The organism is Kaistia algarum, assembly GCF_026343945.1.
In the GTDB taxonomy this organism is placed as follows: domain Bacteria; phylum Pseudomonadota; class Alphaproteobacteria; order Rhizobiales; family Kaistiaceae; genus Kaistia; species Kaistia algarum.
This window is the reverse complement of record NZ_JAPKNJ010000001.1, coordinates 1,626,678-1,680,938: the sequence shown is the minus strand read 5'-3', so window position 1 is coordinate 1,680,938 and position 54,261 is coordinate 1,626,678. Positions and strand designations below refer to the sequence as shown.

Sequence of the window (54,261 nt, the reverse complement as noted above, 5' to 3'; positions counted from 1 at the left end):
ACCGAATTCATGATCGCGGTCGAGTTCGGCGCGATGAAGAGGCCGGAGCCGAGGCCGTTCAGGAACAGGAGGAGGGCGAAGAGCGGATAGGAGAAGTCGGGCGGCAGCTCCATGAGCGCGGCGAAAGAGATCGCGCCGATGATCATGCCGCCGACGGCGAAGGGCCGGGCGCCGTGATGGTCGGAGAGATAGCCGGAGACGGGTGTCGCGACGAGGAAGCCGAGCGTCAGCGGCAGCATGAAGATGCCGGCCCAGAGCGGGGTCTCCTCGAAGGAGTAGCCATGCAGCGGCAGCCAGATGCCCTGCAGCCAGATAATCAGCATGAACTGCAGCCCGCCGCGGCCGATGGCGGCGAAGAGGCTGGCGAGATTGCCGGCCGTGAAGGCGCGGATGCGGAAGAGATTGAGATCGAACATCGGAAAGGCGACGCGCCGCTCGACGAAGACGAAGGCGACGAGGAGCGCCACGCCGACCACCAGCAGGCCGACGACTTCCGGGCTGGTCCAGGCCATGGCGTGGGCGCCATAGGGCTGGATGCCCTCGGTGATGGCGATGAGGATCAGGATGAGGCCAATGCCGAACGTCGCGTTGCCGAGCCAGTCGACCGGGCGATGGCGCGGCGGGATGCGGTCGCGCAGCCGCCAATAGGCCCAGGCGGTGCCGATGACGCCGATGGGAACGCTGATCCAGAAGACGAGGTGCCAGTCGATATCCGCCAGCAGGCCGCCAATGACGAGGCCGAGGAAGGATCCGCCGATCGCCGCGATGGTGTTGATGCCGAGCGCGAGGCCGCGCTGGTGGGTCGGGAAAGCATCGGTCAGGAGCGCCGTCGAATTCGCCATCAGCATGGCGCCGCCGACGCCCTGCGCGATGCGCACGAAGATCAGGTACCAGGCGGCAAAAGCGCCATCCCCCGGCATGAAGCTGAGCGCGATGGCAGCGATGGTGAAGATCAGGAACCCGGCATTATAGACCCGCGCCCGGCCGAGGCTGTCGCCGAGACGCCCGAAGGCGACGACGAGCACAGAGGTCGCGACCATGTAGCCCATGATCGACCAGAGCAGGATGTTGACGTTGGACGGCTCCAGCGGCTTCAGCCCGATGCCGCGGAAGATCGCCGGCAGGCTGATCAGCAGGATCGAGCCGTTGATCGAGGCAGCGAGCATGCCGAGCGTCGTATTGCTGAGCACGACCCATTTGTAGTTGGGGCCAAGGGCCTTGTGGTGTCTGTGGACCATGGTGCGCTTCCATCGAAGCCGGGGGCGGCCCACCCTCGCAATCGATGGCGACCGGCCCGAAGGCGACTGATATAATAATGATGACTTATTATCAGTCTTGTCACTAAGTGACAATCCGGGCGGCGGGACGCGCCGTTCACAGGACCGTGTCCTGCGTCCGGAGGCACGTCGGGGCGCGCGACCGCGAGACGACGCGCTGCGAGGGCTGGCCATGGCCTTCCCAAAACAAAAGGGCCTCTCCGCCCGGTTTCGGCAGAGAGGCCCGTTTCAGCATCGCGAAGCTGGCGGCGTCAGACGCCTTCGACCGTCTCGAAGCCTTCGAAAACCGGATGGCCGATGAACATCGGCTTGCGGTCGCCCGCACCCTTGTGGGCCTTGCGGAACTGCTCGGATTTCGTCCAGGCGACGAAATCGTCCTTCGTCTTCCAGATCGTGTGCGAGGAATAGAGCGTGTGGTCCTCCGCTTCCGGTCCCTTCAGGAGATGGAAGTCGATGTAGCCTTCCAGTTCGTTCAGATGGCGGTCGCGCGTGCGCCAGACCTCCTCGAAGTCGGCCTCCGACCCCTTGATGACCTGAAAGCGGTTCATGGCGATATACATTTCACAATTCCTTTTGCGTGCCGGTCGGGTGCGTCGGGACGGTGCAGTCGCATCGACCCTGAAAAGTCGAGGAGGGAAGACGTCTTGCGCCTTCCCTCCCCTTGGCAGGGCGGGCGTCACCACACCACCCAGCCTGCCGTTCTCGCGAGCCTCTTAGAACTGATAGGTCAGGTTGACGCGGTAATTGCGTCCCGGCTCGGAATAGTAGTCGAGGTTGGAGCTGCTCGCGGTGACCGTCGTCGGGACGTCGAGCGCGTTCCAGTACTTCTCGTCGAAGATGTTGAAGACGCCGGCCTGGAGGCGCAGGCCCTCGACCTGCTTCGGCTGCCACCAGACCGTCCAGTCGGCGACCGCATAGCCAGGCGTCTGATAGGCGGCTGACGTCTGCGCATCGAGCGCGGCCGCGGTGATGAGAACGTCGGTGCCCCAGTCTTCCGTGAAGTAGCCAAGGCCGACGATGCCCTTCACTGGCGGTACCGAGTCGAGCCAGGTGCCGTTGGCGAGGTCCTGTCCGACCATCCAGGCGACGGAGCCCCAGGTCTTCCAGTTCTCGGCGAACTGCCAGTTGGCGCGTGCCTCGATGCCGTAGATGTTGACGCTCTCGAGGTTGACGTAGCGCGTCACGCCATAGGGGTAATTGGCCAGCGGATAGCCCGCCTCCGCCGCCTCGGTCGCCGTCAGCGACTTGGCGTCGATGAAGTTCTTGTAGAAATTGTTGAAGAGCGAGACGCCGCCGCCGAGTTCACGATCTCCGAACTTCACGCCGGCCTCGTAGCCAGACCCTTCCTGCGGCTTCAGGTCGGGATTGCCGAGCGCGACATAGGCGCCGGCTCCGCCATAGGTCAGGTAGAGCTGGGCCGGGGTCGGCGCGGTGAAGGACTGCGCCCACTGCGCGTAGAAGGAGACATCCTTGGTGGCCTGCCAGGTGCCGAGCAGGCTCGGCGACAGCTTGGAACCGGACGATTCCGCCGGAAGACCTTTATAGGCCGCGTTGGCACTATAGCCTTCCGTCGCCTGCGGAACCTGCTCGAACCAGTCGTAGCGCAGGCCGGGGGTGATGGTCAGCTGGTCGTTCAGGGCGATGTCGTCCCGGACCCAGGCGGCGAAGGTCGTGCCGTCGGCATCGGGCGAATCGGCCTGGTTGGTGTGGAGCTGCGAGCAGGTCGAGCGCGGCGCAGGATTGGCCGGGCAGCTGTCGACGCCATAGGAATATTGCGTCGTGTTGGTCAGGTAGATCTCGCCGCCAAAGGTCAGGCTGTTCTGGTAGCCGGCGACGTCGAACTTCTTGTTGCCCCAGCCCTTCAGCCCGTATTCCTCGATCTCGTTGGTGTTCTGGCGGACATAGGGCCCGATCACCGAGGTCGTGCGGTAGGCGTCGGTGCCGGATTCCTGCTGGACGTTCTGCCAGTAGGCGATCATCTGGCCGCCATCCAGGAAGCCGCCACCCTCTTCCGGCTTGTAGTCATAGGTGAGCGAGACGCGCTGGCGCTCGGCCACCTCGCTTCCGGTATAGTCGCCCGGCCGATAATTGCCCGTGGTCGACTGGCTGGTCATGACGTCCGTGGTCGAATCATATTTGAACGTCTCGGCCGCCAGCGTCAGCTCATGCCCGCCATCGAAGCGCTGGCTCAGCTTGCCGAGCAGGCTGTACTGGTCGAAGTCCATGGGGTTGGCTTCGGTGCGCGCCGTGCCATAGCCCCCGACCGTGCCCATGGTCTCGGTCTCATGGCCGTTCGTGTAGGACCCCTGGACCAGCACCGATGTATCTTTGATCCGGCCGGCAATGGCGTTCGAGGTAACGAAGCTCTGGTTGGCGCTCGAATAGCTGTTCTTCGTGAGGAAGCCGAAATTGCGGCCCTCGCGGATGATGTCGTCGGCCGACAGCGTGGTCAGTGCCACGATGCCGCCCATGGCGCCGGAGCCGGCGATGCTCGAATCGGCGCCGCGCACCACGTCGATCGTCGACAGAGCGCCGAAGTCGAAGGTGGAGAGACCGCCATTCGTGCCGGTGCGCGCCCCGCCCTCGCCAAGATAGGGAATACGGATCCCGTCAAGCGTCGTCAGCACATTGCCCTGGTCGAGGCCGCGGACATTGATGCTGTTGGTCTGCGACGAGAAAGTGACGCCCGGCTCGGCCCGGTTGGAGAAGGATTGCCAGCTGTCGATGAACCGATCGTTGATCTGCTCGGCCGTAGTGGTTGTGGCCATCGCCGTTCCCTCCTTGGCCGATACGGCCGGGGAGGTGCTGGCGCTCGCGCCGCTGCCTGTAACGACGATCTTCGGCAGGACTGCCGAAGATTCGGTCTCCGTCCCTTCCGCAGCCGTCTTCGCCGCCGATCCCGATTGGGCTTTGGCAGCCGTCGCGGAGAGGGCTGAGATGAGAAGGATGGCCGATCCGGCCATCAAGATTGTCCTGTAGCGCGCGACGCTCATTCGAGCCCCCAATTGCATAGTTCGGGAAGGGCCTGGCTGGCTGTCGGGCCCGCGAGGAGGCGCGGCGGACTGGCGTGCTTGGCGGACCGCCGGCACCGGAGAAGAAGTCCCGTAGCGGCGGATCGAAGCGATGTTTCTCTTGCGGTGATAGGAAAAGATGAGTACGTCAGTCAACTAAATTGTTGCGAATAGCTCGCAACTTAGAACCTGTCAAGACTGCCGCGGGTGCGGCTCAAGGTGAATGCGGATGACGGAAGAAGAAACGGGCGAGCCGACGGCCGCGACCCGTGTTGCGCCCCCGGTTCCCGAGGGCATGCGCGTGGTGCCGAGCGACCAGCTCCTCATGGGCAGCCGCGAGATCGTCATCCGCCATGGCACCGAGGACTACCGGCTGCGCCTCACTCGCGCCGGCAAGCTCATCCTGAACAAGTAAAGGAGACCGGACCGTGCATCTTCCTGTCCATCCGATGATCTTCACCGGCTCGCTGCGCGAGCATCTTCGCCGCCGCGAGGCGCGGCTCGTGCTCGGCTTCGCCGTGGCGATCGCCATCACATTTGGGGCGCTCGTGCAGGCGATCGCGGCGGAGCGGACGGTCCGCGACGCGGCAGGGCGCGACGTCGTGATCGGGGAAGCGAAGCGCATCGTCACCATCGGCGGCGCAGTGACGGAGATCGTCTATGCGCTTGGCGCGGCGGATCGGATCGTCGCTCGCGATTCGACCTCTTTCTATCCGAAGGAAGCGCTGGAGAAGCCCGATGTCGGCTATATGCGGGCGCTCTCCGCCGAAGGCGTGCTGGCGATGAAGCCCGACCTGATCCTCGCCGTCGAGGGCTCCGGCCCGAAGGAGGTGATCGAGATCCTCGAGGCCGCTTCCGTGCCGATGGTCATGGTCCCGGAGCACTACAGCGCTGAAGGCATCGCCGAGAAAGTTCGGCTGATCGCCGCCGTTCTCGGCGAGGAAGCGAAGGGAGAGGCGCTGGCCGGCGATGTCGAGCAGAAATTCGCGGCGCTTTCGACTTCGCTCGCCAAGCTGCCCGAAGCGGATCGCAAGAAGGTCGTGTTCCTGATGAGCATTACCGATGGCCGGCCACTGGCGGCCGGATCGAAGACGGCGGCCGATGCGATCATCCGTCTCGCCGGCGGGGTCAATCCGATGGCGGCGATTCCCGGCTACAAGCCAGCCTCGGACGAGGCGCTCGCCGCCGCCGCGCCTGAGGCCGTCGTCATGATGAACCGGCCAGGCTCGGAGCCGCAGACGCCCGAGAAGCTGTTCGCGGTTGCGGCGCTGGCCGCCACCCCGGCCGCTGCGTCGAAGTCGCTGGTAGTGATGGACGGGCTCTATCTCCTCGGCTTTGGCCCGCGAACCGCCGATGCGGCGCGCGATCTCGCTCACTCCCTCTATCCGGGCCTCTCGCTCCCGGCGAGTACGGCGGCGAACTGATGGCACTGGTTCTCTCAGCGGCCGCGACGGGAGATCGGCGCGGCCGCGCCAGCATCGTGCTGGCAATCCTGGCGGCAGTTCTCGCCGCGACCGTCGTGCTGTCGCTCTGCGTCGGCCCTTCCGGGCTTTCGACGGGCGAAGTCTGGGGGCTGCTCGTCGACGCGGTTTCCGGGCGGGTCGATGCGCTTCAGGGCACCAACCACGTCATCCTCTTCGATATCCGCATTCCGCGCACGCTGCTTGGCGCGCTCGCCGGCGCGGCGCTCGCGGTTGCCGGCGCCATGCTGCAGGGCCTGTTCCGCAACCCGCTCGCCGATCCGGGGCTGGTCGGTGTCTCCTCGGGAGCGGCGCTTGGCGCCGTGCTGGTGATCGTGCTGGGTCCGGCTTTGCTTCTGCCGATCACCGGCTTGCTGAAGATCGGCGCGCTGCCAGTCGCTGCGTTTTTCGGCGGATTTGCCACCACATTCGCGCTTTACGCCATTGCGACTCGGCAAGGGCGCACGTCGGTCGGAACGATGCTGCTCGCCGGCATCGCCATCGGCGCGCTGGCGAGCGCCGTAACCTCCTATCTCGTCTTCCGCTCCGACGATCTGCAACTCCGCGAACTGACATTCTGGTCGATGGGCAGCCTCGGCGGCGCCACCTGGCTGAAGATCCTCATCGCCTCGCCGCCGATTCTCGCCGTTCTGGCGCTGATGCCGTTCATTGCCCGCGGCCTCGACGCGCTGGTGCTGGGGGAAGCGGAGGCGCGCCACCTCGGTATCGACGTTCAGCGGCTGAAGATGCTGGTCGTTTTCGCGGTGGCGCTGGCAGTGGGCGCCGCCGTCGCCTTCTGTGGCGTCATCGGCTTCGTCGGCATCATCGTGCCGCATGTGCTGCGGCTCGCCATCGGGCCGGAGCATCGCACGCTGCTTCCGGGCAGCGCGCTCCTGGGCGCCGCGCTGCTGATCGCGGCGGACATGATCTGCCGCACGATCGTCGCGCCGGCGGAACTGCCGATCGGTATTGTCACGGCCGTCCTCGGCGCGCCCGTCTTCCTCTCCATCCTGCTGCGCCGACGCGGCGTCATCGATCTGTAGACAAATTGTGATCGGATAGGCCCCAAATGATCGAGGCAGAGAGAATCACGGTCCGGGCCGGAACGCGGCAACTGCTTTCCGACGTCTCGGTCGCCATTGCGCCGGGACAAGTCGCGGTGGTCGTCGGCCCGAACGGGGCTGGAAAATCGACGTTGATGCGGACGATGACCGGTGAGATCCGGCCGGCGGCTGGGCAGGTGCGTCTCGACGGCCAGCCGCTGGAGCGAATCGGGGCTGGACGCCTTGCCGAGCGGCGGGCGGTGCTGCCGCAGGCCTCGTCATTAGCCTTTCCTTTCACGGTGCATGAGGTGGTACGGCTCGGCGTGTCGCGCCTGCGCGATCCGGCGGCGGTGCGTGGCCGCGTTGCCGAGGCCTTGTCGCGGGTCGATCTCGGCGATTTCGGGCCGCGCTTCTTCCAGGAGCTTTCCGGCGGCGAGCAGCAGCGGGTGCATCTGGCGCGCGTCCTCTGCCAGGTTTGGAAGCCGGTCGAGGACGGCGTGCCGAACTATCTCTTCCTCGACGAACCGACCGCCTCACTCGATCTCCGCCACCAGATCCTGATCCTCGACGAGGCGCGGCGTTTCGCCCGGGCAGGAGGCGGCGTGGTCGCTATCCTGCACGATCTCAACCTCGCCGCTCTCTATGGCGATCATCTCGTCGTCATCGCCAATGGCCATGTCGCGTCGGAGGGGCCGCCGCAGAAGGTGCTGACCGACGCGATGATCCGCTCGGTCTTCGGCATCGCGATCCGCGTCGGGTCAGCCCCGGCAGGGCGGCCCTTCATCCTGCCGCATGCTGTGGAGCCGGCCTGACGTCGCGCCTACCCATTCGTTCCAACTGCTTCTAGATTGCCGGTCCCGAATCCGAGCAGCGAGGCGAGCGGATGAGCGCGACGGTCCTGATCATCGATGTCGGCACTTCCTCGGTGAAGGCGGCGCTCTTCGATGCGGAGGGGCGCACACTCGCCGCCGCCGACCGGCCCGTCACGACATCGACGCCGCAGGCCGGCTGGGCCGAGCAGTCATCCGACGCCTGGTGGGCAGCCAGCGCCGAGGCCGTGCGTGCCCTCGCGATCGCCGCCCCGCCATCCGCAATCACGCTCACCGGCTCGATGCAGAACGTGATTCTCCTCGGTGGCTCCGGCGAGGCCCTGCGTCCGGCCATCCTCTACAGCGACGCGCGGGTGAGCGCCGAGCGGGTGGCGACCGTCCGTGCAACCCTGCCGGAGAACTATGAGAGGCGGATCGGCAATCTGTCCGAGCCGGCACTCTGCCTCTTCCGCCTCGACTGGCTCTTTGACGAGGAGCCGGCGATGATGTCCGCCGCGGCGCGGGTCCTGTTCGGCGCCAAGGATGCGGTCATCCACCGCATGACCGGCCGCGCCGTCGTCGATCCGACCTGCGCCACCACCAGCGGCCTGATGAACATCGAGACGCGGCAATGGGACCCGGAGATCCTGGCGGCGCTGGGGCTCTCGCCGGCGCTGCTACCGGATATTCTCGATGCCGACGCGTTGGCCGGCCCGCTGCTGGTCGAGTCCGCCGAGGCACTCGGTCTTCCCGCCGGCATTCCGGTTTATGTCGGCGCCGGCGATGGCGGCGCCACCGCATGGGGCACGTCGAGCGAGGCGCATGACCGCCCGCACGCCTATCTCGGAACGACGGGCTGGATCGCGGCGGCCATGCCGCTGGCTCTCTCCGGTGCTCCGACCAGCGCCTATACGCTGGCCGCTCCCATCGGCTCCGATGTCGTCGTGATCTCGCCCTTCCTGGCGGCGGGCCTTGCGATCGACTGGTATGCGGCGATTGCGGGGCGCACGGTCGGCGAACTCTACGCCGCCGCGGCGACCTTCGACGACGAGCCGCCGACAGCCCTGTTCCTGCCCTTTCTCATCGGCGAGCGCGGCCCCTTTTCGGACCGGGCGGTGCGCGGCGCCTTTCTCGGCCTCGACCGCGAACACAAGGCGGAGGCCCTCGCCTATGCCGTGCTGGAGGGGCTGGCGCATGCGATCCGCGACAATCTGGACGCGCTGCCGGTGCGTCCGCGCCAGATTGCGCTGGCCGGCGGGGTCGCGGGCAGCCTGACGGTGGCGCGCCTCATTGCCGATGTTACGGGAGCCAGCGTCTCCGTGCCGCCCGAAAGCCGCCTCGTGACCGCCTATGGCGCCTTCCGTCTCGTCGCGCCGGCGCTGGGTCTGCCCGGCCATCTCGATGACGCTCATGTCATCGTCGAGCCCCGACCCGAACGGGCCGAACGCGCCGCCCGGCGCTTTGCCGCCTATCGCGAGGCAACGGCCCACGCCCGCGCGCTGACGGCGCTGCTCGCCTCGTCATGAGCGCCGGAAGCGCTTGCCTCCCGTGGAGCGCAGGCGATATCAATCGGGACCAATTTTACGGGGAGTGACTTCAATGCGTGCTGGAATGCTGGCGCTGGCGCTTGCTGGCCTCGTCGCGGCGTCGCCTGCCGCCCATGCCGTCGACGTGGCGGTGCTGACGCCCTATCAGAGTTCTGTCGCCACCAACCAGATGATCAAGGTCTTCGACGAGAAGGCCAAGGCGGCCGGCTGGAACGCGACCCTCGTCGACACGCGTGGCGACATGGGCCCGCTGGCGAGCCGGATCGAGGATGTCGTCGCCGCCAAGGTCGGCGCGATCGTGCTCGTATCCGTCGATCCCAAGCAGATCCAGGATCAGGTCAACGCCGCCGCCGCTGCCGGCATCCCGGTCGTCACGATCGATGGTGCCAGCGCGCCGGGGGTCGTGCTCAACGTCACTTCGGATAATTTCGAGCTCGGCACCAAGCTGTCCGACTTCCTGTTTGCGAAGCTCGGCGGCAAGGGCAACATCGCCAAGTTCTATTATTCCGCCCATCCCGGCGTGCATCAGCGTGAACTCGCCCTCGACGCGGCACTGAAGGCCAATCCGGGCATCAAGGTCGTCGCCGAGCACTACATGGTCGTGCCCGGTCCGATCGACGACGCGCGCAAGACGATGGAAGACCTCTTGAAGAGCCAGGGCGGCGAGATCGATGCCGTCTGGGCCGCCTGGGACGAGCCGGCGATCGGCGCGCAGCTGGCAATCGAGGCCGATAAGCCCGATTCGAAGATCATCATCGCCGGCATTGACGGCAACCCGCAGGCGGTAGAGCTGATCAAGTCTTGTAGCCATATCAAGGGCACGGTCAGCCAGGATTTCGACGCCATGGCCGGCCTCGCCGCCGACGGCCTCGCCAAGATCCTCGCGGGCGAGAAGCCGGAAAAGGCGGAACTCTTCGCCCCGGCCAAGCTGATCACCCCTGAGACGCTCGGCGTCACCTGTCCGTGACGTTCGGCGGCGCGCCATTCCTGGCGCTATCCGGGCTCACCAAGCGGTTCGGCGCGACGCTCGCGCTGGACAGGGCCGAACTCGCGCTCCGGCCCGGTTCCGTCCACGCCCTTCTCGGCGAGAACGGCGCCGGCAAGTCGACGCTGATCAAGATCCTTTCCGGCGTCTATCGGCCGGACGAAGGAGCGATCCGCCTCGATGGCGCCGAGACGGCCGTCGCCTCGCCGCGTGCCGCCGAAGCGCTCGGCTTCCGCTTCATTCATCAGGAACTGAACCTCGTCCCGCATTTCGACGCTGTCGCCAATGCCTGGATCGGCCGGCGCCATCCGCGCCGTGGTCCGCTGCTCGACAATCGCGCCATGCGCGAGCGGGTCGAGGCGGTGGCGGCGCGGATCGCGCCCGATCTGCCGCTCAGCCGTCCGGCCGCGCGCTTGACGCCCGGCCAGCGGCAGATGGCCGAGATCGTCCGGGCGCTGATGGAGCCGGCGCGGCTCGTCGTCATGGACGAGCCGACCTCCAGCCTTTCCGAGGGCGAGGCCGAGCGGCTGCACGCCGTGGTCCGCCAACTCGCCGCCGAGGGGACGGCGGTGCTGTTCATCTCGCATCGCCTCGACGAGGTCATCGAGCTCTGCGGCGACTATACCGTGCTGCGCAACGGGCGGACGGTCGGCTCGGGGGCGATGGCGTCGATGGATCGCGCGGGGCTGGTGGCGCTGATGTCGGGGGCGACCAGAGGACATGTAGGCGTTGATGAAGCGCGCGGTCAGCCCTCTCCTCCCTTGTGGGGGAAAGCTGGAGAGGGGGGTGCCGACTCAGTTTCTCCTGAAAACGGAAATTCGACCGCTCCGGACGCACCGAATCCTGCCCCGGCGCTCCCCCCTCCTAGCCTCCCCCACAAGGGGGGAGGAATCCGCCCGCCTGATAGCGTGAGCCCTGTCGGCCCCGCACCCGTCCTCACCGCCGAAATCGCCTTCGGCTCCGGCAGATTGACCCTCGAAGCGTTTCCCGGAGAGATTGTCGGCCTCTACGGCCTTGTCGGCTCGGGTCGGTCGAGCCTGCTCAAGGTCCTGTGGGGGGCAACCCGGACCCCCGGCACCATCCGGGTCGATGGGCGGAAGCTCGTCGGCGGGCCGGCGGACCGGATCCGCAACGGCATTGCTTATGTGCCGGAGGATCGTCGTCGCGAGGGCTTCGCCGCCGCGCTGTCGATCGAGGCCAATCTCGCTTTGCCGCATCTGCCCGATTTCCGCGCCGCGCCCGCGCTCCCCATTCCCTCGCGCCCGCATATTCGTCGTTTCGCGACCGATGTCGGCCGGCGCATCCGCCTCGCCGCCGCGTCGCTGGCCGCCTCACCACTGACGCTCTCGGGCGGCAACCAGCAGAAGCTGCTTTTCGGTCGCTGGCTTGGCCGCAGGACACGGGTGATGCTGGTCGACGAGCCGACGCGCGGCGTCGATGTCGGCGCCAAGGCGGAAATTCATGCCGAGATGCGCCGCATCGCCGCCGATGGTGCCGCGGTGATCATGGCGACCAGCGACATGGAAGAACTCATGTCGCTTTCGACGCGCATCCTCGTCCTGCACCAGGGCAGCGTCATCGCCGAACTGGCGGCCGAGCCATTCGATCGAAGCGCCATCGTCGCCGCGGCCTTCGGCCATTCTTCCACTGAGACTGTGCCCTCGGAAGCCGCCTGATGATCCTTCTCCGCCGTTACGGCACGCTCTTCGCGCTGGCGCTCATCGTCGCCGTGTTCTCGCTCGCCTCTCCCGGCGCCTTCGGCACGGTGTCGAACCTCGTCAACATCACGCAGCAGATGTCGCTGCTCGCCATCGTCGCGATCGGCGCGACATTGGTGATGGTTCTCGGCGAGTTCGATCTTTCGGTCTCGGCGGTCGTCTCCTGGGCCGGCATCGCCGCCGTCTCCCTGTTCAGCGCCGGATGGCCGATTGCGCTCGTCTTCCCCGTCGTGCTCGTCTCGGCGCTGCTCATGGGCATGGTGTCAGGCATTCTCGTCGCCCGCTTCGCGCTGCCGAGCTTCATCGCCACGTTGGCGCTGGGTACCGTGATCGGCGGCCTGACCTTCTGGGTCTCCGACGGAGCGACCCTCTTCTCCGGCATTCCGCCGGCGTTCCGGGATCTTGGCCGTGGCGCTATCCTCGGCGTGCCGGTACCGACGCTCTGGCTCGCCGCCGTTGCGGCGATCTTCTGGCTGCTGCTCGACCAGACCGAATTCGGCCGCCGGCTCTATGCGATCGGGGGCAATCGCGAGGCCGCGCGGCTCGTCGGCCTCCCGGTCCGGCGCGACATGGTGACGGCCTTCGCGCTTTGCGCCGGTCTCGCCGCGCTGGCTGGGCTGCTCCTCGCCGCGCGGCTCGGCAGCGCCCATCCCACAGGCGGCGGTGGCTATCTGCTGCAAGCCTATGCCGCCGTCTTCCTGGGAATGACCGCTTTTCGCGAGGGAGAGCCGAGCCTGCCGGGAACGCTGGTCGGGGCGGCAATCATCGCAGTGATCTCGAACGGCCTCACCATATTGGGGGTGCCGAGCTTCCTGCAGGACGTCATGACCGGCGCGATCATCATCGCCGCCGTCATGATCCGTCATTTCGGCCGCGTCCGGGATTGAGCGAAGGCTGAAGTGCCCTATCTTTAGCTGCGCGGCGCCCGGCGCCGCCAGCCTTCCTTCCCCTCCCGGAAAGCCCAGAATGAAACAGGAAATCGAAATCCGCACGGCGGATGGCGTCGCCAAGGCGCATCTCTTCAAACCGGATGGCGCCCTGCGGTCCGGAGCGCCCGGCGTCGTCCTCTATATGGACGCCTTCGGCCTTCGCCCGGCGCTGGATGGCATGGCGACCCGGCTCGCCGATCAGGGCTACATCGTGCTCGTCCCGGATCTCTTCTATCGCGCCGCGCCCTACGGTCCCTTCGACACCTCGGCCTTTTCGAACGAGACGTCGCGCAAGGCGATCATGGCGCTGCTGACCGGCACGACGCAGGCCATGACGGCGTCGGACAGCGGCGCCTTTATCGCGACGTTGCGGGACAATGGCGCGAGCGGGCGTATCGGCACCGTCGGCTATTGCTTCGGCGGTGGTCGTGCGCTGACGGCGGCCGGAACCTATCCGGACGATGTCGCCGCGGCGGCGAGCTTTCATGGCGGCAATATCGCCAGCGAGGCGCCGGATAGCCCGCACCGTCTGGCGCCGTCCATCAAGGCCAGGGTTTATGCGGGCAATGCCGGCATCGACCAGAGCTTCCCGCCGGAGCAATCGGCCCGCCTAGCCGAAGCGCTGCGCACGGCCGGCGTCGACCATGTCATCGAGAACTATGTCGGCATGGACCATGGCTGGACGGTTCCCGACAATGGCGCCTTCGACGAGACCGGCGCCGAGCGCCACTGGAAGCGGCTGCTGACCTTCTTCGACGAGACGCTGGGGTAAGCGGGCTAATCGCTTACCGGCTTACGCGCAGTCAACCTCGCCGATTCCGCCCCGGCACGGCCGCGAGGCCCGCTCCCGCCACCACGAGCGCCGTCGCCAAGGCCAGACGCAGGCTCGCTGGCGCCTGGCCGGCGGCTACGAGCAGGATCATCGAGAGCGGCGGCGTCGCGTAGGAGAGGGCGCCGAGCACCGAGATATTGCCGTGCTTGGTCGCGTGGTCCCAGGCGACGAAGGCCGCTCCCACCGGGCCTGCGCCGAGGAGCACGAGGGCGATCCATGTCGGCCCATCGGGCATGACGAAGGCCTCGCCGGTGACGAAATGGCCGATGGTGCCTAGCAGCGCGACGGCGGCGCAGACGAGGATCATCGGCTCGCTGCCCGGCGCGCCGACCCTATTGTTGAGCACCGAATAGAGGCTCCAGGTGAAGGCGCAGGCGATCGCCGCCACATAGCCGAGCATGGCGGTACCGCCAAGGTCTACCGCATCGCTGCCGCCGATCAGCAGCACCGTGGCCCCGAAGCCGATGACGCCGCCGACGATCTGCGGCCAGCCGAGGCGCGAACTGCCGCCCGGCAGGATGCCCGCGAACAGCACGATCAGCAAAGGCCAGAGATAGTTGACGATCGTCACCGGCCCGGCCGGCGCCAAGCGGAAGGCGAGGAAATAGAGCGCGTGATAGAGGAAGATACCGGCGATCGAGAGCGCCCACGCCTTGGCCGGCCAGGCGCGAAAGCCGGCTGCGATCCGCGCCGGACCGGAGACGATGAGGAAGCCGAAGAGCACGGTAGCGGCGCCGATCGCGAAGGTTATCGCCAGCGCCTCGAAGGTCGGTATCACCTTCGTGAGCGTGGTGCCGAGCGCGAGCGTCGACCAGAGCAGGATGGCCACGGCGCCGACCGCCGTGGCGCGCCCTTTTCCGACACTCACGAAGCGGAATCCTTGAGGCGGCCAGCCGGCGCGTCGATCTGCCCGAAATCTTTCGCCACGGCGTGTGGCTGGCCCTCGGGAATGACCACCTCTCCGCGATCGAGGGCGATTGTCGCCATGCCAATCTCGGCGGCGGCGTCGAGCTCGTGGATATTGTCGGAGAGGAAGAGGATCTGGGAGGCCGGCAGTCCGATCACCTCGGCGATGGCCGCATAGGAGGCGTGGTCGGTCTTGGTGCCGACGGCCGTGTCGAAATAGCCGGAGAAAAGCGGGGTCAGGTCGCCGAGTTCCGTGTGGCCGAAGATCAGCTTCTGCGCCAGCACCGAGCCGGACGAATAGACGTAGAGCGCGAGCCCCTCATTGCGCCAGCGGGCGAGATATTCGGCGGCGTCGGGATAGACGTCCCCCTTCAGACGGCCGGAATGATAGCCTTCCTTCCAGATCATGCCCTGCAGCGCCTTCAGCGGCGTCGCCTTGCGATCCTCGTCGATCCAGCGTTTGAGCAACGCGATCGTCGCCGCCTCGTCCAATCCGGGCTCGCCTGCCAGCGTTCGGGCGCCCTCCAGCGCCTGCCGCACCTCGGGCTCGGATCCATGCTCGGCGATGAAGCCAGGGAGGCGCTGGCGGGCGAAGGGGAAGAGGACATCCTTGACGAAGGAGATCGAGGAAGTCGTACCCTCGATATCGGTGAGGACCGCGCGGATCGTGGGATCGTGGATTTTGGAGTTCGGCATGGAAACGGACGTCCTTTCGGGCGCTCGGCGGATTGGAAAGGCTGGCAGTTCCGCCTCTACTCGATTACGTCAGGTCGGTCACCCTTCCTGAACGCTAAATTTGCGGGGTCTTCCATGAAAGTCGACGGCGTATCCTATCGTGCGATCTGGCGCGAACCGAATGCGGCTTACGTCGTCGTCGTCGACCAGACGCTCCTCCCGCATCGCTTCGAGACGCGTCGGCTGGAAAATGTCGCCGATGCGATCGACGCGATCAAGCGCATGGTCGTGCGCGGCGCGCCGCTCATCGGCGTCACCGGCGCCTATGGCTATGCGATGGCGCTGCATGAGGATGCATCGGACGACAATCTCGCCGCCGCCTTCGCTGCGCTGAACGCCGCCCGTCCGACCGCGGTCAATCTGCGCTGGGCGCTGGAGATCGTCCGCGCCGAGGTCGCCCCGTTTCCGGTCGCCGAGCGAGCCGCCGCTGCCTATGCCGTCGCCGACCGTCTTCATGCCGAAGACATCGAGACCAACGGCACGATGGCGTCGCATGGCGCCCAGTTGATCCGCGAAATATGGGAAGCCAAGGGCCGCTCCGGGCCGGTCAACATCCTGACTCATTGCAACACGGGCTGGATCGCCTGCGTCGATTGGGGCACGGCGCTCGGCGTCGTCTACCGTGCGCATGACAACGAGATACCGGTCCATGTCTGGGTCGACGAGACGCGTCCACGCAACCAGGGCGCCAGCCTGACGACGTGGGAGCTCGGCTCGCATGGCGTGCCGCACACGCTGATCGCCGACAATGCCGGTGGTCATCTGATGCAGCATGGCGAGGTTGATATCTGCCTTGTCGGGGCGGATCGCGTGACTGCCGATGGCGATGCCTGCAACAAGATCGGCACCTATCTGAAGGCGCTCGCCGCCCGCGATAACAACGTTCCCTTCTATGTCGTCATGCCGAGTTCGACGATCGACTGGCGTGTCCATGACGGCGTCAAGGAGATCGAGATCGAGGAGCGCGCCAGCGACGAGGTCACGCATATCACCGGGGTTGCCGGCGACGGTACGCTCGTCAAGGTGCGGCTGACGCCGAAGGGCACGCGCGCTGCCAATCCGGCCTTCGATGTGACGCCGGCCCGCCTCCTGACCGGCCTCATCACCGAGCGCGGCGTCGCCCATGCGAGCCGCGAGGGTCTCCTGGCGCTCTTTCCCGAGCGGGCCTGATCGACATCCGCCGGTCGTCGACGCCTTCTCTCAGGGCGTATTCGTCGACGGGCGCGCATCCTGCGGCTTCGTGCGCGTGGTGCCCTGACGCACCGTGCCATTGCCCGATGCGCAGAAGCAGCGGCCGCCGGAGCGTTGAAGGCGGCCGAGCGGGCAGGTGCCGGCCATGAGCTGGCACTGGTTCGCGTCCAGCGCGGGAACGCCGCTCGGCGTGCGCTGCGGAACCACGCGTGGCACGGGAACCGGCGTCAGGCCGAGACCCGGGCTGGAGAAGATGTCCCGGGCCGCGCCAGCCTCGGGAAGCGCGAGGCTGGCGATCGCGATAAGCGATAGAACCCACGCCAGGCGCGCGCATTCCCGTGCCCCGATCTTCAGCCGCCGAACCATCCAGATCCTCCCGCAGTGCATCACAGCTAGTCGGAATCCTGCCACTTCGCGGGCTTTCGAACGGAATCGGGCTATGTTAGGAAGACCGCGACCCGCGCGGGGGTGGACGTTGACGCGCATCGTATCAATATGGGGCCGGTCCGGCGGGAACACCAGGACGGCAGCCGGGAACAGGTGGTGAGACGGCATGGAAGACCGCCCGTCGAGCTTTGACTATGAAGCTCTGCTCGCCTGCGGGCGAGGTGAATTGTTCGGTGAGGGCAACGCTCAGCTTCCGCTGCCGCCCATGCTGATGTTCGATCGGATTACCTCGATCAGCGAAGAGGGTGGCGAGTTTGGCAAGGGCCATATCCGCGCCGAACTCGACGTCAATCCGGACCTCTGGTTCTTCCAGTGCCATTTCAAGGGCGATCCCGTGATGCCGGGCTGTCTCGGGCTTGACGCGCTCTGGCAGATGCTCGGGTTTTTCCTCGGCTGGAGCGGCTCGCCCGGTCGCGGGCGCGCGCTGTCGACCGGCGAACTGAAGTTCTCCGGCATGGTGCTGCCGAATGTGAAACTCGTCGAATATGGCGTCGATCTGAAACGCGTTCTCCGCTCGAAACTGGTGCTCGGTATCGGTGATGGCTGGCTGAAAGCCGACGGCGTCACCATCTATCGCGCCAAGGACCTCCGCGTCGGCCTTTTCAAGGGCGAAGCGCAGCCTGCCGTTGGCTGAGCGGCAGGTCCGACCCATGCGGGGCCGGAACGGTCGGCAACCGAGCGCAGGCTCCATTAGCTAAGGACAGTATCCATGAAGCGGGTCGTCGTGACGGGGATGGGGATCGTCTCTTCCATCGGCAACAACACCCAGGAAGTGCTCGCGAGCCTTCACGAGGCGAAAAGCGGGATCTCCTTTTCCGAGGATTATGCCGCGCACGGTTTCCGCAGCCATGTCGCTGGTGCGCCGACGCTGGATCCGGCGGAAATCGTCGACCGGCGGGCGATGCGCTTCCATGGCGGTGGTACCGCCTGGAACCATGTCGCCATGGACCAGGCGATCCGCGATGCCGGGCTTGAGGAGAGCGAGATCTCCAATGAGCGCACCGGCATCGTGATGGGCTCCGGCGGTCCGTCGACCCGCACGATCGTCGAATCGGCGCAGAAGGCGCTCGCCTCCGGCTCGTCCAAGAAGGTCGGCCCGTTGGCCGTGCCGAAGGCGATGTCTTCCTCGCCCTCCGCGACGCTGTCGACCTGGTTCAAGATCAAGGGCCTCAGCTATTCGATCTCCTCGGCCTGCGCGACGTCGAACCACTGCATCGGGAATGCCTATGAGAACATCCTCTACGGCAAGCAGGATCGCATGTTCGCCGGCGGCTGCGAGGAACTCGACTGGACGCTGTCGGTCCTCTTCGACGCGATGGGCGCGCTCTCGTCGAAATATAACGATCGCCCGCAGATCGCGTCGCGCGCCTATGACGCGAACCGCGACGGCTTCGTGATTTCCGGCGGCGCCGGCGTGCTGGTGCTTGAGGATCTTGAAGTCGCCAAGGCCCGCGGCGCGCGCATCTATGGCGAGATCGTCGGCTATGGCGCGACATCGGACGGTGCCGACATGGTGGCGCCTTCGGGCGAGGGCGCGGCGCGCTGCATGCGTCAGGCGATCGCGAATGTCGGCGAGAAGGTCGACTATATCAATCCGCACGCCACCTCGACGCCGATCGGCGATCTGAGGGAGATGGAGGCGATCCGCGAAGTGTTCGGTTCCGGCGACGACTGCCCGCCGATCTCGGCGACCAAGTCGCTCACCGGCCACTCGCAGGGCGCGACCGGCGTGCATGAGTCGATCTATTCGCTGTTGATGATGAACAACCGCTTCATCGCGGAATCGGCCCATATCGAGGAACTCGATCCTGCCTTCGCCGACATGCCGATCGTCAGGAAGCGCATCGACAACGCCAAGATCGACACCGTGCTTTCCAACAGCTTCGGCTTCGGCGGCACCAACGCATCGCTGGTCTTCCAGCGCTACACAGCCTGAAGCTGGACAAGGGGCGGGAATGACGGGAACGATCAGCAGCCTGATGAGCGGCAAACGCGGCCTCGTCATGGGGGTCGCCAACGATCATTCCATCGCCTGGGGTATCGCCAGGACGCTCGCGGCGCATGGCGCCGAACTGGCTTTTACCTACCAGGGCGACGCCTTCGGCCGCCGCGTCAAGCCGCTAGCCGATTCGGTTGGCGGCAAGCTGCTGCTGCCCTGCGATGTCGAGGATATCGCCTCGGTCGACAGCGTCTTCGACGCGCTGAAGGCGGAGTGGGGCTCGATCGACTTTCTCGTTCACGCCATTGCCTTCTCCGACAAGAACGAGCTGAAGGGCCGCTACGCCGACACGTCCCGCGATAATTTCGCCAAGACGATGCTGATCTCGTGCTTCTCCTTCACCGAGATCGCCAAGCGTGCGGCGGCGCTGATGACGAAGGGCGGCTCGATCGTGACGCTGACCTATGGCGGCTCGACCCGCGTCATGCCGAACTACAATGTCATGGGCGTCGCCAAGGCGGCTCTTGAATCCTCGGTGCGCTATCTCGCCATGGATTTCGGCTGCGACGGCGTGCGCATCAACGCGATTTCCGCCGGTCCCGTGCGCACGCTGGCCGGCTCCGGCGTTTCCGACGCGCGGGTCATGTATAATTTCCAGAAGCGCAATTCGCCGCTCCGCCGCGCCGTCTCGCTTGAGGAAATCGGCAGCACGGCGACCTATCTCCTGTCGGATCTCGGCTCCGGCGTGACCGGCGAGATCCATTTCGTCGATTCCGGCTACAACATCATCTCTATGCCCCGGCTCGACGAGTTGAAGGTGCATGATGTCGAGGCCAGCCCCGCCGCGGCGGAGTAGGTTGGCGGTATTCGCCGGCAAGCAAGACGCCCGCTCTAGTCTTGCGATAAGGCTGGCCTTATGACCTGCCCATGCTTCCCGTCGACGACGTCCTCCCTGACCTGCTGAGCGCCCTTGCCGAGCGGCCGAATGCCGTACTCGTCGCGCCGCCCGGCGCCGGCAAGACGACCCGCGTGCCGCTGGCGCTGCTGGACGCGCCCTGGCGTGGCGATGGCCGCGTCCTGATGCTGGAGCCGCGCCGTCTCGCCGCCCGCGCCGCCGCCCGGCGCATGGCCGAGACGCTGGGCGAGGCGGTCGGCGAGCGGGTCGGCTACCGGGTCCGCATGGAAAGCCGCGTCTCGGCGCGAACGCGCATCGAGATCGTCACGGAAGGCATTTTCGCGCGGATGATCCTCGATGATCCGGGGCTTGCCGGTGTCGCCGCCGTGGTCTTCGACGAGTATCACGAGCGCAGCCTGGACGGCGATCTCGGCCTTGCCCTGGCGCTCGATGCGCAGGCCGGGTTGCGCGAGGATCTGCGGATCCTCGTCATGTCCGCGACGATCGATGGCGCCCGCGTCGCCCGCCTCCTCGTCGAGGCGCCCGTCATCGAGAGCCTCGGGCGCATGTTTCCGGTCGAGACGCGCCATCTTTCGCGAGATCCCGCACAGCGGATCGAAGATGCCGTCGCCGAAGCCGTGCGGCGCGCGCTGTCTGAGTCGAGCGGTAGCCTGCTCGTCTTCCTACCCGGTCAGGCGGAGATCCGCCGCGTTGCCGAACGGCTGGAAGGACGCCTTCCCGCCAATGTCGAACTGGCCCCGCTCTACGGTGCGCTCGATTTTGCCGCGCAGGACCGCGCTATCCGGTCGGCCGGGGAGGGCAAGCGCAAGGTGGTCCTGGCAACGTCGATCGCCGAGACCTCGTTGACCATCGAGGGCGTGCGCGTCGTGATCGACAGCGGACTTGCGCGCGCGCCGCGCTACGAGCCGGCAACCGGCCTGACCCGGCTGGAGACGCGCCGCGTCTCGCGCGCGTCGGCCGACCAGCGCCGAGGCCGCGCCGGGCGCACGGAACCGGGCGTCTGCTATCGGCTCTGGGACGAGGGCCAGACCAACGCGCTGGCGCCTTTCGATCGGCCCGAAATCCTGGAGGCGGATCTGGCGCCGCTGGTGCTCGATCTCGCCAATTGGGGCGTGGCCGATCCCGCCGCGCTCGCCTTTCTGGATTCCCCGCCGCGCCCGGCTTGGGACGAGGCTGTGGCGCTGCTTGGCCGGCTTGGTGCGCTTGACGCCGACCGCCGTCTGACGAACGAGGGCAGAGCGCTGGCCCGGCTTGGCCTGCCGCCGCGGCTCGGCCATATGCTGCGCCAGGCCGCCGCCCTCGGCCTTGGTGGCCTTGGCGGCGCGTTGGCGGCGGTGCTGGAGGAGCCCGGCCTCGGCGGAAACGATACGGATCTGCGCGAAAGGCTGCGGCGGCTGTTCGTGGGAACGGACAGGCGTAGCCGCGATGCGCTGACGCTTGCCGCCCGCTTTGCTCGCAATGTCGGCGCCGATCCCGCCTCCGGCCGCGACAGGATCGAGGAGGCCGGACTGCTGATCGCCTTCGCCTTCCCGGAACGCATAGCGATGGCGCGCGGGGCGCCGGGCGCCTTTGTGCTCGCCAACGGCCGGGGCGGCGTGCTCGACGCCGCCGATGCGCTCGCGCGTGAAGCCTTCCTCGCCGTTGCCGAACTACAGGGCGTTGCCGAGCGGGCGCGCATCCTGACCGCCGCGCCGCTGGACCGGACCGAGATCGAGGCGAATTTCGCCGCCGACATCGTCGAGGAGGACCGGGTCGGCTTCGACACGGAGACCGGTTCCGTGCGCGGCCACCGCGTGCGGCGCCTGGGCCGCCTGCTTCTGACGGAGAAGCCGATCTCGAAGCTTCCCGAGGCGCAGGTGACGGCGGCGCTCATTGCCGAGATAAGGCGCGTCGGCCTGGGCAGCTTCGATCTCGGCAGCGCCGCGTCCTTCCGGCAGCGCCTCGCCTTCTTGCGCGCCCGCCTTGGCGAGGAATGGCCGGATGTCTCCGATGACGCCCTGGCGGCGAGCCTGGAACATTGGCTGGGCGATGCTCTCGCCGGCAAAAGGCGGCTCGACGCGATCGATGGCGGGCTGCTGCGCGAGGCGCTGATGTCGCTGGTGCCGTGGGACAAGCGGGCGGCGCTGGACCGGCTGGCGCCAAGCCATTTCGAGGCGCCCACCGGATCGCGCCTGCCGATCGACTATTCGGATCCGGACGGACCGGTGCTCAACATCCGCGTCCAGGAACTCTTCGGCCTCGACCGTCATCCTTCGGTCGGTGACGGTCGCGTGCCGCTGATCGTCGCGTTGTTGTCGCCCGCGCACCGGCCGATCCAGATTACGCGCGACCTGCCGAGCTTCTGGCGCGGCTCCTGGCGTGACGTTCGAAGCGATATGCGCGGGCGCTATCCACGGCATGTCTGGCCGGAGGATCCGCTCGCCGCCGCGCCGACGAGCCGGGCCAAGCCGCGCGGCACATGATATCTCCGGGAATCGGTGCTTCGTCGGTCAGGCGAACCGCGGTAGAGCATCGGACCGAGAAGTGGAATCCGGTTTTCGGAAAATCCGATGCGAAAACAAAAAGATAGAGCGCCACAGGCCCACGAGGGAGGCCCTTCATGACCGACGAAACGATCCTGCCCGACCCGCGCGCCGTCGATATCTTCGTCACCGAGGACATGCTGCTCGTCGGCCTTGCCGATGGACGCGAACTCTCCATCCCGCTCGCCTGGTCGTCAAAGCTTCTGGCAGCCGGGGAGGCGGCGCGGGCGGGCGGTCAGATTGTCCAGAACGGCACCGTGCTTCACTGGCCGGCGATCGACGAGACGATCGTCGTCGCCAGCCTGCTACGGCTGTCGTGAAGGCCGGTCCCCTGATCAGCGGCGCCAGTGCCGCCCGTCGGTGACGACGCCGAACGTTTCGGGATGGCGAGCATAGGCGGCAATTCCGGCGAGCGCCGGCGCGGGATGCACGATGACGGAAGTCGGCATCTTGTCCATCATCGCCTGGTGCGGCGCCTTGTCGATGAACGCTTCACGGAAGCCGCTCGTCGCGATGAAGGGCGCGATCTTGGCGGCGATGCCGCCGGCCAGGAACACGCCGCCCCGCGCCATGAACGCGAGCGCGAGGTTGCCGGCAAGGCGTCCCAGATGCACGCAGAAGAGCGACAGCGCCTCGCGCGCGTCGGCGTCGCTGCCATCCATCGCGGCCGCCGTGATCTCCGAGGGATTGTCGAAGGTGCCGGTCTTGCCGTCGGCTGCCAGAATCGCACGATAGAGGCGCACCAGACCGGCGCCGCAGAGGAGCGTCTCCCCGGCGATCCGGCGATGGATGCCTTCGCCGAACGGCTCGTCGATATGCGGCCAGATCTCGAAATCGCGTGCCGTGACCGGAGCGAGGTCGATATGGCCACCTTCGCCTGGAACCGGAAACCATGTGCCGCGCGCATGGATCAACGCCGCCGCGCCAAGCCCGGTCCCCGGACCCACCACGACCTGCGCCGCATTGGCGATCGCCTCGCCGCCGCCGACGCGGACGAGATCCTCGTCGCCGAGGGCGGGAAGCGACAGCGATAGCGCTTCGAAGTCGTTAAGCAGAATCACTTCGTCGAGCCCGAAACGCTCGATCATCCGCTTCGGCTCCACCACCCACGGGCAGTTGGTCAGGGGAACCTTGTCGCCTTGGACTGGACCGGCCAGGGCCAGGACAGCCGATCTCGGCCGCGCGCCCTGCGACATGGAAAAAGCGATCGCGTCGTCAATCGTGGCGAAATCGGCCGTATGGGCGTTGGGGAAGCGCTCTACCGGCTGGTCCCCGTCCCGCACCAGGGCGAAGCGGGCATTGGTGCCGCCTATATCGCCGATCAGCGTCGGAAAGGGGACGATGTTTCGCTCGAGGATGGAAGCTGGTTTCTGGACGCCGGAATTCATGATGCCTTGGTCGCGATCCTGCTGGGGGAAGCGGTCAGGGTGAGGGCGCGAAGGCGCCGGAATGGGTGATGAGAAGCTGGGCCGTCGCGCGGTTCAGCGCCATCGGGATATCGTAGAGTTCGGCCAGTCGGGTCAGTGCCTTGACGTCGACATCATGCGGCATCGGCGTCAGCGGATCGACGAAGAAGATGAGCCCGGCGATGCGGCCTTCCGCGATCAGCGCGCCGATCTGCTGGTCGCCGCCGAGCGGTCCGCTCTTCAGCCGTCGCACGGGCAGCTCCGGCGCCGCCTCGACGATCCGCGCTCCGGTGGTTCCGGTGGCGACGAGATCGAAGGTCGAAAGCCGAGCCGCATGCTCGACCGCGAAGTCCACCATGTCGGCCTTCTTCTGGTCGTGGGCAATCAAAGCCAAAGTCGGTCGCAAGGGGAAATCCTCATTGTCTCGCTCGCCGGCCGCCTGCTGCTAGCCAGTGATAGAAAGATCGGGGTCCGAGGAAAAGCCGAAAGTGGGAAAATCGTGCGGTCCTCCTCGTTGATCTGCACGTTTTGCCATCGTTTGCCCGATGCAGCGGCAACCGCTGCGAGGTGAGGCCGGGGAGGCGCCGTCCAATCGCCACTCCCGTCGCGAGGCTTGACCCCGCCAGCCGGCGCGGGCTTCATCGTCCAGCCGGCCCGCGGCGGCCGGGGAAACCGCCGGAAGGAATGTCGATGGATGCCGAACTCTTCGAGCGCGCACGGGACGTGCGGAGCCGGGCGCATGCACCTTATTCGCGCTTTTATGTCGGCGCGGCGCTTCGGACCGAGGACGGGCGGATCTTCGCCGGTGCTAATGTCGAAAACGCATCGTTTCCCGAAGGCTGGTGCGCCGAGACCTCGGCGCTCGGCCAGATGATCTCGTCGAGCCTCGATCCGGCCGGCCGGCGCGTTGCCTCCGTGGTGGTCGTCGCCGATCGCGTCGAGGGCGGCATCGTCTGCACGCCCTGCGGCGGCTGCCGGCAGCGGCTCAAGGAGTTCTCCACGGCGCGGACGGTGATCGAATGCTTCGACCCGACCGGCAAGGGCCAGAGCTTCTCGATCGCCGAATTGCTGCCTGCCGGCTTCGGGATTGACGAGCCGCGGGCCTGAACAGCGGCGGCGGCCGCGCATCCATGCGGCCGCTCGTTCCAGAGCCAATCGGGGCGAGCGCGCCGCAACGACGCATTCGCCTCCGATTTGATGTGCGTACCTCAGACCCAGCCGCCGTCGACGATGTAGGCCTGGTTGGTACAGCCGGATGCCTCGTCCGAGGCGAAGAACTGCACGACGCGGGCGATGTCGTCTGGGAAAAGCTTGCGCTTCAGGCACTGCTTCGCCATCAAATCCTTCTCGGCCTCGGGCGTCAGCCAAAGGTCGATCTGGCGCTGCGTCATGATCCAGCCCGGGACGACGGAGCAGACGCGGATGTTGAACGGGCCGAGATCCCGGGCGAGGCCGCGCGTCAGGCCCATCACCGCCGATTTCGCCGAGGTGTAGGCCGGCATGCCGCCCTGGCCGATCATCCAGGATGTCGAGCCCATATTGATGATCGCGCCGTTTCCGGCCGCCTTCATGTCTTCGATCACGGCCTGCGCGGCGAAGAACTGGTGGCGGATGTTCACCTGGTAGCGCTCGTCCCAATATTCCGGCGTCACATCCTCGATTTTGTGGCGCTGGTCATGGGCGGCATTGTTGATGAGGACGGTGATCGGGCCGAGCTTGGCGCGCACATTGGCGATCGCCTGGCGCAGCGCCGCGATGTCGCGCAGGTCGCAAGGCTCGAAATGCACGGTGCCCTCGGCGGAGAGTTCCGCGACCAGCTTGTTCGACGCTTCCTCGTTGATGTCGAGAAAGCCGACCTTGGAGCCCTGTCCGGCGAAATGGCGGACGATGGACTCGCCGATTCCGCTTCCGCCGCCGGTCACCAGCACCGTCCGTCCCTTGAGGCTCGGATAGATCGCGCCTGTGGTCATGCCCGTCTCCTCCTGATGATTCTTCTTGCGAAGCGCCGGCAATCCGCCGGCTCGCGCCCTTTCTAAGCCAAGGCGCGCGGAAGCGAAACCAGGATCTGAGGGGCGTACGTCAGAAGGTGGGGCGCGAGCCGCTTAAGGCCTATTGCGCGGTGGGCTTCGGCTTCGGCTTGGGGATCGCGGCCGAGGCCACCATCGTCGATCCGGCCGCTTCGGCGGCGCGGCGCAGGCTGACCGGCGACTTGAAGACGAGGGATGACGCAGCAACGTCGAAATAGGAATCGGAGAAGCTGCGTTCACCGAGCGGCGATGGCGTCAGCGATGCCAGAGTGCGCGGGTTCGGTAAGGGTATGGGGACGCCCGCTGCCGGCTCGCCGACGGGAGCGCTTGATTCTTCGGCCAGCGCCATCAAGGCGGGCGAGGCAGGCGCCGGGTCCCGGCTGAAATTGAACGAGAGCTTCGGTTCCGGCAGGACCGAGGCGAGTACGACCTGCGGTTTCGCGACGATCGGCTGGGGCACCTCTGCCGGAGCCTCGGCCACGAGGACGGGCTTGGGAATCGGGAGGGGCACGCTCGCCGGCGCCTCGGATTCGTCGGTCGCGGCAGCGGTCACGACGACCAGCGGCTTCGGCGTCGGCAGCGGAATTTCCGCTGGGGCCGGGGCCTCGACGGCAGCGGCCTCGATCGCCGGGGCCGGCTTCTCCATCAGCGTGGCGACCATCACGGGTTGCGTTCCGACCGGCGGCGCCGTGATCAGCTTGGCGAGCAGCTTCTTTCGCTTCGCCGCGTAGTAATAGCCGCCGCGGTAAAGCCGATGCGTCATGCTCTCATTGCCGCCCGCGATCATGTAGGCGTTGGCGAGATAGGCGACGCCGTAGTTCAAGTTCGTCTCGGCATCGAGCAGGCCGGTCGCCGTGCCCCGATAGCCGACGCCCTTGGCGGTGTCGTAGCGGATCTGCATGAGGCCCCAATAAGGACCGTTCCGGGCCGAGGGTATGAACCGGCTCTCGCGCTTCACCGTGCGCAGGACAATCCCATGCGGCAGGCCGTAAAGGTCGGCATATTCGATCGCGAGCGCCTGGACCTCGTCGGGAGACATCTTCTCGCCCGCGTGCGACGAAACCGGCACGAGGAGAAGGAATACTGCCAGAAGAAGAGGGGACACGCGGTCCACGATAGAGCCTATCGGAAGTCTCCCTTTTGCTTCGCCTTGCCGCGGCGGCGCAATCTGGCTCACTCTTGCCTGGGCGTTGCCGACCCGGTTTGGATCGCGACCTGACACGGCGTCCGAACCTCTCCGGACACGATCTGACAGAATGCCTAATGCATTTTGGCCTTCACGTCGAGATGGGCGATCGAGATCCAGCCATTCGGGGTATTTGGAGCGTCTCGATCAGTGAACGACGCGGGCCGCGTTGGGCACGTCGAGCGAGAAGGCCGGGATATCGACGAGGAAAAGTTCGCCGGTCTCGGTCTGCATCTGGTAGGTGCCGACCATGATGCCGGACGAGGTCGAGAGCGGGCAGCCGCTGGTATATTCGAAGCTCTCGCCTGGCTTCAGCAGCGGCTCCTTGCCGACGACGCCAACGCCGCGAACCTCCTCCGTGCGCCCGCTCGCATCGGTGATGCGCCAGCAGCGTGAGCGAAGCTGCACGTTCTCGAGTCCGAGATTGATGATCTCGATCGTGTAGGCCCAGACATAGCGGCCTTCGCCGGGCGAGGACTCGTCCTCGGCGAAGCTCGGCCGGACGGTAACCTGGATCGATCGCGTCACCGAACGGTACATCGTCGGCAAACTCCTTGCTTTTCCCGGCTCTTAATCCCAAGCGGAGGCAGGCGTCAACGGCTCGGAACGACGCGGCATGGTCCGATCTCGTCGATTGCCATGCGGGAGGTTTGAATTAAGGTCGGGAGGCGTCGAATCGGGGGCCGCGCGCCGTCAAACAGGGAACTGCGTCATGCTGAAGGAATTCCGGGAATTCGCCTTGAAGGGCAACATGATGGACCTCGCCATCGGTATTATCATCGGCGCCGCCTTCAGCGGTTTGGTCCAGTCGATCGTCAACGACATCATCATGCCGATCGTCGGCCGGATCACCGGCGGCATCGACTTCACCAACAAATATATCCAGCTCGCCGGCGATCCACAGCCGACGCTCGAGGCTGCCCGCAAGGCCGGCGCCACGATCGCCTATGGCAACTTCCTGACGCTCCTGATCAACTTCCTGATCGTCGCCTGGATCCTGTTCATGATCGTCAAGGGCATGAACACGCTGCGTCGGCAGCAGGCCGCGGCACCGGCAGCCCCGGCCCCGACGCCGGAGGACGTTCTGCTCCTGCGCGAGATTCGCGACCAGCTCGCGAAGAAATGACGTCGGCGAGGCTGTGATCGGCATCACAGCCTCGTTCTCTTCAAGATGATTGAAGGATTGGCTCACGAATATTCATGAGCGCGAAGCTGCGCGATCGGCTAGTTTCGCCGTTTCCCTGACCAGTTCGGATGTTTCGTGAACGCCCATTCCAGCCAGCCAGGCCTTCGGCCTGAAGCGAACGAAGCGCCGGAAAGCGGCATCGTCGAAGTCTTCAACTATGGCCGCCATCGCGATGGCCTGATCCCGCTCTGGGTCGGCGAGGGCGATCTGCCAACGCCCTCCTTCATCGGCGAAGCGGCCGCGGCCGGCATTGCCGCCGGCGAGACCTTCTACACCTATCAGCGCGGCATCCCGGAGCTTCGGGCGGCGATCGCGCGCTATCACGAACGGCTCTATGGCGGCGCCTTCGATCCGGAACGTTTCTTCGTCACCTCGGGCGGCATGCCGGCGATCCAGATCGCGCTTCGCATGGTCTCGGGCGTGGGCGATGAGGTGATTGTGCCGACGCCGGCCTGGCCCAACTTCGCCGCCGCGGTGGAAGTCGGCGGTGCCAAGGCCGTCGAGGTGCCGATGCATTTCGGCAATGCGGGCTGGACGCTCGATCTCGACCGCTTTTTCGGCGCCGTCACGCCGCGCACCAAGGCGCTGTTCCTGAACTCGCCTTGCAATCCGACGGGATGGACGGCGACCCGCGAGGAACTGATCACGATCCGCGACTTCGCCCGCAAGCGCGGCCTCTGGATCATCGCCGACGAGGTCTATACGCGCTTCGTATATGAGGGCGAGCGCTCACCGTCCTTCTACGATGTCGCCGATCCCGAAGATCGGATTCTGTACGTCAATACCTTGTCCAAAAACTGGGCGATGACCGGCTGGCGCGTCGGCTGGCTCGCCGCGCCGCCGGCTTATGGGCAGGTGATCGAGAACCTCATCCAGTATTCAAGCTCGGGCACGCCGCGGTTCCTGCAGCGCGCGGGCGTTGCGGCCTTGGACCAGGGCGAGGATTTCATTGCCTTCCAGCGCGAGCGCGCCATCGCGTGCCGGACCATCGTCTGCGACGCGCTGGAGGCTACCGGCCGCGTTCGCTTCCACCGGCCACCGGGCGCGTTCTACCTGTTCTTCTCCGTGGATGGCGAAAGCGATACGCGCAAGCTCGGCCTGCGTCTCGTCGACGAGGCGAATGTCGGCCTGGCGCCGGGCGACGCGTTCGGCCGGGCCGGCGCCGGCTTCATGCGGATGTGCTATCTGCGAAATCCTGGCCAAGTGGCTGAAGCGACGACGCGGCTGGTCGACTGGCTGAAGCGCTGACAGCGACAGCCAAAGGCGCCCCGCCTCGCGGAGGGTCGCCTTATAGCTGATGCATGAATGTCTCGAAGATCAGCCGCCGGCAGTCGATACGGCGAGGCGCTCGACGCCTTCCATGGCCGACGGGACGGCCGAGAACGGGGCCGTGCGGCCGAGCGGCAGCCAGAGGCGGTGCCATACATCGACCAGCGAATCGCGTAAGTGGCCGATCAGGGCCTCGTCATGGCAGGGCGTCGGCGTGATTCTAAGCCGCTCCGTGCCGCGCGGCACGGTCGGGTAGTTGATCGGCTGGATATAGATGCCGTGTTCGTCGAGCAGCATGTCCGAGGCCTTCTTGCAAAGGTCTGGATTGCCGACGAAGAGCGGGACGATATGGGTCTCGGACGGCATGACCGGCAGGCCGGCATGGATCAGGACCGATTTCGTCCGCTGGGCATAATGATGCTGCAGGTCACGCTCGACCTGCGAGGCCTTCAGATGCCGAATCGAGGCTGTGGCGGCCGCGGCGATCGCTGGCGGCAGTGCCGTCGTGAAGATGAAGCCCGGCGCATAGGAGCGCACCGCGTCGACGACGGCCTTGGAGGCGGTGATATAACCGCCCAGCGCGCCGAACGCCTTGGCGAGCGTCCCCTCTATCACGTCGATCCGGTGCATGACGCCGTCGCGCTCGGCGATGCCGGCGCCGCGCGGCCCATACATGCCGACCGCGTGGACCTCATCGATATAGGTCATCGCGCCATATTGCTCGGCCAAATCGCAGATCCCGGCGATCGGAGCGACATCACCGTCCATCGAATAGACGCTCTCGAACACGATCAGCTTGGCGCGGCCAGGCCCTGTCTCGCGCAGCAGCTCTTCGAGATGGGCCAGGTCGTTGTGGCGGAAGATCTTCTTGTGCGCGCCGGAACGCCGGACGCCCTCGATCATCGAGGCATGGTTCAACTCGTCGGAGAAGATGACGCAATCGGGCAGCAGCCGGGCGAGTGTCGAAATCGACGCCTCGTTCGAGACGAAGCCGGAGGTGAAGACGAGACCGGCTTCCTTGCCATGCAGATCGGCCAGCTCCTGCTCAAGCTCGACCAGAGGATGGTTGTTGCCGGAGATGTTGCGCGTTCCGCCGGCGCCGGCGCCCATGCCGCTCGCGGCGCCGACCATGGCGTCGATCACCTTCGGATGCTGGCCCATCCCAAGATAATCGTTGGAGCACCAGACCGTGATTTCGCGCGCGCCGCGCTCGGAGCGCCAGATCGCATGCGGGAAGCGGCCGACGATCCGTTCGAGATCGGCGAAGACGCGGTAGCGCTTCTCACTGTGGAGAGCTTCGATCGCGTCGATGAAGAACGACTGATAGTCCATGAAGTCGGCCTGCTCACTGGAACCATTGCAAACTAGCGAAGGACGACGAGCCTGTCCAATCGCTGTCAGGCGATGCAGCATTCAACTTCGCGTCACTAACCACGCCTGCCGCTCGCCCACCATGGCGCAATTTACCGCATCGGCGGCTTGAATCTCCTTGATGCGGATCAATCGCCCTCAGAAGCCGTGCTGGACGCCGAACGCTACGGAGTAGGTGTCGGGATGCAGGCCGTCACCCGTGCCTTTCCAGCTATAGCTCGCCGTTCCGTAGATTTGATCGACATGGGTGAGCTTGTAGCTCAAGCCGGTGGCGACTTCCGGCGTCACCCAGACATAGTCGAACGCGTCGCGATAGCGCAGCTTGAACATCGTCCAGGTCAGCTTGTCCGAAAGCGCCAGGTCGCCGGCGAGATAGAAGGCGTAGTAGGCGGCCGTCGCGTCGCCATTGGAGCCGAAACCCGTATCGTTCCATGTCACGCCGAGCGCGGCGGAGGGCGTCAGCGAGAAGCGGCCGAAGTCGAACCGATAGGCCGCGTTGGTCTCCGCATAATACTGGCGCTTGCCGTCCTGCTTGATGTCGTCCTTCAGCGAGCCTCCGATCTCGAACGGATCGGCGAAGCGATGCGCCAGCGTCAATTTGACCGAAGTGTCATCATAATGGCCGGCGTCGTGGGACGAGGTCGTCGATGCGAAGAAACTCGGGCTGACCTCGAGGCCAATCGTATCGGCCGGCTTTGCCAGGGTTCCGTCTGGCTGCTTCACCGTGCCGAGATCGGCGGCGAAGGCGGTGGCGGGCATGCCTGCCAGAACAACCATCAGACGATAGACAACGAGCCGCCGCATGATCCGAATCCCCCAACCTATGCGCCATTCTTAGCGCGATCGGGATGCCGCTGTTATGACGCGGCGGCCACAGCGAAGCGCCACCTCACGCCTTGTCGAGCGCCGCCGCGATATCCTCGGCCAGATCGTCCGGATCTTCCAGCCCGATCGACAGCCGCAGCATGCCCGGCGTGATGCCGAAGCTGAGCCGGGCTTCTTCCGACAGACGCTGATGCGTCGAGGTCGAGGGATGCGTGACGAGGCTCTTGGCATCGCCGAGATTGTTGGAGATCTTGATGATCTCCAGGGCGTTGGCGACGCGGAAGGCGGCCTCCTTGCCGCCGTCGATTTCCAGCGCAATCAGTGTCGAGCCGCCCTTCATCTGCTTGGCGACGACGGCCGCCTGCGGATGGTCGGCGCGGCCGGGATAGATCAGCCTCGAGACCTTGGGATGCGCGGCAATCAAATCGGCAAGCTTCGCCGCCGTTTCGGTCTGGCGCTTGACGCGAATGTCCAGCGTTTCGAGACCCTTCAACAGCACCCAGGCATTGAAGGGCGAGAGGCTCGGCCCGGTCTGGCGCAGGAAATTGTGGAGGTGGTCGGTGACATAGGCCTCGTCCGCCGAGAGGATGATGCCGCCGAGCACGCGGCCCTGGCCGTCAATATGCTTGGTCGCCGAATAGACCACGACATCGGCGCCGAGCTCGATCGGCGACTGCCAGATCGGCGTCGCGAAGACATTATCGACCACCAGCCGCGCGCCGGCCTCGTGCGCGATCTTCGCAACCTCGGCGATGTCGATCACTTCGAGCGTCGGGTTGGTCGGACTTTCGAGGAAGAACGCCTTGGTGTTCGGCCGGACCGCCTCGCGCCACTGATTGAGATCCGTGCCTTCGACCAGCGTCGAGGCAACGCCGAAGCGCGGCAGCAATTCGTCGACGACGTAGAGACAGGAGGAGAACAGCGCCTTTGCCGCGACGACATGGTCGCCGGCCTTCAGCATCGAGACCAGCGAGGCGGTGACGGCGGCCATGCCGCTGGCGGTCGCACGCGCGGCGGCGGCGCCTTCGAGCAGGCGCATGCGTTCCTCGAACATGAAGACGGTCGGGTTCGAAAAGCGCGAATAGATGAAGCCGGGCGCCTCGCCCTTGAAGCGCGCCTCGGCGGCTTCGGCGTCGTCATAGGCGAAGCCCTGCGTCAGGAACATCGCTTCCGACATCTCGCCGAACTGGGAGCGGAGCGAACCACCATGGACGAGTTCGGTGGCGGGGCGACGGCGGCGCGGCGATGTGTCTTCGGTCATCTCGAAAATCCCGGACATGAAAAACCCGACCAACAGGCCGGGCCAAACGATCGGGAACGGAGGATACCGCAACCGACCTTTTAGCAACCTTGTTTAACGTGGCGGCAAGCCGGTCGGCTCAAATGGACCACGAACTGGATTTTGATAGGCCCGTTGCGCCTTGGCGTCAATCGGGAGTTCGGATAGGAAGGGCGACCGATATGGGGGCCCACGTGCCGAGCGACATTCAAACCGGAATTCTCTCCGACGACGAGATCCGCGAGGCGTTCGGCTTTGGCTATATCCGCGCGCCGCGGGCGCTCGATGCCGACCAGATCCAGCCGGCCAGTCTCGATCTTCGCCTCGGCCTCGTTGCCTACCGGGTCCGCGCCAGCTTCCTGCCGGGCAAGGCGCTCACCGTCCGCGAGCGCATCGACCAGTTGAAGCTGCACGAGATCGACCTGCAGCCCGGCGCCGTGCTGGAGACCGGCTGCGTCTATATCGTCCCGCTGCTGGAAAGCCTGGCGCTGCCAGCCGATATCGAGGCCTCGACCAATCCGAAATCTTCGACCGGCCGGCTCGATATCTTCACCCGCGTCATCGCCGACAACGCCCAGGCTTTTGACACGGTGCCGCCGGGCTATTCCGGGCCGCTCTATCTGGAAGTCAGCCCGCGTACCTTCCCGATCGTCGTGCGCACGGGCTCGCGCCTATCCCAGATCCGCTTTCGCCGAGGCGACTCCCGTCTCACCGACGTTGAATTGGTGGAGCTGCACGAGCGCGAGCCGCTGGTCGACGGCGCGCCGTCGATCTCCAACGGGCTGCTCGTCTCGATTGATCTCGAAGGTGCCGGTGACATCATCGGCTATCGCGCCAAGCGCCATACCGGCGTCGTCGATGTCGACAAGCGCGCCGCCTGCGATGTGCTCGATTATTGGGAGCCGATCCGACCGCGCGGCAAGGCCGAGATCATCCTCGATCCCGACCAGTTCTACATCCTCGTCTCGCGCGAGGCCGTGCATGTCCCGCCGGACTATGCGGCGGAGATGGTCGCCTTCGACCCGCTGGTCGGCGAGTTCCGCGTCCATTATGCCGGCTTCTTCGATCCGGGCTTCGGCCATGACGCCGCCGGCGGAACCGGTAGCCGCGCCGTGCTCGAAGTCAGGAGCCACGAGGTCCCGTTCATCCTCGAGCATGGCCAGACGGTCGGCCGCCTCGTCTATGAGCGCATGTCGAAGCGCCCGGCGCTGCTCTATGGCGCCGATCGCGGCTCCAACTACCAGGCGCAGGGCCTGAAGCTCTCCAAGCACTTCCGCTGAAGCGGCACGGCCACCGACAGGCCGATGGCCGCCGCTACTCTCCTGGAGCGGCGCTCAGCCGGGTGCTTTCCTTTCGCGAATTGGCTCTGGCGGCGCGGAATCGCGCCAGTTGCTGGTCGGCAATGACGCCGATCAGGATCACCGTGCCCATCACCGCAAAATTGAGCGAACTCGGGATGCCGAGCAGGTTGACGAGGTTCTGCAACTCCTGCAGCAGCACGACGCCCAGCAGCGCGCCGATGATCGAGCCCTCGCCGCCGCGCAGCGAGAAGCCGCCGAGCACCGCCGCGGCAATGGCATAGAGCTCATAGAAATTGCCATGGGCGGACGGGGCGATGGAACGCGTGTACATCGCGAAATAGATCGCGGACACCACGGTGAGCACCTGGCAGATCACATAGGCGGCGATGATGACGAGGCCGGTGCGGATGCCGGAATAGCGCGCCGCCTCTTCGTTTTTGCCGACCGCATAGAGATGGCGCCCGAAGATCGACCGGTGCAGCACCACCCACATGATGATGGCGATGATGATCAAGGCGATGAAGGAGTTGGGCACGCCGAAGCTGCGGCCGGCCGTGAGGAATTCGAGCTCCGGGAATTTCTGGCCGAAGCCGAAACCGGCCGTCGAGTCCTTGGTGTAGAAGCGCGCGAGGCCGCGATAGATCAAAAGGCCGCACAGCGTGACCACGAAGGGCTGCAGGCGGAGCTTGGTGATCAGTAGTCCGTGCACGAGGCCGATGACCACGCCCATGATCAGGACGATGGCGGCGGCGATCGGCCAGGGCACGCCCTGGTTGGCGACCAGATCGACGAACAGGACGCCGGTCAGGGCGATGACGGAGCCGACCGAGAGCTCGATGCCGCCGGTCATGATGACGAAGGCCTGGCCGAGCGCCGATATGCCGAACATGCCGACGAGGTTGGCTGTATTGGCAAGATTGATGGGTAGCAGGAAGCGTGGATTGATCGCGGCGACGACGGCGCCGACCACCAAGATCAGGATGAGAAGCCCCAGATCCTTCTTCGTCATTCCATTCTTCCCTGCATGTTTGCCGACGCGCCGTCGATCGATCTTCCCACTGCCAGCAACAGGATGTTCTCCTGACTGAAATCTTTCTTATCCAGCGTGCCGGAGATCATGCCTTCATGCATGACGGCGATGCGGTCGGACACCCCGATGACTTCCTCCATGTCGCTGGAGATCATCAGGACAGCAACGCCCTTGTCGGCGAGGCCCCGCATCAGCCGATAGATTTCCGATTTGGCGCCGATGTCGATGCCGCGGGTCGGTTCATCGAAGATCATGACCTTCGGGTCCATGGCCAGCCATTTGGCGAGCACGACCTTCTGCTGGTTGCCGCCCGACAGCGAACCGGTCCGCGTCATCACCGACGGCGTGCGGATCCCGAGGCTGCGCCGCTCCCGCTCGGCCGTGGCGACCTCTTTGCGGCGCGACACCAGAAGGCTCCTCGAATGCGCGCCTAAGTTGGGCAGCGTGATGTTCTCGGCGATCGGCAGGTCGAGCAGCACGCCGGCGGCCTTGCGGTCCTCCGGGACCAGGAAGATGCCCTTCTTGATGGCTTCCGTTGCCGAGTGGATTCGCGCTTCCGCGCCGTTCAGGGTGATCGAGCCGCCGAGCGGCGCATCAATGCCGAAGAGCACCTGCGCCAGTTCCGTGCGACCGGCGCCGACGAGGCCGGCGAGGCCGAGGATCTCGCCGCTCCTAAGCGATATGTCGAGCTCGTGATGCGGATAGGCCGTGGTCCGAACGCCCTTGGCCGCCAGGACGACCGGCCCTGCCTTCGCCTCATGCGTCCCGATCTGCACCTTCAGATCGCGGCCGATCATCATCTTCACCATGCGGTCATGCGTGATCTCGCTGCGATCGAGATTGCCGGCGAGCACTCCATCGCGCAGGACGACGACCCGTCCCACGGCGCGCTCGATCTCGTGCAGCCGGTGGGAGATGAAGATGACGGCGATGCCCTCGCTGCGGAGCGCCTCGATGGTCTCGAGCAGCTTCTCGGTCTCGGACATCGGCAGGCTCGATGTCGGCTCGTCGAGGATGACCAGACGCGCATTCATCGACAGCGCCTTGGCGATCTCCACCATCTGGCGCCGTGCTAGCGACAGGTCGGCCAGCGGCGTCGACGGCCCGAAGCCGGCGCCGAGCCGGCGAAGCAAAGGCTCCGCCATGGCGTGCATCCGGTCGTTGTCGACGAGATTGAGAAAACCGCCCCGCCGCGGCTCGCGGCCCACGAAGATGTTGGCGGCAACGTCGAGATTGTCGAACAGGTTGAGTTCCTGATGCACGAAGGCGATCCCCGCCTTCATGCTCTCCGCGACGGTGAACGAACTCCGCTCGACGCCGTCGATCGTGATCGTGCCGGCGTCGGGCGCCGCGACGCCGCCGAGAATTTTCATCAGCGTCGACTTGCCGGCGCCGTTTTCCCCGACAAGGCCGATCACCTCGCCCGGGCTGACCGTCATCGAGAAGTCGGAGAGCGCGACGACGCCCGGATAGGCCTTGCGAATGCCGGCGAGCGACAGGAAGGGCTGGCGCAGATCCTGCGCGGCGGTGGCGGCAACATGGGTCATGAAGGCTCGATCCCGGATGCGAAAGGCGCCGGCCGCGAGAGGGTCGCGGCCGGGCGCCGGGCTCGGCGGGACATCCGGCCGCGCTCAGGAGCGGCCGGTGTCTGCGGCGACTTAGCCGCCTTGCATGGCCTTCAGATTGGCGACGTAGGCGTCGATGTCGGCGGCATGCAGGATCTGGCCGGGAACGATGATCACGCCGTCGGCCGGGATGCCCGACTTGTCGCCCTTGAGGTAGGCGGCCATCAGCTTGAAGCCCTGATAGGCCCACTGGAACGGCTGCTGTACGACCGTGCCGGCAACGGAGCCTTCCTTCACGCCGCCCAGCGTGATCGGATCGTCATCGAACGCGATGACGGTGATCTTGCCGAGCTTGTCGGCATTGCTGAGCGCCTGGTAGATGGCGGGCGTGCTGTAGGAGTAGAAGCCGACCATGCAGGTGATGTCGGGATTGGCGACGAGGACGTCCTCGACGTTCTTTTTGGCGACCGTCTGGTCACCACCGTCCGAGCGGGTGTCGACGAGGGTGATCTGCGTGCCCTTCACGCCCTCGTTGAAGCCCTGCGCGCGCTCCTTGTAGTTCGCGGCGTCAAGATGGCCGACGAAGCCCATGCACTTGCCGCCATTCGGCATCGCCGCCTTGGCGATCTCACCGGCCTGCTGGCCGAGCGAGACGTTGGACGAGCCGATATAGGCGATGCGCTTGCTTTGCGGCGCGTCGGAGTCGGTCGTGAACAGCGCAGTCTGGCCGGCGATCTTGTTGAGATTGTCGGTCGCGTTCGGATCGATGGCCGAGACCATGATCGCGCTCACGCCGGCCGTGACCAGATCGTCCATGATCTGGTTCTGGATGGCGACGGTCGACTGGTCCGGATATTTGAAGACGAGATCGTAGTCCGGAAGCTCACCCTGGGCCTTCTTCATGCCGGCCTCGGCGGCCTTCCAGAAGTCGGCGGCGATGTTGACCACGAAGGCCAGCTGCTTCTTGTCTTCCGCGTGGGCGCCGGTTGCGAAGCCCGCGACCAGGGCCGCCGTCATGGCGATCGATGCAAAACGTTTCATGTTCACTCCTCCCAGAGCGTCGATTATGTGCGGTCGCGACGCGGCACCGAATGCCAATCGTCGGACTTTTCGCGGGTGTGTCTTGTCTCGGATTGAACGTGGTGCGGACTGCCGAGCCGCCACCCTCCTTTCACATGGAGAGCCTCCCGGAAGCGGCTCCTCCAGCCGGTCCGAGCGGAATGATACGACCAATAGCGCGTTCACCGCGGGATCGTCAACGGAGCACAACCCCGCGGAGCCGACGCCGGGTCTATGGGGCAGGCGCCTCGCCGAGCAAGATTTGCACCGAGCCGAGGCCGCCGATTTCGATCCTCGCATCATCGCCCGGATTGAGCCAGCGCGTTTCGACCAGGCTCCCCGTCAGCACGATGTCTCCGGCCCGAAGGTCGATCCCGCGCTCGGCCAGATTGCCGGCGAGGAAAGCGAGCGCGTTCAGCGGATGGCCGAGCACATCGGCGCCAATGCCGCGCCCCACTTCGGCGCCGTTGACGAAGGTAGCGCCGGCAAGCCCGGCCAAGTCTCCGATCGTTCCCGCGGGCACGGCATGGCCGAGCACGCAGCCGGCGGCGAAGAAATCGTCGGCCACCAGGGTCGGCGTGTCCGTGTTGCGCCAATCGGCATAGCGGTCATCGACGATCTCGATCGCGGCGAAGACTTCGCGGATCGAGGCGGCGATCCGTGCGGGGTCCGAAGCGGCTTCGGGCGAGACGTCCTCGCCGAAGCGCACGCCGATCTCGCACTCGATGCCGACGCGGCGGAAATCGGACGGTTGCAGATGGACGCCGCTCGCATGCCGCGTGCCGGCGAACAGCCCGGCCGCACAGGGCGACGGGATGCCAAGATAGGTCTGCATCACCGGCGTAGTGCAGCCGATCTTCCAGCCGATCCGCCGTCTGAAATGCGTCGTGGCGAGCCGCTCATGGACACGATCCTGAATGCGATAGGCACTCGTCAGTTCGGATGGCCGCAGTTCGAAAGGCAGCACCTCGACCATTCGCTGTCCGAGACGTGCATCGGCAAGCCTCTCCGCGGCCAGAGCTTCAGCGGCATCTTTGCCCGGCATGCGGTCCTCCCGCTTCCATCCGGCCTTTCATCCTGGCAACCGGCTTGCTATTGCCGACATTGCCCTTTCATGCTGATAGCAGGCGAGCGAAAGAGCGGGGAGGGATTAACATGGATGTCGGCGTCGACGGCAAGATTCTGCTGATAACCGGAGCCACGCAAGGCGTCGGCGAGGCCATCGCGCTGGAGGCGGCCCGGTCGGGTGCCGACGGCGTGATGGTGAGCGGGCGCAACGCCCGTCGCGGCGCCGATGTCGCCGCCGAATTGGAGGAACTCGGCGCCGAGGCTGGCTTCGTCGAGGCGGCGCTGGAGGATTCAGAGGCGCCCGCCGCGATCTTCCAGGCGACGTTGGACCGCTTTGGCCGTGTCGACGTCGTGATCAATGCCGCGGCGCTCACCGATCGCGGCTCGGTTGCCGATGCCGATCCGGATTTCTTCGACCGCATGTTCGCCGTCAATACGCGCGCACCGATGTTGCTGATGCAGGAACTCATCCGCCACCTGCGCGAACGCAAGGCGCCCGGCGCCATCGTCAATATCCTCTCCGTCAACGTTCATGGCGGCACGCCGGATCTCGCCGTCTACGCCGCCAGCAAGGCGGCGCTCGCGATCCTGACCAAGAACGCCGCCTTCACCCATCGCTTCGACCGCATCCGCGCCAATGGCATCCTGCTCGGCTGGGCTGACACGCCCGGCGAGCGCGACATGCAGGCCAACAAGCTGGGTCACGGCGAGGAATGGCTCGCCAAGGCCGAGGCGGGAATGCCCTGGGGGCGGATGATCAAGCCCGAGGATGTCGCGCGCCTCGCGATATTCCTCGCGAGCGATGCTTCGATCCCGATGACCGGAGCGCTTATCGACCAGCAGCAGGACTATGTCCTGGGCGTTCGCGACTAGCTGCCGATACTCAATACCGGAAAGAAGCCCGATGTCCATGCCGGCCGCCTCCGACAAGGAGATACTCTCCGCCCTGTTCGAGACCGCTCTCGCCGCGGCGCTGCCCGATGGGCGCTACGAGGGCCGGCTGCCTGATCCTCCCAAAGGCCGCACGATCGTGCTGGGTGCGGGCAAGGGCGCAGCCCGCATGGCGGCGACCTTCGAGACGGCGTGGAGCGACGCCGGCCATGGCCCGATCGAGGGGCTGGTGGTGACGCGTTATGGCCATGGCATGCCGACGCGGGCGGTCGAAGTGGTCGAGGCGGCGCATCCGGTTCCCGACGCCGCCGGGATGCGCGCAGCGGAGCGGATCCTGGAATTGGCACAGGGCGCCGGCCCCGACGATCTGGTCGTCTTCCTGATGTCCGGTGGTGCCTCGGCGCTCTTGTCGCTGCCGGCGCCGGGCCTGACGCTCGCCGACAAGCAGGTCATGAACCGCGCGCTGCTGAAGAGCGGGGCCCCGATCGGCGCCATGAACCGGGTGCGCAAATCGCTTTCGGCGATCAAGGGCGGCCGCCTCGCCGCCGCGGCCGCTCCGGCGCGGCAGATCACCTATCTCATATCCGACGTGCCGGGCGATGATCCCGGCGCGATCGGCTCCGGCCCGACCATTCCCGACATCTCCGATCCGGAAGCCTCGCTCGCCATCCTCGCCGAATACGGCATTGCCATCGAGCCGCGCATCGAAGCGGCGATCCGCGCCAATGTCGTGGCGAAGACCGAAGGCGGCACCGCTGTCATGCTGGCAACGCCGAAGATGGCGCTGGATGCCGCCAGCGCGAAGGCGCGCGAACTCGGCCTGCACCCACTGGTGCTCGGCGATGCGATCGAGGGCGAGGCGCGCGAGGTGGCGCGCGTGCTCTCGGCGATGGCGCTCTATGCCGTCGATCATGACGAGCCGGTGGCAAGGCCGGCCGTAATCCTTTCCGGCGGCGAGACGACCGTGACGGTCCGCGGCAAGGGCAGGGGTGGCCGAAACGCGGAATTCCTGCTGGCGCTGGCGTTGGCGCTGGGCGGACGCAAGGGCATTTCAGCGCTCGCCTGCGACACGGACGGCATCGATGGCTCGGAGGACAATGCCGGCGCCTGGTTCAGCGATGACGTCCTCTCCCTCGCGCGCGCGGCCGGACTCGATCCGGCAGCCCGCCTCGCCGACAATGACGGCTATGGCTTCTTTTCGGCGCTTGACCGGCTGATCGTGACGGGGCCGACGCTGACCAATGTCAACGACTTCCGCGCCATCCTGATACGGTAGTCTTCCGCCGGTCGCGCGCGCCTGCCGTCGCTGCTATCCTTCATGGGTTGCAGAAGAAGGCGGTTGGCCATGTCGGAGCTTATCCGGTTCGCGCTTTCGAATTTCACGCTGACCTTCCTGGCCCTCGGCCTCGCCGCGGCGATTGTCCAATTGCTCTTCGGCTGGCGCCGATTCTCAGCCGCCTTCGTCGTCGAGGCCCTGCTGCGCTGGTTCCTGTTCTTCTCGATCGGTGCCAGCTTCCTCTACAATTTCGTCATGCACACCGTCTTCGGCGTGATGTCGGCCCGCTTCATCGGCTGGGCCGACAGCCCGTTCCAGGCCGAAGTCGGCTTCGCCAGTCTCGGCTTCTCGCTGGTCGGCTTCCTCGCCTTTCGCCGTTCTTTCGACTTAAGGCTCGCGGCCATTGTTGGTCCGGCGGTCTTCCTGCTCGGCGCGGCCGGCGGGCATGTTTACCAGATGGTGGCGGCAGGGAATTTCGCGCCCGGCAATGCCGGGGTAATCTTCTGGACGGATATCGGCGTGCCGGTCGCCGGACTCCTGCTGCTCTTCCTGCAGCGTCGCCTCGGACGTCCGCGCCGTCCACGTCCGGCGCTCGCGTGATCGGTCAGCGGTCGTCCTCGTCGAGGCCCTCGATCTCGACGACGCTTTCCGCCTCGCTATTCGGCCGTCCATCCGTGTCGAACAGGGTATCGAGGAAGGTCTCATTGGCGCGGTGGTCCACCTCGGGTGTCTCCGGCAGATCCTTGCCTTCCTTCCGCTTCGGGTCGCTCATCGCTCATCTCCTCCTGTCCAGCCGGCAATCGTCGGCGCTTGCTCTTATAACGCGGCATTCGGTTGCCGGTTGCCGCCAGATGGCAGTTGACGGCAGCCGGGCAGCACGGCTTCCTCCTCGAAACAGCGCCGCTTCGCCGGCAAAAGGAGAGTTCGCATGATCGCGATGCCGCGTGGGCTCAGGGGATGGATCGCAGCAGCCGGTCTGATGGTGATCTCCATCGGCGCGGCTTCCGCCGCATCACCCGCCTTCGATCGGTCCCTGCTTGGCGAGGTTCGGCAGGCCGTCCAGGGCGAGGTGACGGTTCGCACGGCCGTTCCGGACGCGAAAGAGATCCAGGCGATCTTCGGCGTGCCCGTGATCGAGAAAGGCGTGCAGCCGGTTTTCGTCGAGATCCAGAACGATGGCGACGCGCCGCTCTGGTACATGCCCATCACCACCGACGAAACCTATTTCGCCCCACTTGAGGTCGCCTGGCGCTTCCGCGACCCGCTGGATCCGAAGACGGGCGTCGAGGCGGCCAAGGCCATGACGCGCTTCGCCATGCCGCTCTCGATTCCCGCCCATGCGACCGTCTCGGGCTTCGTTTTCACTCATCTGGAGACGGGCCTCAAATTTCTGACTTTCGGCATGCTGAAGGGCGGCGACGAGATCGAGTTCCGCTTCATCGTTCCGGTCTCGGGACCGGCCTATCTCGGCGAGAAGGTCGATTTCGCCACGATCTACAAGCCGGGCGAGATCCGGAATGTCGACTTGGCCGGCCTGCGGGCCGCCATCGAGGCGCTGCCCTGCTGCACCACCAATGCCGATGGCACGAAGAAGGGCGACCCGCTCAACCTCGTCGTGGTGGGAGACCTCCCCGCGATCTTCGCCTTCACGAGCCGTGGCTGGCGGCTGACGGAGCCGCTGGATCTTCACAGCGCCATCGACACGGCGAAATCCTTCCTGATCGGTTCGCAATACGAAACCTCGCCCGTCAGCCCGCTCTATGCCCTCGGACGGGCGCAGGACCTCGCGCTGCAAAAGGCACGCTCGACCATCGACGAGCGCAACCATATGCGCTTCTGGCTGACCCCGCTGCGCTACGAGGGCAAGGATGTCTGGCTCGGCCAGATCAGCCGCGACATCGGCGTCGAACTGACGACCAAGTCCTGGTACCTGACCACGCACAAGATCAGCCCCTCGGTCGATTTCGACCGCGACTACCTGCTGCAGGACGTCTTGCTTTCCGGAGCCGTCGAGCATTTCGGCTACGCGAAGGGCGTAGGCCTTTCCAGCGCCGACGCGCCGCGCGTCAACCTCACCGACGATCCCTACATGACCGACGGGTTGCGGCTGGTCCTGATGATCGGGGGCGAGGACGACCCGATCGAGGACGTCGATGCGCTCGAGTGGGAAGCACTGCCGGAGCCTGTGCCGTAGGCGGAACGATCGGAAGACCCGCCGGAGCGGGCCTTCCGCATTCCTCGGCCGCGCCTTGCGGCGGACCCGGCGACGCGCAGGCAGGGGGTTCTGCAATATGACGGCGTTTGGTCAGAGAGCACCGTCAGCGACGCGTCGGACTCTGCGTCTCGGTTCTGAGACGACGAAATAGGCCGGCAAAGCCCGAGAGCCGTCAACCTCCGGTCGATCACGCTTTTGGGAGCGCAGCCCCGCTTCAGGCGAGCTTGCCCAGCGCCTGCGCCTCCAATGCCGCATCGAAGGCGTGCGGATCCCAGCCCTCCGACAGCGCCCGCAGGAAGAGCGCCTGCTGCGTCTCGGGCGCCAGGCCGCCGACCGGCGGATCGCGATCGAGATTGGTTGGGAACGAATAGCCCTCCGCCGCGGCGGCAATGGCCCGGCTGGCCGCCCCGCGGTCGATCCGCCCCTCGTCCAGCATCTGCGCGAGCGCCGGGTAGAGCGCATTGCAAAGGCGCGCACGATCGACGCTTTCCATCGCCCGGCCATAGGCGGAGGAAACCTGCAGCAGATTGGCCATGCGGCGCACATCGCGGGTCCGGTTCTGGCCGGCGGCGTGGAAGAGGGCCGGATTGAAGAAGGCGGCGTCGCCCTTCTTCAAGGGAAGCTGGACGTGGTTCGCCGCGAAATAGGCTTTGAATTCCGGCAGCCCGGTCGCGAGATAGCCGGGTAGATAGGCCTGCGAATAGGGCAGATAGAGCGTCGGCCCGGTCTCGGTCGGCATGTCGCAATGGGCGACCGCCCCCTGCAAAGTGAGCATCGGCGAGAGGCGGTGCACATGGACGGGATAATGCTCGATCTCGGCCGCCGTCTGGAAGCCGAGATGATAGTCGCGATGCGCCGATTGCGCCGCGCCGCCCGGATTGACGCTGTTGACCTGCGACGTCACTTGATAGCCGGGCCCCAGCCAAGCCTCGCAGACAAGGGCGAGGATCTCGTTGCCATAATAGGCCGCGAAGGTCTCCGGATCGCGGAGGCAGAGCTTTTCGAGCGCGTTCCAGACGCGGTCATTGGCGCCGGGCTTGGCGAAATGGTCGCCGCCGCCCGTGCCGGCTGCCTTCTCCTCGGCGATCATGGCGCGGAAATGCTCGCTGACGCGGTCGACCACGTCGAGATCGTCGAAGGCGCCGCGCAGCACGACCGCGCCGGGGCCGGTGGTCATCGCCTCGACCCATTCCGCCATCAGTTCCCGGCGTGCGCGTGGCTGGCGCGCCGCCTCGCGGATCGGCGCTGCGTCATAGACCGGCAGGTTTTCGAGAATGGCGCTCGCAAAGGGATAGTCGCCCGGATCGGTTCGTCGCTCGACGAGCGCGCGGAATTCATCGATCCGGCAGTTTTCCGCAGTCAGCCAGATCCGATCCGCCCGCAAGGCGGTGTAGTTGTCGGCCTTCATCGCTTCCTCCAGGGGTCTGTTTCCGACCTTGAGGACAAATGTAGACCTTTAGCCGCCACGACGCATCGGACGAGATGCCGAGCGGTAATGGCCGAGTCCCGACGATCAAGCGAACGAAAGCTGCACCTTGACCGAGCGGTCCTTGTCAGCCGCGAGGTCGAAGGCTTCGACGGCACGTTCCAGTGGCAGGACGGCGGAGAGCAGGGGCTTCACGTCGACGAGACCTTCGGCGATGAAGCGCACGGCCGTTTCGAATTCCGGATGGAAGCGGAACGAGCCGCGCAGCTCGATCTCCTTGCCGACGAGGCCCGAGATCGGCAGGTTCACGTCTCCGCCTTGGCCGATCTGCACCAGCACGCCCTGGGGGCGCAGTACGGGAAGCGCGGCGAGGATAGCGGCGCCGCTGCCCGAGGCCTCGAAGGCGAGGTCGATCTGGCCCTTCGCCGCCGCATAGGGCGCCAGCGCCTCCGGCTCCTTGACGAGGTTGAACGCGAGGTCGGCGCCGACCTCGCGAGCTTTTTTGAGCGGCGCGTCGCGTATGTCGGTGACGATGATCTCGGCGGCGCCGGCGCGGCGTGCCGCAATGACGAGGAGCAGCCCGATCGGCCCGGCCCCGGTGATGAGGACGCGGCGGCCGAGGATCGAACCGGCCCGCGTGACGGCATGCAGGCAGACGGCGAGCGGCTCGGCGAAGGCAGCCTGTTCCAGTGAGACGGAAGCCGGGATCGGCACGGCCTGGGCGGCGGTGCAGACGATGGCGTCGGCAAAGCCGCCCTGCACATGCGGCATGCGCATGGCGCTGCCGAAGAAGCGCATGTCGAGGCATTGCTGCGGCAGGCCGGCGAGACACAAGCGACAGGCACCGCAGGGAAGGCTGGGGTTGACGGCGACGTTCTGCCCGATGGCGAGATGATCGACACCCGGCCCGAGAGCCGCGATTGTGCCGGACAGCTCGTGGCCGAGCACCATGGGCTGCTTCAGGCGGACGGCGCCGAAGCCGCCATGGAGATAATAATGAAGATCCGATCCGCATATGCCGCCGGCAGCGATCCGGACCGCGACCTCACCGGGGCCAGGGGGCGACAACGGTCGACGCTCGATGCGAAGGTCGCGCGGCGCATGGATCACCGCCGCCCGCGTCTCGTCCAATTCAAGGACCGTCATCGAGCGCCCTCCCAAGCGATCGGCAGCCCACGCAAGCCGCGCTGAAGACGACTTTGTCGGCGGAAAACTTGGAGCGGGCGATGGGAATCGAACCCACGACATTCAGCTTGGGAAGCTGACGTTCTACCTCTGAACTACACCCGCGAAACAAGCTATTGATCTGATTGATCTTTTTGCCTGTTTTGTCCAACCGGAACGACCGACGCAGCCAAAGTTGGACCTTCTTGTACCCGGTTCACCCCAGTTTGATCAAGCTCATCGCGTCGCCGGCGAGCTTCTTTCGGCGGGCCTTGCGGGTGTAGAGCGCTGCCTGCTTCGGCGTCGTCCATCCATAGATGGCCATGAGCTGAGCTTCCGTCGCGCCGTTCTCGGCCGCGATCGTCGCTCCAGCCTTGCGCAGCCCATGAGCGGAGCAATTTGGCAGCCCGGCCTCGTCGCACCAATCTCGCATGCGGTTGGATAGCCCGCGCGCCGAATAGGGGCGATGCTGGTGCGTGACGAGGAAGGTCATGTCGCCGGTCTTCGATCCGTCCAAGACGGTCTGCAATGCCGGCAGGATGGGTACGTCAACCTCGATGCCGCTCGACTTGGACGTCTTGGTCGGCCGGAAATGAAGCCAGCCTTCGCTGACGTGCTGCCGGCCGAAGAAACGAACATCGGAGACCCGGCTGCCGGTATAAAGCAACAGGGCATATGCAAGGCGTGCCTGCGTTCCGATGGGATGCCGCGCTTCGAACTTTAGCGCCTCCTCGACAGACCATGTGTGATGGCCTTCCGTCGATGTTGGCAGGTAGTCGACGCCCGCTGCCGGATTGGTTGTCGCCAGTTCGTCCTCTACGGCAAAGGCGAAGACTTGGCGAACCACCTTCACCGTCGCGTTGGCGATGGTTGGCGTTGCGAGGCGTCGATCCCGCAGGGTCCGAACTGCCCTCGGCGTCATGGCTGCGACGGGAACATCGCTGAAGGGTCGAGAATCGGTCGGCGACACCGGATCCATAAACGTCGCTTCAAGATATCGCCTGTATGTGGCGCGCGTTTCCGGCTCGAGCATTTGATAGGCTGCGCAGCGGCGCAGATATTCGCAGGCGAGCCAACGCCAGGTCCCCTCTTCAGGGTGGCGATCGCGAGTTTCCTTGGGCTTTCCCGGCGAAGCGAGCGCCGCGTGATAGGCGTCCATGAATGCCGTCGTCCAGGGCGTGCCTTCTATGCGGAGCTTCGGGAGACCTTTCCGCCTCAGATAGATACGGACCTTGCCGTAGCGGTCGACATCCTCGATGCATCCCTTCGGGAGCTTGCGCGGCATAGGCGCCTCGTCATGGGGCAAAATTCCATTCCCCATCAACTTCACCCGAACCGGGCAGTGCGTCAAACGCGCGGTCGAGGGCGCGGACATCCCAAAGCTTGCGGGTGTGCCATGTCTTCGGCGCCGGCATCGTCCGCTCCTCGATCATCTTGTCGAAGCTCGACACCGAGACGCCGATATAGGCCGCCGCCTGCTCGCGAGAGAGCCCGCGCACGGGCTGGGCGGGGATCGACGCAGTGAGGACGGCGGAGCGAGCGCTCATGCTCCTGCCGCCTCCAGCGTGCCATCGTAGGCCTGCCGATTGGCCGCTTTCAGGCACTCCCGAAGCCGGTCAAGTTCCTTCACCAGGCTGTCGATAACGGCCTGCGCGAAGCGATCGGAAAACGGCCGCTTGCCGCGGCTTTCCTGATCGAGAATGTGTTGCTTCCATGCGGCGAGTTCGTCGCGCTCGGCCCGGAGCGCGGTCAATTCGGATGGCGTGACATCCAGATCGCAGCACGGGCAGGGCGTCATGTTGCCATCTCCTCGAACAGGTTGGGCGCCATTGCCTCGCGCTCGCGGGCGTCGCGCTTGAGCGGTGCGGCCTTGGCGGCGTGCAGTTCCTGGCGCAGCAGGGCGTGGGTCGTCTCGCGCAGCGCCGTGGCGGCCCTGGCGGCGCCGCGATGGTTGCGGCGGGCCTTGGTATAGTCCTGCCGCAGCGCCAGCCGCCGCCGGGCGAGCGCGGCGATGCGGACCGCGATGCGGTGGCGCGGGATGCGGATCGGTCCAGCCATCACACCCTCATCGGCATGAGGACGATGAGAAAGCTGTCGTCCTGCGGGTTGGTGAGCAGTGCCGGGGCGCCGGGGTTGGCGAGGGCGACGCAGACGTCCTTGCTGTCGAGGACCTTGAGAGCATCGCCGACATAGAGGCTGTTGAAGCCGATCGCGATCGGCTCGTCGGCATAGGTGACATCCAGCGTCTCGTCGCCGGTGCCGGAATCGGCGTTGTGAACCTGCAGCTGCAGGCTGTCCGGCTGGAGGTTCAGCTTCACCGCCCGGCCGCGCTCGGACGCGACGGTCGAGACCCGGTCGATCGCCTCGGCCAGCGTCGCGCGGTCGACGGTGAGTCTCTTGTCGTTGTCGCGGGGAATGACGCGCTGGTAATCCGGAAAGGTGCCGTCGATCAGCTTCGAAGTCAGCACGCTGGCGCCGAACGCGACGCGGATCTTGGTCTCGGAAATCTCGATCGCGAGATCGCCCTCGGCGCCCTTCGCCATGTCATGCAGCCGCGCGATCGTCTTCGCCGGGGCGATGATGCCGGCGAAATCCAGATCCGGCGACGGCCTCGGCGTCACCACTTTGGCCAGGCGGTGACCATCGGTCGCGACCATGACGAGGTGGTCGCCGCTCACGTGCCAATAGAGCCCGTTCAGATAATAGCGGGTCTCTTCGGTCGAGATCGCGAAGGCGGTCCGCGCGATCATCCGGGTCAGGGTGGCGGCGGGGAAACTAAAGCGGACGGGGAATTCGCCGACGGTGATGTCGGGATAGTCGCTGGCTGGCAGCGTATTCAGATCCATGCGGGCGCGGCCCGATTCGACGCGCAGCGAGGTGCCGGCCGGATCGAGACACAGCGTCACCTGCGACTTGTCCGGCATCTTGCGGACGATGTCGGAGAGCAGGCCGGCCGGCGCCGTCGTCGCGCCCAAAGCCTCCGGCGTGCCGTCGATGCGGGTGACGATCTCGATGTCGAGATCGGTCCCCTTGATCGACAGGCCCGCCGCCGTCGCGGTGAGCAGGACGTTCGACAGGATGGGAATCGTGTTGCGCCGCTCGACGACCTTCTTGACCTGGTCGAGCGCGGCGTTCAGCGCGGCGCGGGGAAGGGTGATCTGCACGGGCTTGACCTCGACGGGAGAAAAGGGCGGGCGGCGACTGACGCCGCCCGGCTGGGCACGATGCGGCTAGCTGCTGCCTTCCGGGGCACCTTCGAAAATCGGCAGGGCGGTGTCGTTGCCGGCCTTGGCGAGCGCGTGCTGGACCTCGGTGCGCAGCCAGAATTCCCAGCGATAGAGCTGGTAGAACCATTTGATGGTGCCGCCAGCGATGCGGTAGCGCAGCCGCGCCGGGATGCGGACGGCATCGCCGTTCAGGAAGGCCGGCACGCTCACCATGAAGATGCCGGGGATATCGACCTTCTCGCCCTTGCTGTTCAGATGCTCCTCGGAGAACTCGATCTGGCGCTCGCCGGTCTGCAGGCGGATGCCCTGCTTGGCCTTGGCGCCGATAAAGACTTCGAGATGGCGCGACAGGGCGACGACTTCCGACGGCGTCGCGAAGTGCTCCTTGAACAGCGCCTCATATTCGCTAACCTCGCCGTCGAACGGCGCCGACAGTTCGGCCGCGTGCTCTTCGAGGAAGGCCGCGAAATCGACCTGCTCCATCGGCTTGCTGTCGCCCTTGATCCAGGCGCTGAACTCCTCGGTCAGCGGGAACTCATAGACGATGCGGTGATCGTTCCAGTGCGGCGCTTGGGCGGTGTTGTAGTTCAACACGGCGGTAAGCTTCGGGTTCGGCCAGGACGTGGCGGCGAAGATCGCCGAACGGTCATCCTTGTGGCGCTCGATCAGGTCGATGAAGCTCTTGAGCGTTTCGGCCTTCGCCGTGCCCTTGCGACGCGCCGGCTCCTGGCGGGCGGACTCGATGAACGGCTTCAGGTCGATGACGCGCTGGCTCTTGCGATCGAACAGGATCGGAATGAGCTTCGGCAGGCCATCGCCGAGGCCCTGCGTCTCGATGTCGAGAAGGACCGGGGTGCTGGCCTCGGCGGCCATCGTCATGATGAGCTCGGTCGCGCTCGCCAGCGGGATATCGTTCAGGGACTTCTCGGCCATGGTCGGCTCCTATGGATTGAGGAAAAGCGGAATCGGGAAGCGGTCGCCGGCTGGTCTCAGCCGGTTTCGAAATCGCGTTCGCGCGGCGGGGCTGCGTCGCGGACGAACATGTCGGTCTGGCTTGGGTGCTGGACGGAAAGCCCGCCCTCCGCCGTCCAGAACGGCGTCTCGGTGAAGGCCTTGTCATCGGGCAGCTTCAGCTTGACCGCCGGGCGGATATCGACGCGGCCGCCCTGATAGGCGACCTTGATCTCGATCGTGATCGTCGCCGTGCCCTTCTCGTCGGGCAGGGCTTCCAGCGTCTCGATCGCCTTGGCGAGGTGCTCGTCGCATTTCTCGACAAAGCGCCCCCGGTTCAGAAGGCCGAGCACATCGGCAATGCGGCGGATGGGGCGGGCGGACATGCAAGGCTCCTTCGTCAGTTGGAATCGCGGTGGTGGGTGAAGGCGGCGAGGAAGAGCATCAGCCCGACCGTCGCTCCCAGAAGCGCGCCGGTGAGCGCGGCGACATGGATGAGGCCGAGCGGGTTGATGTCGTTGGCGGCCAGCGCCTCGGTGAAGGGTGCCAGCAACAGGGTGGCAAACAGCGACAGCACCAGGCCCAGCGCGACCGCGAAGGCGGTGACGACGCCGATGCCGACGGCGAGCCAGTAGAGGGCCTCGATGAGCCCGCGGCGGATCATGACGGAGCCTGCGCGGCAAGCTTCGCCTGCAAGCCGCGCAGGCGGGTCAGCCAGCCCAGGCGCGCGGCACCCGGCGTCCAGACGGTGATCTGGCCGGGGATCGAGGGGATCGGCCCGGCTTCCTCGATCGCGGCTTCCCAGAGCCGGGGATGCGCGGGCAGCAGATCGTCGCGCTCGCGCTTTAGCAGACGGCGATCCATGTCGGTGACGTGCCCGACGATCTCCGCCGGCAGCGGCAGGCGAAGACCGGCGGCCTCATAGATGGCGCGGTCCAGTTTGTTGGCGATGATGCGCTTGCCGTCGCGGGCGAGGTTATAGCCCCCGCGATGGTGGCCGAAGAACTGGGCGATGGCCCGGTCGAGGGCGGCCTGCATCGGCGTGGTGATATCGCCGATATAGGCTTCGTGCGCGTCATGCAGGAGGAAGGCGAAGGCGGCGAGCGCCGATCCGGTTTCGGCGTGCAGCGCGTCGCAGCCGAGGATGCAATGCTGCGCCACGCTATAGCCCCGATCGAGCGAGCCGGCCTGTCCGGCAAAGCGGGGGATCAGCGCCAGCGCCGGGGCGACATCCTGCTCGAAGTCGATCGTCTGAGCCGAAGGCGTCAGCAGGTCGATGATCTGGCCGGACCGGGTCGGGATCCACGTCATGATGGCCGCGCCTCGGCCAGCATCGCGTCGATCACGGCGCGCTGCTCGGCAAGCAGCCGCTCGATCTCGGCCATCAGCCTCTCCTCGGCGGCGTGGCCTTGCTGGATGGCGTGAATGGTGCGGGCGGCGATGGCACCGATCTCGGTCATGATCACGCGGCGCTCTGTTCGCGGACGAACAGCTTCCCGGCGCGCTGGCGGGCGTCGAAATGCAGCTCGGTGATTTCGCCGGCGGTGAAGCCCAGCGCGCGCAGATCGTCGACCTTGCAATCGCCCTTCAGGGCCACCTGCTCGACCATCTCGGCGGCCATGAGCTTGGTCATTGCCGCCGGGCCCAGCTTGCGGGCGATCTCGACCGGTGTCTTGACCGGCTTCGGTCGCGGCGCCGGGGCAAACGCGAAGTGACGGGAGTCAAGGAACATGGCGGGTCTCCATCGGGTGCCGGTGTGGCGATCGATGGGCGATCGTAGCGACAATCGCTACCAAGTCAACGAAGGTAGCGAAAAAAGCTACCCACCGAATGCAGTAACGGCCTATGAACGATTCGTGAGGTGTGGTTCACCGGAGGATCAGGAGAACTCTCATGGCCGAGACATCGATCGAATGGACCGACGCGACGTGGAACCCGGTAGCGGGCTGCACGATCATCACCGCCGGTTGCACGAACTGTTACGCGATGCGAATGGCGGCGAGACTCGAGGCGATGGGCCAGGAGAAATACTCGGGCTTGACGCGGAAGTCCGGCGGTCGGGCCAAATGGACGGGCAAGATCACCCTCGATGAGGCCGCGCTGTCGACGCCAGCCAAGTGGTCTCGGCCGCGTCGCGTCTTCGTCAATTCCATGTCGGACCTTTTCCATGAAGGCGTGCCGGTCGACTTCATTCGGAAGGTCTGGGACGTCATGGCGGCGACGCCGCAGCATACCTACCAGATCCTGACGAAGCGACCGGAGCGCATGGCCGATGTACTGAAAGGCGAGGAGTTCTCGGTCCTGGGAAATGTCTGGCTCGGCTGCAGCGTCGAGGATTCTCGCGTGCTGTCTCGGCTCGACGACCTTCGCCGTGTGCCGGCTGCGATCCGCTTTGTCTCGCTGGAGCCGCTGATCGGGTCGGTCGCCGACGCCGATCTGTCTGGCGTTCATTGGGCGATCGTCGGTGGCGAGTCCGGCCCACACGCCCGCTATATGGATCCGATCTGGGTCGACGAGATCGCCGACATGTGCGCCGACGCCGGGGTCGCATTCTTCTTCAAACAATGGGGCGGTAAGAACAAGAAGGCGGCGGGCCGGACGTTCAGAGGGCGGACTTTCGACGAGATGCCCCAGGCGCAAAGTTCTTATTGACGTGGCGGACGAATTTCTCGGCTAGATCGATGGCTGGCCGGCTCGGGTTCGCAACGGCTAGGAATAGCGAGAACGCCTGGTGGCTCGGGTCTGTCAGCAATGGCAATGGCTCGGAAACGAACGGAAATTCCGTCTCCAGTCGCTTCTTGAGCCACTGCTCAAACTGCTTGATCGAGACAACGCGTTTCAGGGCAGGATCCGCGTTATCATCCAGGGTGCCGAAAAGGCCGGAGCCATAGTCAGGCTCGTGCGCAATGTCGTAGAGATCACGCCATTCGGCGCTCAGAAGTCGATCGAGCATCGGGGCCTTAACGCCGACACCATCGAAGTCGTGGGCGAGTTGCCGGATCGTGTCCCGAATAGGGAATAAGTACCATACGTCGAATGCCTTCGTAGAGGCCAGCATTTGAAGAGTCTGCCAATCGACTTGCAGCGCGAATGGATCGAGGAATACGACGCCTCGACTTTTATTGCGACCGCCGCCCGACCAAGGGTGCCGACTGGCAATCCTGCGAAGTACTGCATTGGCCTCGCCATTTATGATTTGAATGTCTCGATTCGGATGATCAGTCTGCACGCTAGACAGCAATGCACATCGATCCTCATCCTTTTCGACAAACACAAAATGGTCGAAGCCTGGCTGAACGGTTAGGGCTCGCCTTGCCGACCCATCCAGCGTTTCCCGAATGGTCTGCTCAGGGCCATCAAACAATCCCCCACCGACCGTCCGTTCAGTCTCTCGCCTCCCTGATCCGGCGAACGCGTCAAAGTACCAAAGGTCAAAGCTTATTCGGCGAAGCGCCTTCGTGTAGCATTCCATGTAGTACTGGATGGCGTCTAGCTTGATTTCAGTCCAGGGCCCTCCGAAGCGCATCACCGAGCCATCTGCGGCTGGGCCGACGGCGGAGCGGTGACTTTATCCGCGGTCAACCCCTCACCGAACGCGACGTTCGCGATTGTCCCGTCTGACATCGTTGCCGTTCCCGAACCAGCCATTCCGCTCAGCGTGCGCGTGATCTTCGCAGTTCCGGTTCGTCCGTCGGAGCAGGAAAGTGGAACGGTGATCACGTGGCTCGCATCCATCGGATTATAAGTTCCAGAGCACGTCAGCGTATTCTCCGCATTTGTTACGGAGAACTGGCCCACTGTCATCGTCGCGGAGCTGGTGCCGCGGAGCACCGAGCCGTCGGGCATCTTGACGATCGTTGGAACAGTGATGACTGTTCCACAGCCAAAGAGTGACGCGAGCGCCACTCCAAGAATTATCATGTTCCGCACTGCCGCCTCCCAAGACGATGCGCCTATATTCGTGCTAAGCGCCCCACAACTCTTCCAATCACAGCAATCTCGTTGCCAACATAGATAATCGGTTGTTGTTTAGGGTTGTCTGAAACGAGTTCAACAAGCCCGTCTTTGAGCTTGCGAAGCCGCTTCACGATGATCTCGCCATCCGGATCTCGAACGACAAATACTCCGCCCTGGCCGATCGTGGTATCAGTCGTGTCGACCATCACCCGCTCGCCCGGCAGCAGCGTCGGCTCCATCGAGTCACCGCGCACCTTTATCCAGTGTACTCGCGGCGCCTTGGCCCTCGTGAATTCCGACAGGAGATAGCCAGGC

Annotated in this window: 59 protein-coding genes, 1 tRNA gene and 1 riboswitch (2 of these 61 running past the window's edge); of the genes, 24 read left to right on the top strand and 36 right to left on the bottom strand. The window is 65.7% G+C overall.

From position 1 onward, the window contains the following. The 3 genes from OSH05_RS08210 to OSH05_RS08200 form a co-directional block, all read right to left on the bottom strand. On the bottom strand, positions 1-1,238 hold the 5' portion of the coding sequence (locus OSH05_RS08210) for an MFS transporter (protein WP_104220697.1). The gene continues 475 nt to the left of window position 1, outside the view; the window shows 1,238 of its 1,713 coding nt (coding positions 1-1,238); the start codon lies at positions 1,236-1,238; its stop codon lies beyond the left edge, outside the window. Positions 1,239-1,528: 290 nt separating this feature from the next. After that, a complete protein-coding gene (locus OSH05_RS08205) occupies positions 1,529-1,837 on the bottom strand; it encodes an antibiotic biosynthesis monooxygenase family protein (protein ID WP_104220696.1) in 309 nt (102 codons plus the stop codon). Between the two features lie 153 nt (positions 1,838-1,990). Then, on the bottom strand, positions 1,991-4,240 hold the full coding sequence (locus OSH05_RS08200; protein WP_165801684.1) for a TonB-dependent hemoglobin/transferrin/lactoferrin family receptor: 2,250 nt from the start codon (positions 4,238-4,240) through the stop codon (positions 1,991-1,993). A gap of 277 nt (positions 4,241-4,517) precedes the next feature. Here OSH05_RS08200 and hemP point away from each other — a divergent pair, with 277 nt between their 5' ends. The 9 genes from hemP to OSH05_RS08155 all read left to right on the top strand — a co-directional run bounded on the left by hemP (position 4,518) and on the right by OSH05_RS08155 (position 13,551). Further along, positions 4,518-4,703 (top strand): hemin uptake protein HemP, encoded by a 186-nt coding sequence (gene hemP / locus OSH05_RS08195; protein ID WP_207778806.1) that lies wholly within the window; start codon positions 4,518-4,520, stop codon positions 4,701-4,703. A 13-nt stretch (positions 4,704-4,716) separates the two neighbouring features. Continuing rightward, complete coding sequence (locus tag OSH05_RS08190; RefSeq protein WP_266352119.1) at positions 4,717-5,712, top strand: heme/hemin ABC transporter substrate-binding protein; 996 nt, start codon at positions 4,717-4,719, stop codon at positions 5,710-5,712. Beyond that, entirely contained in the window at positions 5,712-6,791 is a 1,080-nt protein-coding gene (locus tag OSH05_RS08185) for a FecCD family ABC transporter permease (protein WP_104220693.1), read from the top strand. Before OSH05_RS08190 ends, OSH05_RS08185 begins: the two co-directional genes overlap by 1 nt. A gap of 26 nt (positions 6,792-6,817) precedes the next feature. Then, entirely contained in the window at positions 6,818-7,603 is a 786-nt protein-coding gene (locus tag OSH05_RS08180) for a heme ABC transporter ATP-binding protein (protein WP_104220692.1), read from the top strand. A gap of 71 nt (positions 7,604-7,674) precedes the next feature. Then, positions 7,675-9,126, top strand: a complete 1,452-nt coding sequence (locus tag OSH05_RS08175) for an FGGY family carbohydrate kinase (RefSeq protein ID WP_104220691.1) — start codon at positions 7,675-7,677, stop codon at positions 9,124-9,126. A 73-nt stretch (positions 9,127-9,199) separates the two neighbouring features. After that, entirely contained in the window at positions 9,200-10,114 is a 915-nt protein-coding gene (locus OSH05_RS08170; RefSeq protein ID WP_266352118.1) for a sugar ABC transporter substrate-binding protein, read from the top strand. After that, positions 10,111-11,808: a sugar ABC transporter ATP-binding protein gene (locus tag OSH05_RS08165; protein WP_104220689.1), complete on the top strand. Its 1,698-nt coding sequence runs from the start codon at positions 10,111-10,113 to the stop codon at positions 11,806-11,808. The genes OSH05_RS08170 and OSH05_RS08165 overlap by 4 nt, the downstream gene beginning before the upstream one ends. After that, positions 11,808-12,737 carry an ABC transporter permease gene (locus tag OSH05_RS08160; RefSeq protein WP_104220688.1) on the top strand — a complete coding sequence of 310 codons (930 nt, stop codon included), beginning with the start codon at positions 11,808-11,810 and terminating at the stop codon, positions 12,735-12,737. The genes OSH05_RS08165 and OSH05_RS08160 overlap by 1 nt, the downstream gene beginning before the upstream one ends. A gap of 79 nt (positions 12,738-12,816) precedes the next feature. Beyond that, a complete protein-coding gene (locus OSH05_RS08155) occupies positions 12,817-13,551 on the top strand; it encodes a dienelactone hydrolase family protein (protein ID WP_104220687.1) in 735 nt (244 codons plus the stop codon). Between the two features lie 31 nt (positions 13,552-13,582). Here OSH05_RS08155 and OSH05_RS08150 read toward each other — a convergent pair whose 3' ends face one another. Together OSH05_RS08150 and mtnC are read right to left on the bottom strand one after the other, a co-directional pair. Continuing rightward, positions 13,583-14,479: a DMT family transporter gene (locus OSH05_RS08150; protein WP_104220686.1), complete on the bottom strand. Its 897-nt coding sequence runs from the start codon at positions 14,477-14,479 to the stop codon at positions 13,583-13,585. Further along, positions 14,476-15,213, bottom strand: a complete 738-nt coding sequence (mtnC, locus tag OSH05_RS08145) for an acireductone synthase (RefSeq protein ID WP_104220685.1) — start codon at positions 15,211-15,213, stop codon at positions 14,476-14,478. Before mtnC ends, OSH05_RS08150 begins: the two co-directional genes overlap by 4 nt. A gap of 114 nt (positions 15,214-15,327) precedes the next feature. On the opposite strand from mtnC, the gene mtnA reads away from it, so the two are divergent. Next, positions 15,328-16,422: an S-methyl-5-thioribose-1-phosphate isomerase gene (gene mtnA / locus OSH05_RS08140; protein ID WP_104220684.1), complete on the top strand. Its 1,095-nt coding sequence runs from the start codon at positions 15,328-15,330 to the stop codon at positions 16,420-16,422. A 30-nt stretch (positions 16,423-16,452) separates the two neighbouring features. Here mtnA and OSH05_RS08135 read toward each other — a convergent pair whose 3' ends face one another. Beyond that, positions 16,453-16,809, bottom strand: coding sequence for a hypothetical protein (locus tag OSH05_RS08135; protein WP_104220683.1), 357 nt, complete (start codon positions 16,807-16,809; stop codon positions 16,453-16,455). A 187-nt stretch (positions 16,810-16,996) separates the two neighbouring features. Between OSH05_RS08135 and fabA the strand changes: the two genes are divergently transcribed. From fabA to OSH05_RS08110, 5 genes are all read left to right on the top strand, one after another. After that, a complete protein-coding gene (gene fabA, locus OSH05_RS08130; RefSeq protein ID WP_104220682.1) occupies positions 16,997-17,524 on the top strand; it encodes a 3-hydroxyacyl-[acyl-carrier-protein] dehydratase FabA in 528 nt (175 codons plus the stop codon). A 75-nt stretch (positions 17,525-17,599) separates the two neighbouring features. Beyond that, on the top strand, positions 17,600-18,826 hold the full coding sequence (gene fabB, locus OSH05_RS08125; protein ID WP_104220681.1) for a beta-ketoacyl-ACP synthase I: 1,227 nt from the start codon (positions 17,600-17,602) through the stop codon (positions 18,824-18,826). A gap of 19 nt (positions 18,827-18,845) precedes the next feature. Then, positions 18,846-19,685 carry an enoyl-ACP reductase FabI gene (gene fabI / locus OSH05_RS08120; RefSeq protein ID WP_165801683.1) on the top strand — a complete coding sequence of 280 codons (840 nt, stop codon included), beginning with the start codon at positions 18,846-18,848 and terminating at the stop codon, positions 19,683-19,685. 71 nt (positions 19,686-19,756) lie between these two features. After that, entirely contained in the window at positions 19,757-22,207 is a 2,451-nt protein-coding gene (hrpB, locus tag OSH05_RS08115) for an ATP-dependent helicase HrpB (RefSeq protein WP_104220680.1), read from the top strand. 137 nt (positions 22,208-22,344) lie between these two features. Beyond that, on the top strand, positions 22,345-22,587 hold the full coding sequence (locus tag OSH05_RS08110) for a DUF2442 domain-containing protein (RefSeq protein WP_207778805.1): 243 nt from the start codon (positions 22,345-22,347) through the stop codon (positions 22,585-22,587). Between the two features lie 15 nt (positions 22,588-22,602). Here OSH05_RS08110 and glk read toward each other — a convergent pair whose 3' ends face one another. Together glk and OSH05_RS08100 are read right to left on the bottom strand one after the other, a co-directional pair. After that, on the bottom strand, positions 22,603-23,655 hold the full coding sequence (glk, locus tag OSH05_RS08105) for a glucokinase (protein ID WP_104220679.1): 1,053 nt from the start codon (positions 23,653-23,655) through the stop codon (positions 22,603-22,605). Positions 23,656-23,689: 34 nt separating this feature from the next. Continuing rightward, a complete protein-coding gene (locus OSH05_RS08100) occupies positions 23,690-24,031 on the bottom strand; it encodes a methylglyoxal synthase (RefSeq protein ID WP_104220748.1) in 342 nt (113 codons plus the stop codon). 332 nt (positions 24,032-24,363) lie between these two features. On the opposite strand from OSH05_RS08100, the gene cdd reads away from it, so the two are divergent. After that, positions 24,364-24,780 (top strand): cytidine deaminase, encoded by a 417-nt coding sequence (cdd, locus tag OSH05_RS08095; RefSeq protein WP_266352117.1) that lies wholly within the window; start codon positions 24,364-24,366, stop codon positions 24,778-24,780. 101 nt (positions 24,781-24,881) lie between these two features. Here the strand turns inward: cdd and OSH05_RS08090 are convergent, their stop codons facing one another. The 3 genes from OSH05_RS08090 to apaG all read right to left on the bottom strand — a co-directional run bounded on the left by OSH05_RS08090 (position 24,882) and on the right by apaG (position 27,426). Beyond that, a complete protein-coding gene (locus tag OSH05_RS08090; protein WP_104220747.1) occupies positions 24,882-25,643 on the bottom strand; it encodes an SDR family NAD(P)-dependent oxidoreductase in 762 nt (253 codons plus the stop codon). Between the two features lie 139 nt (positions 25,644-25,782). Beyond that, a complete protein-coding gene (locus OSH05_RS08085; RefSeq protein ID WP_104220746.1) occupies positions 25,783-26,739 on the bottom strand; it encodes a lytic transglycosylase domain-containing protein in 957 nt (318 codons plus the stop codon). 294 nt (positions 26,740-27,033) lie between these two features. Then, a complete protein-coding gene (gene apaG, locus OSH05_RS08080; RefSeq protein ID WP_104220677.1) occupies positions 27,034-27,426 on the bottom strand; it encodes a Co2+/Mg2+ efflux protein ApaG in 393 nt (130 codons plus the stop codon). A 172-nt stretch (positions 27,427-27,598) separates the two neighbouring features. Between apaG and mscL the strand changes: the two genes are divergently transcribed. Together mscL and OSH05_RS08070 are read left to right on the top strand one after the other, a co-directional pair. After that, on the top strand, positions 27,599-28,012 hold the full coding sequence (gene mscL, locus OSH05_RS08075; RefSeq protein WP_104220676.1) for a large conductance mechanosensitive channel protein MscL: 414 nt from the start codon (positions 27,599-27,601) through the stop codon (positions 28,010-28,012). A 135-nt stretch (positions 28,013-28,147) separates the two neighbouring features. After that, positions 28,148-29,320 (top strand): pyridoxal phosphate-dependent aminotransferase, encoded by a 1,173-nt coding sequence (locus OSH05_RS08070; protein WP_104220675.1) that lies wholly within the window; start codon positions 28,148-28,150, stop codon positions 29,318-29,320. 69 nt (positions 29,321-29,389) lie between these two features. Here the strand turns inward: OSH05_RS08070 and hemA are convergent, their stop codons facing one another. The 3 genes from hemA to OSH05_RS08055 all read right to left on the bottom strand — a co-directional run bounded on the left by hemA (position 29,390) and on the right by OSH05_RS08055 (position 32,798). Then, positions 29,390-30,673, bottom strand: a complete 1,284-nt coding sequence (hemA, locus tag OSH05_RS08065) for a 5-aminolevulinate synthase (RefSeq protein ID WP_104220674.1) — start codon at positions 30,671-30,673, stop codon at positions 29,390-29,392. A 177-nt stretch (positions 30,674-30,850) separates the two neighbouring features. Continuing rightward, complete coding sequence (locus tag OSH05_RS08060) at positions 30,851-31,516, bottom strand: hypothetical protein (RefSeq protein WP_104220673.1); 666 nt, start codon at positions 31,514-31,516, stop codon at positions 30,851-30,853. A gap of 85 nt (positions 31,517-31,601) precedes the next feature. Continuing rightward, the gene (locus OSH05_RS08055) at positions 31,602-32,798 is read right to left on the bottom strand and encodes an O-succinylhomoserine sulfhydrylase (RefSeq protein ID WP_104220745.1); all 1,197 of its coding nucleotides are present in this window, start codon (positions 32,796-32,798) and stop codon (positions 31,602-31,604) included. Between the two features lie 60 nt (positions 32,799-32,858). Continuing rightward, positions 32,859-32,939, bottom strand: a riboswitch (SAM riboswitch). Positions 32,940-33,022: 83 nt separating this feature from the next. On the opposite strand from OSH05_RS08055, the gene OSH05_RS08050 reads away from it, so the two are divergent. After that, positions 33,023-34,096: a 2'-deoxycytidine 5'-triphosphate deaminase gene (locus tag OSH05_RS08050; protein ID WP_266352366.1), complete on the top strand. Its 1,074-nt coding sequence runs from the start codon at positions 33,023-33,025 to the stop codon at positions 34,094-34,096. Between the two features lie 34 nt (positions 34,097-34,130). On the opposite strand, the gene OSH05_RS08045 is transcribed toward OSH05_RS08050, so the two are convergent. The 4 genes from OSH05_RS08045 to OSH05_RS08030 form a co-directional block, all read right to left on the bottom strand. Next, positions 34,131-35,126 carry an ABC transporter permease gene (locus OSH05_RS08045; RefSeq protein ID WP_266352116.1) on the bottom strand — a complete coding sequence of 332 codons (996 nt, stop codon included), beginning with the start codon at positions 35,124-35,126 and terminating at the stop codon, positions 34,131-34,133. Continuing rightward, positions 35,123-36,694, bottom strand: a complete 1,572-nt coding sequence (locus OSH05_RS08040) for a sugar ABC transporter ATP-binding protein (protein WP_104221377.1) — start codon at positions 36,692-36,694, stop codon at positions 35,123-35,125. The genes OSH05_RS08045 and OSH05_RS08040 overlap by 4 nt, the downstream gene beginning before the upstream one ends. A gap of 111 nt (positions 36,695-36,805) precedes the next feature. Beyond that, complete coding sequence (locus tag OSH05_RS08035) at positions 36,806-37,729, bottom strand: sugar-binding protein (protein ID WP_407660384.1); 924 nt, start codon at positions 37,727-37,729, stop codon at positions 36,806-36,808. Positions 37,730-38,003: 274 nt separating this feature from the next. Next, on the bottom strand, positions 38,004-38,816 hold the full coding sequence (locus tag OSH05_RS08030; RefSeq protein WP_104221379.1) for a 2-keto-4-pentenoate hydratase: 813 nt from the start codon (positions 38,814-38,816) through the stop codon (positions 38,004-38,006). Positions 38,817-38,926: 110 nt separating this feature from the next. Here OSH05_RS08030 and OSH05_RS08025 point away from each other — a divergent pair, with 110 nt between their 5' ends. From OSH05_RS08025 to OSH05_RS08015, 3 genes are all read left to right on the top strand, one after another. After that, entirely contained in the window at positions 38,927-39,712 is a 786-nt protein-coding gene (locus OSH05_RS08025) for an SDR family oxidoreductase (RefSeq protein WP_104221380.1), read from the top strand. A 31-nt stretch (positions 39,713-39,743) separates the two neighbouring features. Beyond that, the gene (locus OSH05_RS08020) at positions 39,744-41,006 is read left to right on the top strand and encodes a glycerate kinase type-2 family protein (RefSeq protein ID WP_407660354.1); all 1,263 of its coding nucleotides are present in this window, start codon (positions 39,744-39,746) and stop codon (positions 41,004-41,006) included. 69 nt (positions 41,007-41,075) lie between these two features. Further along, on the top strand, positions 41,076-41,606 hold the full coding sequence (locus OSH05_RS08015) for a DUF6790 family protein (protein ID WP_104221381.1): 531 nt from the start codon (positions 41,076-41,078) through the stop codon (positions 41,604-41,606). A 4-nt stretch (positions 41,607-41,610) separates the two neighbouring features. Here OSH05_RS08015 and OSH05_RS08010 read toward each other — a convergent pair whose 3' ends face one another. After that, positions 41,611-41,778: a hypothetical protein gene (locus tag OSH05_RS08010; protein WP_165801737.1), complete on the bottom strand. Its 168-nt coding sequence runs from the start codon at positions 41,776-41,778 to the stop codon at positions 41,611-41,613. A 156-nt stretch (positions 41,779-41,934) separates the two neighbouring features. On the opposite strand from OSH05_RS08010, the gene OSH05_RS08005 reads away from it, so the two are divergent. Beyond that, a complete protein-coding gene (locus OSH05_RS08005) occupies positions 41,935-43,200 on the top strand; it encodes an LssY C-terminal domain-containing protein (protein ID WP_104221382.1) in 1,266 nt (421 codons plus the stop codon). 235 nt (positions 43,201-43,435) lie between these two features. Here OSH05_RS08005 and OSH05_RS08000 read toward each other — a convergent pair whose 3' ends face one another. From OSH05_RS08000 to OSH05_RS07935, 14 genes are all read right to left on the bottom strand, one after another. After that, positions 43,436-44,629 (bottom strand): phytanoyl-CoA dioxygenase family protein, encoded by a 1,194-nt coding sequence (locus OSH05_RS08000; RefSeq protein WP_104221383.1) that lies wholly within the window; start codon positions 44,627-44,629, stop codon positions 43,436-43,438. Between the two features lie 105 nt (positions 44,630-44,734). Continuing rightward, positions 44,735-45,793 (bottom strand): L-idonate 5-dehydrogenase, encoded by a 1,059-nt coding sequence (locus OSH05_RS07995; RefSeq protein ID WP_104221384.1) that lies wholly within the window; start codon positions 45,791-45,793, stop codon positions 44,735-44,737. Positions 45,794-45,862: 69 nt separating this feature from the next. Further along, positions 45,863-45,937 (bottom strand) — tRNA-Gly (locus OSH05_RS07990). A 91-nt stretch (positions 45,938-46,028) separates the two neighbouring features. Beyond that, a complete protein-coding gene (locus OSH05_RS07985) occupies positions 46,029-47,096 on the bottom strand; it encodes a tyrosine-type recombinase/integrase (RefSeq protein WP_165801738.1) in 1,068 nt (355 codons plus the stop codon). 10 nt (positions 47,097-47,106) lie between these two features. Then, positions 47,107-47,358 (bottom strand): helix-turn-helix domain-containing protein, encoded by a 252-nt coding sequence (locus OSH05_RS07980; protein WP_104221386.1) that lies wholly within the window; start codon positions 47,356-47,358, stop codon positions 47,107-47,109. After that, the gene (locus OSH05_RS07975; RefSeq protein ID WP_104221387.1) at positions 47,355-47,609 is read right to left on the bottom strand and encodes a hypothetical protein; all 255 of its coding nucleotides are present in this window, start codon (positions 47,607-47,609) and stop codon (positions 47,355-47,357) included. Before OSH05_RS07975 ends, OSH05_RS07980 begins: the two co-directional genes overlap by 4 nt. Further along, positions 47,606-47,869 (bottom strand): hypothetical protein, encoded by a 264-nt coding sequence (locus tag OSH05_RS07970; protein WP_104221388.1) that lies wholly within the window; start codon positions 47,867-47,869, stop codon positions 47,606-47,608. Before OSH05_RS07970 ends, OSH05_RS07975 begins: the two co-directional genes overlap by 4 nt. Next, a complete protein-coding gene (dnaN, locus tag OSH05_RS07965) occupies positions 47,869-48,975 on the bottom strand; it encodes a DNA polymerase III subunit beta (protein ID WP_104221389.1) in 1,107 nt (368 codons plus the stop codon). Before dnaN ends, OSH05_RS07970 begins: the two co-directional genes overlap by 1 nt. A gap of 66 nt (positions 48,976-49,041) precedes the next feature. Next, positions 49,042-49,971 carry a DUF2303 family protein gene (locus OSH05_RS07960; RefSeq protein ID WP_104221390.1) on the bottom strand — a complete coding sequence of 310 codons (930 nt, stop codon included), beginning with the start codon at positions 49,969-49,971 and terminating at the stop codon, positions 49,042-49,044. A gap of 56 nt (positions 49,972-50,027) precedes the next feature. Next, positions 50,028-50,375, bottom strand: a complete 348-nt coding sequence (locus tag OSH05_RS07955) for a hypothetical protein (protein ID WP_104221391.1) — start codon at positions 50,373-50,375, stop codon at positions 50,028-50,030. A 14-nt stretch (positions 50,376-50,389) separates the two neighbouring features. Continuing rightward, a complete protein-coding gene (locus OSH05_RS07950) occupies positions 50,390-50,653 on the bottom strand; it encodes a hypothetical protein (RefSeq protein WP_104221392.1) in 264 nt (87 codons plus the stop codon). Continuing rightward, a complete protein-coding gene (locus OSH05_RS07945; protein WP_104221393.1) occupies positions 50,650-51,300 on the bottom strand; it encodes a hypothetical protein in 651 nt (216 codons plus the stop codon). The genes OSH05_RS07950 and OSH05_RS07945 overlap by 4 nt, the downstream gene beginning before the upstream one ends. Then, positions 51,297-51,449 carry a hypothetical protein gene (locus tag OSH05_RS07940; RefSeq protein ID WP_165801739.1) on the bottom strand — a complete coding sequence of 51 codons (153 nt, stop codon included), beginning with the start codon at positions 51,447-51,449 and terminating at the stop codon, positions 51,297-51,299. Before OSH05_RS07940 ends, OSH05_RS07945 begins: the two co-directional genes overlap by 4 nt. A 2-nt stretch (positions 51,450-51,451) precedes the next feature. After that, complete coding sequence (locus OSH05_RS07935) at positions 51,452-51,721, bottom strand: hypothetical protein (RefSeq protein WP_104221394.1); 270 nt, start codon at positions 51,719-51,721, stop codon at positions 51,452-51,454. A gap of 161 nt (positions 51,722-51,882) precedes the next feature. Here OSH05_RS07935 and OSH05_RS07930 point away from each other — a divergent pair, with 161 nt between their 5' ends. Then, positions 51,883-52,641, top strand: coding sequence for a DUF5131 family protein (locus OSH05_RS07930; protein ID WP_104221395.1), 759 nt, complete (start codon positions 51,883-51,885; stop codon positions 52,639-52,641). On the opposite strand, the gene tcmP is transcribed toward OSH05_RS07930, so the two are convergent. The 3 genes in view from tcmP to OSH05_RS07915 are tightly spaced (at most 32 nt apart) and all read right to left on the bottom strand, a layout consistent with a single transcriptional unit that may run on beyond the window. After that, entirely contained in the window at positions 52,592-53,515 is a 924-nt protein-coding gene (gene tcmP / locus OSH05_RS07925) for a three-Cys-motif partner protein TcmP (protein ID WP_104221396.1), read from the bottom strand. The two genes, OSH05_RS07930 and tcmP, sit on opposite strands and share 50 nt — an antisense overlap. Beyond that, positions 53,515-53,910 carry a hypothetical protein gene (locus OSH05_RS07920; protein WP_104221397.1) on the bottom strand — a complete coding sequence of 132 codons (396 nt, stop codon included), beginning with the start codon at positions 53,908-53,910 and terminating at the stop codon, positions 53,515-53,517. The genes tcmP and OSH05_RS07920 overlap by 1 nt, the downstream gene beginning before the upstream one ends. 32 nt (positions 53,911-53,942) lie before the next feature. Then, on the bottom strand, positions 53,943-54,261 hold the end of the coding sequence (locus OSH05_RS07915; RefSeq protein ID WP_165801740.1) for a S24 family peptidase. 644 nt of this gene lie beyond the right edge of the window; only the last 319 of its 963 coding nucleotides appear in the window; its start codon lies off the right edge, out of view; the stop codon is at positions 53,943-53,945.

Coding starts and splice junctions, on each gene's coding strand:
- OSH05_RS08100 (WP_104220748.1), bottom strand. CDS start 24,031: ATGGTGGACTTCGCGGTCGAGCATGCGGCTCGGCTTTCGACCTTCGAT.
- fabB (WP_104220681.1), top strand. CDS start 17,600: ATGAAGCGGGTCGTCGTGACGGGGATGGGGATCGTCTCTTCCATCGGC.
- OSH05_RS08135 (WP_104220683.1), bottom strand. CDS start 16,809: ATGGTTCGGCGGCTGAAGATCGGGGCACGGGAATGCGCGCGCCTGGCG.
- OSH05_RS08015 (WP_104221381.1), top strand. CDS start 41,076: ATGTCGGAGCTTATCCGGTTCGCGCTTTCGAATTTCACGCTGACCTTC.
- OSH05_RS08035 (WP_407660384.1), bottom strand. CDS start 37,729: ATGACGGCGGCCCTGGTCGCGGGCTTCGCAACCGGCGCCCACGCGGAA.
- OSH05_RS07985 (WP_165801738.1), bottom strand. CDS start 47,096: ATGCCGCGCAAGCTCCCGAAGGGATGCATCGAGGATGTCGACCGCTAC.
- OSH05_RS08155 (WP_104220687.1), top strand. CDS start 12,817: ATGAAACAGGAAATCGAAATCCGCACGGCGGATGGCGTCGCCAAGGCG.
- OSH05_RS07955 (WP_104221391.1), bottom strand. CDS start 50,375: ATGTCCGCCCGCCCCATCCGCCGCATTGCCGATGTGCTCGGCCTTCTG.
- OSH05_RS08090 (WP_104220747.1), bottom strand. CDS start 25,643: ATGACCACAGGCGCGATCTATCCGAGCCTCAAGGGACGGACGGTGCTG.
- OSH05_RS08025 (WP_104221380.1), top strand. CDS start 38,927: ATGGATGTCGGCGTCGACGGCAAGATTCTGCTGATAACCGGAGCCACG.
- OSH05_RS08085 (WP_104220746.1), bottom strand. CDS start 26,739: ATGTCTCCCGACGAGGTCCAGGCGCTCGCGATCGAATATGCCGACCTT.
- OSH05_RS08060 (WP_104220673.1), bottom strand. CDS start 31,516: ATGCGGCGGCTCGTTGTCTATCGTCTGATGGTTGTTCTGGCAGGCATG.
- tcmP (WP_104221396.1), bottom strand. CDS start 53,515: ATGCGCTTCGGAGGGCCCTGGACTGAAATCAAGCTAGACGCCATCCAG.
- OSH05_RS07945 (WP_104221393.1), bottom strand. CDS start 51,300: ATGACGTGGATCCCGACCCGGTCCGGCCAGATCATCGACCTGCTGACG.
- OSH05_RS07930 (WP_104221395.1), top strand. CDS start 51,883: ATGGCCGAGACATCGATCGAATGGACCGACGCGACGTGGAACCCGGTA.
- OSH05_RS08185 (WP_104220693.1), top strand. CDS start 5,712: ATGGCACTGGTTCTCTCAGCGGCCGCGACGGGAGATCGGCGCGGCCGC.
- cdd (WP_266352117.1), top strand. CDS start 24,364: ATGGATGCCGAACTCTTCGAGCGCGCACGGGACGTGCGGAGCCGGGCG.
- OSH05_RS08175 (WP_104220691.1), top strand. CDS start 7,675: ATGAGCGCGACGGTCCTGATCATCGATGTCGGCACTTCCTCGGTGAAG.
- OSH05_RS08020 (WP_407660354.1), top strand. CDS start 39,744: ATGTCCATGCCGGCCGCCTCCGACAAGGAGATACTCTCCGCCCTGTTC.
- OSH05_RS08005 (WP_104221382.1), top strand. CDS start 41,935: ATGATCGCGATGCCGCGTGGGCTCAGGGGATGGATCGCAGCAGCCGGT.
- hemA (WP_104220674.1), bottom strand. CDS start 30,673: ATGGACTATCAGTCGTTCTTCATCGACGCGATCGAAGCTCTCCACAGT.
- OSH05_RS07935 (WP_104221394.1), bottom strand. CDS start 51,721: ATGTTCCTTGACTCCCGTCACTTCGCGTTTGCCCCGGCGCCGCGACCG.
- OSH05_RS07960 (WP_104221390.1), bottom strand. CDS start 49,971: ATGGCCGAGAAGTCCCTGAACGATATCCCGCTGGCGAGCGCGACCGAG.
- OSH05_RS07975 (WP_104221387.1), bottom strand. CDS start 47,609: ATGACGCCCTGCCCGTGCTGCGATCTGGATGTCACGCCATCCGAATTG.
- OSH05_RS07995 (WP_104221384.1), bottom strand. CDS start 45,793: ATGACGGTCCTTGAATTGGACGAGACGCGGGCGGCGGTGATCCATGCG.
- fabI (WP_165801683.1), top strand. CDS start 18,846: ATGACGGGAACGATCAGCAGCCTGATGAGCGGCAAACGCGGCCTCGTC.
- OSH05_RS08010 (WP_165801737.1), bottom strand. CDS start 41,778: ATGAGCGACCCGAAGCGGAAGGAAGGCAAGGATCTGCCGGAGACACCC.
- OSH05_RS08045 (WP_266352116.1), bottom strand. CDS start 35,126: ATGACGAAGAAGGATCTGGGGCTTCTCATCCTGATCTTGGTGGTCGGC.
- mtnC (WP_104220685.1), bottom strand. CDS start 15,213: ATGCCGAACTCCAAAATCCACGATCCCACGATCCGCGCGGTCCTCACC.
- glk (WP_104220679.1), bottom strand. CDS start 23,655: ATGAATTCCGGCGTCCAGAAACCAGCTTCCATCCTCGAGCGAAACATC.
- apaG (WP_104220677.1), bottom strand. CDS start 27,426: ATGTACCGTTCGGTGACGCGATCGATCCAGGTTACCGTCCGGCCGAGC.
- OSH05_RS08110 (WP_207778805.1), top strand. CDS start 22,345: ATGACCGACGAAACGATCCTGCCCGACCCGCGCGCCGTCGATATCTTC.
- OSH05_RS07970 (WP_104221388.1), bottom strand. CDS start 47,869: ATGGCTGGACCGATCCGCATCCCGCGCCACCGCATCGCGGTCCGCATC.
- OSH05_RS08000 (WP_104221383.1), bottom strand. CDS start 44,629: ATGAAGGCCGACAACTACACCGCCTTGCGGGCGGATCGGATCTGGCTG.
- hemP (WP_207778806.1), top strand. CDS start 4,518: ATGACGGAAGAAGAAACGGGCGAGCCGACGGCCGCGACCCGTGTTGCG.
- hrpB (WP_104220680.1), top strand. CDS start 19,757: ATGCTTCCCGTCGACGACGTCCTCCCTGACCTGCTGAGCGCCCTTGCC.
- OSH05_RS08030 (WP_104221379.1), bottom strand. CDS start 38,816: ATGCCGGGCAAAGATGCCGCTGAAGCTCTGGCCGCGGAGAGGCTTGCC.
- OSH05_RS08160 (WP_104220688.1), top strand. CDS start 11,808: ATGATCCTTCTCCGCCGTTACGGCACGCTCTTCGCGCTGGCGCTCATC.
- OSH05_RS08055 (WP_104220745.1), bottom strand. CDS start 32,798: ATGACCGAAGACACATCGCCGCGCCGCCGTCGCCCCGCCACCGAACTC.
- fabA (WP_104220682.1), top strand. CDS start 16,997: ATGGAAGACCGCCCGTCGAGCTTTGACTATGAAGCTCTGCTCGCCTGC.
- OSH05_RS07950 (WP_104221392.1), bottom strand. CDS start 50,653: ATGATCCGCCGCGGGCTCATCGAGGCCCTCTACTGGCTCGCCGTCGGC.
- OSH05_RS07980 (WP_104221386.1), bottom strand. CDS start 47,358: ATGAGCGCTCGCTCCGCCGTCCTCACTGCGTCGATCCCCGCCCAGCCC.
- OSH05_RS07940 (WP_165801739.1), bottom strand. CDS start 51,449: ATGACCGAGATCGGTGCCATCGCCGCCCGCACCATTCACGCCATCCAG.
- OSH05_RS08180 (WP_104220692.1), top strand. CDS start 6,818: ATGATCGAGGCAGAGAGAATCACGGTCCGGGCCGGAACGCGGCAACTG.
- mtnA (WP_104220684.1), top strand. CDS start 15,328: ATGAAAGTCGACGGCGTATCCTATCGTGCGATCTGGCGCGAACCGAAT.
- OSH05_RS08205 (WP_104220696.1), bottom strand. CDS start 1,837: ATGTATATCGCCATGAACCGCTTTCAGGTCATCAAGGGGTCGGAGGCC.
- OSH05_RS08040 (WP_104221377.1), bottom strand. CDS start 36,694: ATGACCCATGTTGCCGCCACCGCCGCGCAGGATCTGCGCCAGCCCTTC.
- OSH05_RS07920 (WP_104221397.1), bottom strand. CDS start 53,910: ATGATAATTCTTGGAGTGGCGCTCGCGTCACTCTTTGGCTGTGGAACA.
- mscL (WP_104220676.1), top strand. CDS start 27,599: ATGCTGAAGGAATTCCGGGAATTCGCCTTGAAGGGCAACATGATGGAC.
- OSH05_RS08170 (WP_266352118.1), top strand. CDS start 9,200: ATGCGTGCTGGAATGCTGGCGCTGGCGCTTGCTGGCCTCGTCGCGGCG.
- OSH05_RS08200 (WP_165801684.1), bottom strand. CDS start 4,240: ATGGCCGGATCGGCCATCCTTCTCATCTCAGCCCTCTCCGCGACGGCT.